We start from the raw sequence: 56,016 nt of genomic DNA on the forward strand, positions 1-56,016 counted from the left end.
GCCCGTCCACCTCCACACCCTCGGGAAAGAAATCGAGGATCAGGGTGTCTGGTGGGGTATAAAAGGTGAATCGTCCGCACATGGCGCTGTTGGTTCTCTTCTCTGATACAGGTTTCGAAAGCCTGCAGGTCGGTATTTTGTTAACCTTAGCAGATGCTGAAACTATCCAACGCTGTTGAACTTGCCGACTGGGAAATCGAAATAACCCAGATCCGGGCCCAGGGTGCTGGTGGCCAGAACGTAAATAAAGTCGCTTCCGCGGTGCACCTGCGCTTTGATATCCCACACTCCACTTTGCCTCCGTTCTATAAGGAACGGCTGATGTCGCTCAATGATCAGCGGATCAGCAAGGAAGGCGTGCTGATTATCAAGGCTCAGTCTTTTCGAACCCTGGAGTTGAACAAGGACGATGCACTGGCGCGATTGAGAGAACTGATTCAGGAAGCGGTAAAGCCGCGCAAGGCTCGTCGACCCACCAAACCGACCCGGTCCTCACAGCGCAAACGTGTAGACAAGAAAACCAAAAAAGGTAAAACCAAGGCGTTGCGCGGAAAGGTTCAGGTTTAAGCCGAAGCCTGGGCGCCTCCCTGAGACTCCAGTTGCTCCAGAAAAGCGTTGATGTCGTCGAAGGCCTCTTCCGCTTCCGGAAGCAGCGGTACGAATATCTGCCAGACATGCACCATGCCGGGCCAGGTGTGAAGGGTTACCGGAGAGCCTGCTGCCCGGGCCCGTGCCGCATAACGACGCGCGTTGTCCAGCAACATTTCGGTATCACTGACCTGGATCAGAGTCGGCGGCAGATTCTTCAGATCTCCGCGCAGTGGTGAGGCGACAGGACTGGTCGGTGAGACCCGGAATGCCGCAAGGGTAGCCCACCAGATGACCGGCAGCGGGATTTTCGACAAGCCACCGAAAACAGGCCCGAGCAGGGGGTCGGTACCAATATTGCTTCGGTTGCTCGGTGCAGTAAGGGTCAGATCGGTGGACGGTGAGAACGCGATAGCGGCATCTGCCTGGCGCAAGCCGTTGTCCCGAATCCAGGCTATCAATCCCAGGGTATGGCTGCCTCCTGCGGAGTCCCCGGCCACCATCATGAAATCGGCGGGCTCAGCACCTTCGGGACCATGCTTAAGAAGCCAGGTGTAGGCTTGCCGGCAATCCCGGACGCCGTCCATAAATCGGTTCTCCGGCATCAGCCGGTAGTCCACTGAGAACACCGCGGCTCCGGTTTTTCGTGATAACCGGTCCGTGATTGCCCGGTGGCTTCGGGGGCTCCCAGCCGCCCAGGCACCGCCATGAATATACAGAATGCGGCGGCGGGTATCGCAATCAGGGGCGAGAACCCACTCACCGAGAGGTGAGTCGCAATGACGGAATTCGGATATCAGCTCAAGACCTTCACTGAGCCCGTCCATGTGTTTCCGAAGTGCCATCAGCCGGGCCCGGCCGCGCAGGCCTTTCGAGGATTGCCCAAGTTCGCGAATGCGACCCATAACCTCTCTGTTCGCCTCGCTTGGTGTTGCATTGCTTACCGGATAATCATCCCGGTCCAGATGAGACAGGTCTTCTAGCCGGAACAGCAGCAGGGTTGCGGTAACTATGAGCAGGATGATGGCAAGAATAGTCCAGAGCATGGGTCGTCCGTCCGTTAGTGGCCCCGCCAGTCAGGGCAAACTATGCTTCAAGTCAGAAGCTCTCTGAATAATACTCGCAGATTTATCCCGGTTCAGCCCGGAACGGTCAAAGAAGGAGTTGCGTGTTGGAAATTGCCTATCGGGCACGAGACATAACGGAAGCGCACATCGTGGCTGGTTTGTTGGAAGCCAACGGTATCGAAGCCCATGTTGGTGGTCATTATCTCCAGGGTGCCATGGGCGAAATCGGAACAGCCGGTTTCAGCAATGTTCATGTCGACGATGACGATCTTTACCGGGCGCGGCAATTGGTGTCAGAGTACGAACAAACCGCAGACACCCATGGCAGCCGTGTTGCTGACGACAGTAGCAATCGTCCTGATCACTATGCCAGCTGGTTTCTGCTGGCACTGGCCATCGTTGGCTTGATTCTGCTGATACTATACTGACTGATCGAACGGGTGCCAGCAGACACAGCGCTTTCCGCACTTTCCAAATGACAGGAGTCGATTGTCATGGCAGATCGGCCTGTAATTCTGACAACCGGCGCGAGCGGCGGCGAAACAGGAGTATCGCCTGGTGCCGGCTGCATTGATGCGGTGTTTGCCAATGCGGTCATGTATGCTTTGGTCCGGCCTGCGCACGTTGATGTAAACGAGATTCTTGTCTGACCAAAGCTCAAGGTTGAGTAACCCGGTATGCCACGGCTTTTTTACGGCTTGGAAATTCCCCCCGAGATCAAAGACCGGTTACTGAAAGTCGGGTCAGCGGTCGGGGGCGCTCAATGGCAGAGTGCCGAACAAATGCATATCACGCTCCTGTTTCTTGGGGCGGTGGACGAGAGGGGTCTTGAATCTGTGGTCAGTGCTGCCCGCGCAATCCGGCCTGGTTCCTTCGAACTGGACGTCGAAGGCCTTGGTTGTTTTGGCACACCTCAGAGGCCGAAGTACCTGTGGGCCGGGATCCGGCCGGAAGCTCCGGTTGCAGCTCTTCGAGAGGCCCTTGTACAGGAGATGGGTAGTCTCGGGCCGGAACCGGAACGCCGGGCTTTCCGCCCGCACATTACCCTGGCCCGTTTCAAAAAACAGGCGGGGTCTTTGCAAGGTCTGCTGGCAGAGCAGGGCAGGTGGGATTTCGGTCAGTTCCCGGTGACCGAATTCGTATTGTATGACAGTAAACCAGGCCCGACGGGGTCTGTGTACACCGTCATTGAACGCTTTTCTCTGCAGGATCGTTTCTGTGCCAAGTGAAGGAGACGTGCAACGAAAGCACATAATCTGGCGCCGTTTGCTGCCCGTTGTCTGCCTGTTCTGGGTGTGGCCACTGGCCGCTGCAGGTTGGTCCTTCGCCATTGAGCAGAGCTCGATGGGCATGGCCTTGCCGGATATCCGGTCCGGGGGGTGGGAAGTCTCCGGGAGCCATGCCAACATCAGGCCTTCTGTGACAGCCCGCAGTGATGCTGCGATCATCGAGTTTGCGCCTTCCTCACTGATTTTGACGGATTACCTGGCGTTTACCGGCGCGGATCGGCCGTTGCGGCTCGAAAACGTCCGGACAGACCTCAGCAATGCGACGGTTACCTTTGAGTATGGCGCGGCGGGCACGTGGGCCGAGCGTATCGCAGTCGACGGCGATATCATGATTGATGTCACCCGACTAGAGCATTCATTGCTGGTACCTCAAACCTGGAACTTCGAGGGCAGGGTCGCGGGGCATCTGACTGATCTCAGGATTGAGGGAACACTGGTTTCCGCTTCCGGACTCACGGCGGACCTTGATATTCGTCTTGGCCCCGATGGCGGCGTTTCAGTATCTGTCGACACCACTATCGAGGGCGAGCAGGGGGTTCAGGCGCTTGCGGAAACTGTGTCCGGGTGGCCTGATCTGTTAACCGTCGAATCGGGTAGTGGGCGTTTATCGGTAGATGTTTCTCTCGGCCTGGACAATGAGCTTGAGGCCAGTGGTACGCTCGATCTGGAGGATGTCAGTGGTGTGTATAACCGCACTGCAGTAGCCGGACTCACGGGCCTGGTCCGGGGAGCTCTGGACGGCGCACAGATCACCACCAGCTTCAGAGACATCTCGGTGAGCGAGATCAATCCCGGAATCCCGGTCAGTTCGGTGCGTTTCTCCGGGGAATACAGTGCGCCGCAGACCGGTCTGCTGCAAGGTCGTCTGGAAGTGCAGCAGGCGAGAGCCCGATTTCTGGAGGGGGCGCTCAGGATTACCCCAGGTGTGTATGAGCTGGAGGAAGGTGGTGACCGGATTCCCGTCGAGGTCCAGGATGTTTCCCTCAGCCGTCTGATGGAGGTGTATCCGGCGGATGGACTGGCAGGGAATGGCTTACTGAGTGGGCGCATTCCTTTGAGTGTCAGCAGCGGAAATGTTCAGGTAAGTGGGGGCAGTCTCGCAGCGATTGAACCGGGTGGCCGTTTGCAACTGCCAGCAGATAGGCTTCAGGCAATGCTCGGTGGTAATCAGACCATGGATGTCGTGGTTCAGGCGTTGCAAAACTTTCACTATTCAGTGCTCAACAGCACGATAGACTATGATGAACAGGGTAAGTTAACCCTTGGCCTTCGCCTTGAAGGCGAAAACCCGGAACTGAGAGGTGGGCAGCCGGTCGTTCTTAATGTCAATCTTGAGGAAGACATTCCCGCGCTGCTTACCAGTCTGCAGTTGAGTGGCAGGGTCAATGAAGCCGTTACCAAACGTGTCCGGGAGTTGTTGCAGGAGTCCGGCGAGGAGACAGCACCATGAGAATACCCTTGTGGCCCAGATGGCCTGGAAGGTCACCCATGACAAGAATACTGATGATACTGATGCTGCCACTGGCCATGCTTGCCTGTACGCCCACAGTGCAAATGGCGGCGCCGAAGGAGCCGATTACGGTCAACCTGAACGTGAAAATCCAGCATGAGATCTACGTGAAAGTGGATAAGGAAGTCGATGACCTGTTCAGCGAGCAGGGTCTGTTCTGACTGGATCCGGAGAGTTCAAAGGGGTGAATATGAAACGATTGATGCAAATCTTTGCGCTGGTTATGGCGTTCGGAGTCAGTGCCTCTGTGTTTGCCATGGGACTGGGCGAAGCCAAACAGAAACTGGACTCGGTCAAGAAACAGGGACTGGTTGGGGAAACACCGACTGGTTATCTCGATGTGGTGCATGCCGAAGGGCAGGCCAGAGAAGTGGTGGAAGCGATCAACAGCGCACGCCGGGATCAGTATAAGCGGATTGCCGAGAAGCACAACATTCCGGTTACCCAGGTTGAGACTGTTGCGGGCAAAAAGGCAATCGAGAGGACACCGGCCGGGCAGTATGTGCAAATGGGCGGCAAGTGGGTGAAAAAGTAGCCTGTAGCGTCCGTTTTGGTGCCAGGATTAGCGTTTAATGCTTTTCTGCCTGGGCTTGCCGGTTTTGGGGCGTTTGCCTGAGGCTGGCTTCTTGCCGGGTGCTGGTTTTCCTTTTGGCCCGGGCCGGTGAGAACCGCCGGCTTTCCCCGGTTTGTGGGTAGTTCCCGATTTGCGACCGGAGAGTGGCTTGGTCTTTGTTGCAGGCTTCTTTTTTGCGGTATTGCCTGGGCTGGGTGTAGCTTCTGAGGAGGAATCCCGGATGGCGTCAAACAACCCGGCCAATTCTTTCTCGGTCAGGTCCCGCCATTGGCCTGTCGCAAGCCCTTTGAGGCTCACGTTCATGATCCGGATGCGTTCCAGTTTGGTAACGTCGTAACCAAAGTAATCGCACATCCGTCGGATCTGGCGGTTGAGGCCCTGAACCAGGGTGATCCGGAAGACGAAGCGGGACTCTCTGGACACTTTACATTTCTTTGTCACTGTGCCGAGAATCGGTACGCCATTGGCCATTCCCTCGACAAATTCCCGGGTTACAGGTTTGTCGACAGTGACCAGGTATTCCTTTTCATGATTGTTTCCGGCTCTCAGGATCTTGTTGACCAGGTCGCCGTTGCTGGTCATGAAGATCAGGCCCTGTGAGTCTTTGTCCAGGCGACCGATAGGGAAGATGCGTTCGCTATGACCGACGAAGCGCTGAATGTTGTGTTTCTCTGCGCTATCGGTGGTACTGACGATGCCGACCGGTTTGTTAAGGGCAATGAAGACCAGATCGTCTTCAGCCCGAGGCTCAATCACCTGACCGTTAACCTTGACCGTGTCGCCAGGGCGTACCTGGTCGCCTACAGTTGCCCGCTTGCCGTTGATGTAAACGTTACCCTGCTCAATGTAGCGATCAGCCTCCCTGCGGGAACACATGCCGCTTTCACTGATGTATTTGTTGAGCCTAGTGGAGTTGCCAGTGGTCATCGGTTATCCGGTTGCCAGTGAGAATGTCGGGCATCATATCAGTCTGGAACCCCGGTCGCAGCAGGGGTGGTTCTTTCAGAGCGTCTCTGCCATTCTTGGCAGCGCCTTAAACCAATCCAACAAAAACAGACGATCATGGAAAAGACTCGCATTACCATTGTTGCCGTAACCTGCATTGCCCTGTTCTTCCTGACCAACTACCTGTTCCGTTATCTGATGGGATTCACCGGGTTGGTGGCCTCATTGGTCATTGCCGCCCTGATTGCGGCTTACATGAGCTTCTCCATAGCACGAGCACTGGAACGGTTACCGATGCCGGAGGAGCGTTCACGGGCGCTCTGGATTTATGGCGGTTTTCTCGGTGCCTTGTTCGTCGCTTTTGGGGCCTGGATGTTCCTGGATGCCGGGATGGATGCGGTCACGCTCGCCACTTTGTTTGTTCACTATTTGCCTTACCCGGCGCTGGCCCATGCGCTGCTGTCCGATAAGGCGATTGGCCTGTTCCTGAAGCAGGATCGTTCTGGCAGCTAGATTGTTATAGTATAACGTTCTTATTTTCAAAGGAGTGTCTTCGGCGTCATGACGCAACCTATTCCAACCAGTCTGATCCTTGGTTTTCTGGGTGTTGGTAAAACCACTGCCATTCTTGAGCTTCTGAAAAGCAAACCGGAAAATGAAACCTGGGCGGTTCTGGTCAACGAATTTGGTGAGGTGGGCATTGATGGCGCCATGCTGCAAACGGAAGGCGCCTTTATCAAGGAAATACCCGGTGGCTGCATGTGCTGCGTTGCCGGACTGCCGATGCAGATCGGGCTCAATCAGCTGATCCACAAGGCAAAGCCGGATCGACTGCTGATCGAACCGACCGGGCTCGGTCACCCCTCCCAGATTCTGGAAACTCTGACGAGTGAGTACTATCAGGATGTGCTCGCTATGGGCCCTGTGATCTGTCTGGTGGACCCCAGAAGGCTTGAAGAACCCAAGGTACTCGGCAATGTGCAGTTCCGGGATCAAGTCGCTGCGGCGGATATTCTCGTTGCCAACAAGACCGATCTTTGCACCCCCGAGCAGCTGGCCCATTTCGATCACTGGGCGGCGCAGTTGGATCCCGCCAAGCGGACCATCTACCACACCCGGTTCGGACTGCTGGCGCCCGGTTGGCTGGACGGTCAGTCGGATGCTTTACCGGTAACCAATCCAGAGGCTCACCATCACCACCATCACAAGACTGCGCCGCCGGCACCGTCCATTGATGACGAACCCTGGCAGATGATCACCAATCAAGGGCAGGGGTACTTCAGTGTCGGTTGGCGGATCCATCCGGAACTGATACTGGATGAGAACGCATTGCTGGTTATGGCCATGGATTCGGCGTTTGCTCGTTTCAAGGCTGTGGTTTGCACTGCGGACGGCTGGCGGGCGATCAATGTCGCCGATGGCGCTCTGTCAGTGGTTCAGGGTGAGCCTCAGGCCTATAGCCGGGCGGAGGTGATAGCGTCGGATCAGATTGATGCCCGGGCGCTTGACGCTCGAGTGAGAGCGGCAGCAGGGCTTGATCCGAGATGAACACGTGATCCGTTGTCCGGTATGCGAGCAGGACAGTCTCTCGGATTTTCGGGTGGTAAAGACCCAGCGTTACCTTCGATGCAGCATCTGTGAAGCGACGGTGATGGATGAGTCATGCCGCTTGTCGCCCGAACAGGAACGGAACATCTATCAATTGCATAACAATGATCCGTTGGATCCGGGCTACCGGAACTTTCTCTCGAAACTGACGGAACCGCTTCTGGAGCGCCTGTCACCGGGTGCCCGCGGACTGGATTTTGGCTGCGGACCGGGGCCGGCGCTGGCACAAATGCTGGAGGCTGAAGGCATGGTCGTCAGTCTCTACGATCCCTACTTTTATCCTTCGACCGACGTTCTGGCTCAAACCTACGACTTCATTACCTGCACCGAAGTGGCAGAGCATCTTTATGCGCCGGCCAGTGTCTTCAGAAATCTGGATGGCATGCTCAGACCGGGAGGCTGGCTGGCGGTGATGACCTGCTTCCAGACGGACGATGACCGGTTTGATAACTGGCATTATCGCCGGGACCCGACCCACGTCGTTTTCTACCGGGAATCCACTTTCGAGCTGCTGGGGAACAAATTCGGCTGGCACTTGGAGATACCAGGAAAAGATGTGGCCCTGTTCCGGAAGTAGCGTTTTGTTTCAGGTCCCGGACGGTTCCGGCGTGGTGCATGCGCACCCATGCCGGCTGTCGGCATGACTCTTTGACTGCCCTGTTCAGAACGTTGACAGGCCTGTGGCTTCCATTAACCGGTAGCGCCAGTAGCGAAGCCTGGATTCGTCAGCCCAGTGCTCGTAGGGCAGGCTCATCACGGGATTGTCACCAGGGCCCTTCTGCCATTGCTCATCAAAGAATCGATGGGCTTTGGTGGCAACCGGTGATTGATCCGCTGTGGATACCCAGACATTGGCTTCAAGGTTCAGATTGTCGAGATTGCGCCGGGTAAAATTGGCCGAACCGAGGAGTAGTTCTGTTGCCCCGTTTTCCTTTGCCAGCATCAGCAGTTTGCTGTGACATTGCTCCCCCCGGGTATTGCACCATCGGACAGGAATGCCTGCACGAACCAGTTCCATAGCGACCTGTCGATTGGGAATCCCACTTTTTTGATGGCCGAAGGCTTCGTTGTTGGCGTCAAGCAAAACCCGAAGTGCCACGCCCCGTTTTGCTGCATCAATCAGCGCTTCGACGATATCGCGTTGTGAAAGATAGAACATGGCCAGACTCAGCTGATCGCTGTTGGCAGCGCCGTGAATCATGGCCAGAGCCTGATCTCGAATTTCCGACTCGGTCAGCACGGCCACCAGGGGCATGTCTGTCTTGCCAGGTTCCGGCGTGGCTTCGTGGGACTGGCTGATCCAGTGATCAATCAGCGTAGTGTCCACTCCGGACAGGGCAAGAACGCCGCGTTCGCTTTTCAGGAGGTCGATTACGGCAGGCCCCTTGAAACTCAGCCCCAGGTTGCTGTGCCGGCTGCTGCCGTCGTGTGGATTGGCCGAGGTAACGATGGCTCTGAGGGAGCCCGCCTCATCTGCGACCAGAAGTTTTCGATGATTGGCCTTGAAGTTCAGCAATGCCAGATAGCTGCGAATGGTGACAGGCCTGGTGCCCAGGGCGTTGGCCAGCCAGCCGCCATCCGGGTCGTTTCCGAACCACTGGCAACAAAACCGCCAGACTGCCGACCAGACCGGGTTACTGTCCCTGAGCGGGAGCAGTCCGGTTTCGACTACAGGAATACCTTCATTGCGCAGGGCTTCAAACCAGGGGGAAGTGCTGCCGCCATACATCGTGTTCAGTGGGTCAGAGATGACCGTAATGGACAGCTTCGGCTTTTCTGCCTTTCTGGCCAGCAGAGCCTCGGTCAGTTGCCGGGCCAATGGGCGCTGGACGACACCCTCCGGGCCAGTGCTGTTGAACAGAAACATGTCGACGAGAATGAACTCATTGGCCTGTCCGATAAGCCGGAACACTTCGTCAAAGATTTCCTGGTCTGTTTCTTCGCGGCCATCCTGATAGTGACGGGTGACATCTGTCAGCAGGACGGGTTCCTCTAGCGCAACCGGGTTGCCCCGATAGCTGATGCCCGATGGCAATGGCTTGTGGGTGTGATAAAGGCCGATACCCGTCAGTGCGAGCAGTAACAGTACAATCAGAAGCTTCAGTGCCATGCGTGTTTTTCCTCTGTCCCTGAGATAAACAACGGGATTACTGTGCGCGACCCTTGGGCTTGCAGGAGACGGTTCAGTATCCCCGGCCGATAGCAAAGACAATCTGCTGGGGGCTAGCGGATCTGTTCCTGAACAAACCTGGAGAACCGGGAAAGCAGCGAAGATGCGTCTGGTGAAGGCATGACTCCAGCGATCAGAGAATTCACGTCCAGTCCTTCCCGGGTAAGTTCTGGTGATTGTACTTTCAGGTAGGCGTTCATAATGGCATCCGTGAACTCCGGATGGAATTGCACGCCCCAGGCGCAGGAACCAATTCTGAATGCCTGGTGTGGTTCGAATCGGTTGCGCCCCAGCAGGGCCGCGCCTTCAGGCAGGCGCAGAACCGATTGCCGGTGCGTCAACTGGGCTGGAAATCTGGCCGGAAGCTTCTGAAACAGGGGGTCAGATTTGGCTTCGGGGAGGAGTTCAACCTCGTAAGTGCCGGTTTCCCTTCCGTCCGGATGATAGCCAACGTCTCCGCCCAGCGCATGGGCCAGCAATTGATGCCCGTAGCAGACACCGAGCACCGGCACTTCAAGGTTGACGGCCTGTGCCAGCCAGCGTGCGGTATTTTCACTCCAGTCAGCGCGATCACTGACCATGGCAGGAGACCCGGTCACCACGATGCCGTCCCAGTCCTCCGGGGTTCCGGGTAGCTCGCCGGCTTCGGCATTGGAAACCGTGATGTCCAGATCGTCTGATAGCCCGCGCAGGAACCATTTATCAAAGTCGCCAAACTGCGCCCGGATGTCCGGGTAGGTGGTGCCTGTTTTCAGGATCACCACACGTGCCTTTCGGTTCATGGGTGCGTTCTGTTGCATGGTGCTATCTTCCTGCCTGACCGAAGTGTTGAGTATTTACTGCTCCGGAAGTTCGGCATTGTGGAACACGTTCTGGACATCATCCAGTTCGTTCAGCATGTCCAGGAATTTCTCGAACATGGGGATGTCGTCACCCTCAACCGGAGTTGTGGTCTTGGGCAGGAACTGGATCTCGTCGACATCGAAATCGACGCCGTCAATTGCGTCCACCAGAGCCTGGCGAGCCTTGGCGTATTCGGTGTTCGGTGTGAACACGGTAATCAGGCCATCTTCATTTTCAATGTCGGTGACATCCACGTCCGCTTCCATCAGCGCTTCCAGGACTGTCTCCTCATCATCGCCCTTGAATGCGAAAATGGCGCTATGGTCGAACATGTGAGAAACGGCACCGGGCGTGCCGATCTTGCACTTGGTCTTGGTAAAGGCCAGGCGTACGTCGCCGAAGGTGCGGTTGGGATTGTCTGTGAGACAGTCCACGATCACCATGCAATTTCCCGGACCATAGCCTTCATAGCGGGCTGCAGAATAGTCTTCGCCGGCGCCACCCTTGGCCTTGTCGATGGCCTTCTCAATCACGTGGGTAGGTACCTGATCTTTCTTTGCCCGCTCAATGAGTCCGCGTAAGGACAGGTTGGCCTGGGGATCAGGGCCCCCAGACTTGGCACTCATGTAAATCTCGCGGCCGTATTTGCTGTAGACCTTGGTTTTCGCGGCGGCCGTTTTGGCCATGGATTCTTTGCGGTTCTGGTAGGCTCTGCCCATCTGCACTGCCTCTTGGTTTCCTGAGAAAGGCCGGATTTTACTCAACATTGGCTGTTTGGGACAGGCCTATTTGGCACACAGTCAGGAAGTTAAACGTAATCCAGAGGCTGTCGGTAGTTGTCCTGAGTCATCAGATCGATGCCGCATTCCATGTCACTGACCCAGTTCAGGAACCGGTCAATCATCACAGCGCCCTCGAAGCGTTTCCCGTGCTGGGGCACAATCATCGATACGTCCATGTCCCGAACCATGTTCGCCCACAGGCGGCAGACCTTCTGGGAGGCAATATAGCGACGGTGGAAGCCAATCATGTTCGGTACGTGCCTGTCGAAATCCTTTACCGGCAGGTGATCATCCTTGCCGCCCATCGAAGCGCCAAGATCACCAGAAAACAGAATCTTCGAGACCGGATCATAGAATTGCAGGTTGCCCACGGAGTGCATGAAGTGGGCTGGCAGGCATTGCAGGTAGGACTCGCCAAACTTTACGTTGGCACCGGTGTCAGGAATGCTGACGATACGGTCGTAGACGCTGCCACTGAGCTGGCTGGTCACATAGCTGGAAACCAGATGCGGAAGAAACCGGGCCCAGAGCTTTGAGGTCACAATACTGGCGCGGGTATGAACGATCCAGCGATCGATGGCGCCGATAATATCCGGATCCTGATGAGAGGCGAACACGTAATCCATGTCGCGGATATTCATATAGCGTGAAGCGGCCACCGATAATGGTGTATAGGTCAGGTCGCCGCCCGGATCGATAAGCGCCTCGTGTTTGCCATCGACAATCAGAAACTGGTTGGATTGGACACCCTCGCCGGTTACCAGGGAATCGAACATCAGGCATTTATGGTGTCCGTCATCAAACAGGACAATCGGTTCGGCTGCCATTTCGGTCTCCCGCAGAATACAGTATGGCCCGGTCGTGGAGACCAGGTTGTGCAAGCTGCGCGGAGAGTACAAAATTGACGAATACCAACTATTGCCTCAGGTCAATTCTATTATAATCAAAAGGTAACGAATTGTTATCGACTGAATTTAAGCGAAAATTGGCACCCGCTTGATTCCGCGTCTGATGCCTTGCTCCAGAGCTGCACTGACGACTTTTCCGGTGAATGGAATAATGTCTTCAAAGGTGATGGTGTAGTTCACCCGGGTCTGGCCTTCCGGTGTGTCTTCCAGTCGGATTCGTCCCAGATGATTGCGGATAGGGCTCATGCCGATAATGATGTACTCGATGAGTGAATCCGGCTCGAAGCTGGTGATGGTTTCCGTCAGCCCAACTGGCCCGAACCCGATTTTTCGAACCGAACCCGTTCCATTCGGATCTGCTTGATCACTATCCTTGATACGTTTGACCGGAATTCCCAGCAGTTTGCCAAAGCGCCGGTGGTCGGCGAACAGGGCAAAGACCTTTCGTCGCGGCACGTTTACAGTTTCTTCAATCTGAATGCTGTACATGGGCATGGGCTTACTCTTTTTTTGTCGTTGGCTGAACCAAGCCTACCCCCTCGTATCCTGTAACAAAAGTCGCAGCAGGCGGCAGGTTGTACTCGGCTCTGAATCGAGTAGTCAGTGCCGGGCGGTATGTCGATAATCCCGGGGCGACTGACCCATTACCTTTTTGAAAAGCCGGGAAAAATAGTAAGCGTCGTCGTAGCCGAGGCGTCGGCTTATGTCGGCAAAGCTCAGGCTGCTGGTGTCCAGCATCTGACAGGCCCGCTCCACTTTCAGGTGCAGGAAATGCTGGATCGGCGATGTGCCGGTCTGTTCCCGGTAACGGGTTGCAAAATGGGCCGGAGAGAGACCGGCAAGGTCCGCCAGTTGTTCCAGGCTGATGCGTTCATCCAGGTGCTCGCGCATATAATTGTGGATGGTTTCCAGTTCCGCCTGCCGCTCATGACCTGTTTCGTCGGCGTTAATCGGGACCGCGGCCAGCAACTGGCGAAGTCGGTTGGCCGCGTGGATCAGACCGCGGGCCCGGAAACCGGTCTGTCGGACTGACAGCAGGCCGTTGAAGTCGACCAGAAGCCGGGGCTGTCGACCCAGATGGCGAATATGAGTGGGGCCATCGAACCCCATGTGGTTTCGGAAATCCTCCGCCAGTGGGCCGGTGTAGTGCACCCAATGAATCGTCCATGGATCGTCAGGGGCTGCGGTATACCGGTGATTGGCGCCGGCGGGCAGAAGCAGAAGATCTCCGGCTTCGACGGTGTAAGGTTCACCCCGGATATTCAGGAACGCTTTACCGTCCGTGCAGTAGATCAAAAGATGGTCGCGATGGTGTTCCCGGTGCATGTGATGGCCCGTGGCACGGCGGTAGTGGCCAAAAGCCAGTGGGTAGAGATCCCGCGTTAACGGGTGGCTCGCGAGCAATCGGATGATGGGCTCAGGTACCACATAGCGAATGCTGTCTTTGGGCACCGGCCACTGTGAGGTCTGGGTCATTTTGGGTCTTGTTTATTTTAGCTTTATCGAAAGATAGTCCATCACGGGCGAAATTTAGTCAATCATCCTTTGGTCATTCCCGTGCTAGCCTGTGGTTAATCGTGGCCGTAACCCTCCGGTTCCGGTCGGCTTCCCGCACAACAACAAACAGGGACAACAACATGAAAAATGTACCGCTGTATCTTGCAGGTGAATTCGTCGATAGCAACACCAGTGAATGGATCGACGTCACCAACCCCGCGACCAATGAAGTCATTGCCAGGGCCCCCTGCACGACCGATGCAGAAATGCGCAAGGCCATCGAGAGTGCGGGTGAAATGTTCAAGACCTGGAAGGAAGTGCCAGTCTCCGAGCGCGCCCGGGTCATGCTGCGTTATCAGGCACTGCTGAAAGAACACCACGATGAAATTGCCGAGATCCTGGCTCAGGAAACCGGCAAGACCTTTGAAGACGCCAAGGGCGATGTCTGGCGTGGCATCGAAGTGGTTGAGCATGCGGCCAACGTTGCCTCCATGATGATGGGTGAGACCGTTGAAAACGTTGCCCGCTCAGTGGACACCCACTCCTGGATTCAGCCGCTGGGCGTGTGTGCCGGTATTACTCCGTTCAACTTCCCGGCAATGATTCCGCTGTGGATGTTCCCCATGGCCATTGCCTGCGGTAACACCTTTATTCTGAAGCCTTCCGAGCAGGATCCGCTGACGCCTACGCGTCTTGCCGAGCTGTTTGAAGAAGCTGGCGCCCCCAAAGGCGTTTTGCAGGTAGTGCACGGTGGCAAGGAACAGGTAGATGTGCTGCTGACCGATCCGGCCATCAAAGCCGTCTCTTTTGTTGGATCTGTACCTGTTGGTCGTTACATCTACGAAACCGGTACTCGCAACATGAAGCGTGTGCAGAGCTTCGCCGGTGCCAAGAACCACATGGTTATCCTGCCTGATGCGGACAAGCAGCAAGTCATCAATGCTCTGGTCGGCGCCTCTGTCGGCGCTGCCGGTCAGCGCTGCATGGCGATTTCCGTCGCCGTTTTCGTGGGCGAAGCCCAGCAGTGGATTCCGGAACTGAAGGACGCCATGGCGAAAGTTCGTCCGGGTGCCTGGAACGATTCCGGTGCCAGTTATGGGCCAATCATTTCGGCCAAGGCGAAAGACCGTATCGAATCCCTGATTGCGACTGGTGAAGCCCAGGGTGCCAATCTGCTGCTGGACGGCCGCGGTTGCACGGTGGACGGATTGCCGGACGGTAACTGGGTTGGCCCTACACTGTTCTCGGGTGTCACCACCGAGATGGACATCTATAACGAAGAAATCTTTGGGCCTGTGCTGTCCTGTGTAGAAACCGACACACTCGGCGATGCCATTGAGCTGGTCAATAACAGCCCGTACGGCAACGGTGTTTCCATCTTCACCAGCTCCGGTGGCGCCGCGCGTCGCTTCCAGCATGAAATCGATGTTGGTCAGGTCGGGGTGAACATTCCCATTCCGGTACCCCTGCCGTTCTTCTCGTTCACCGGTTGGAAAGGTTCTTTCTATGGGGACCAGCACGCCTATGGCAAGCAGGCGGTTCGCTTCTACACTGAAACCAAAACGGTTACCTCCCGCTGGTTCTCCAGTGAAACGACCAGCACTGAAGCCAACTTCTCTATCCAGTTGCGTTAATTGCGTTGAAGGTGGGGTGTTTGGGCCGGAATCTGTTTCCGGCCCCTTCTTGTTTGCCCCTTTCGATGCCGAGCCCCTTAATTCTGGAGCGTAACGATGGACTTTAACCTTACTGAAGACCAGCTGGCGTTTCGCGAGGCTGCGCGGGCGTTCGCGGAAAAATCCATGGCACCCCACGCCGCAAAGTGGGACGACGAACATATCTTCCCGATCGATGTGATGAAGGAAGCCGGCGAGATGGGATTCATGGGAATGTACACCCCGGAATCCCTTGGCGGCATGGGCCTCTCACGGCTGGACACTTCGGTCATTGTGGAAGAGCTCGCCGCTGCCTGTCCTTCAACAGCAGCGTTTATCACTATTCACAACATGGCCACCTGGATGGTCGCCAGCTTTGCTTCGGACGATCTCAAGCAGGAAATCGTACCTAAGCTGGCTTGCGGCGAGTGGCTTGCTTCCTATTGCCTGACCGAACCGGGAGCCGGTTCGGACGCAGCCAGTCTTCGTACCAAAGCGGTCCGGGATGGCGACAGTTATGTGATCAATGGCAGTAAAGTATTCATCTCTGGCGCCGGTGCCACCGATATTCTGGTGCTCATGGCCCGAACCGGGGCGCCCGATTCCGGTTACAGGGGCATTTCCACTTTCGTGATCCCGGCAGACGCCGACGGCGTTTCCTATGGCAAAAATGAGGAAAAGATGGGCTGGCACAGCCAGCCGACCCGGATGATCAGTCTGGAGAACGTCCGTATTCCTGTCAGCAACCGTGTGGGCGAAGAGGGAGATGGTTTCGCTATTGCCATGAAAGGCCTCGATGGCGGGCGGCTGAATATCGCCACCTGTTCCCTTGGTGGTGCCCAGGCGGCTCTCCTTCGCGCCCGCAATTACATGCACGAGCGTGAGCAGTTCGGCAAACCCCTGGCAGCGTTCCAGGCTCTGCAGTTCAAACTGGCCGATATGGCCACCAACCTGGTCGCAGCGCGGCAGATGGTTCGACTGGGGGCCTTCAAACTCGATAACGCCGATCCGGAAGCAACACTGCACTGTGCCATGGCCAAGCGCTTCGCGACTGACGCCTGCTTTGAAGTGGTCAACGAGGCGCTGCAGCTGCATGGCGGCTATGGCTATATTCGTGAATATCCCCTGGAGCGTTACCTGCGGGATCTGCGAGTGCACCAGATCCTGGAAGGCACCAACGAAATCATGCGTCTGATTGTTGCCCGTCGTCTGCTCGATGACGGCGTGGCCGAAGCAATTCAATAAGGAGATCCCCATGAGCGATCTTATCCAGCTCGAAAAACGCGGACACATCGCGGTACTGACCATCAACAATCCTCCCGCTAATACCTGGACCCGGGATTCCCTGATTGCCTTGATGGATACCGTTCATGAATTGAACGAAGACCGGAATATTTTTGCCCTGGTAATGACCGGGCAGGGCGAAAAGTTCTATTCCGCGGGTGCGGACCTGAAAACCTTTGCCGACGGCGACAAGGCGCGGGCCAATGAAATGGCCCAGTTGTTCGGAGAAGCCTTTGCGACACTCAGCCGTTTCCGGGGAGTATCGATTGCGGCGGTTAATGGTTATGCCATGGGTGGTGGCCTGGAATGCGCCATGGCCTGCGATATTCGCATAGCCGAAGAGCATGCCCAGATGGCATTGCCCGAAGCCGGCGTTGGTCTGTTGCCCTGTGCGGGTGGTACTCAGAATCTCCCCTGGCTGGTTGGCGAAGGCTGGGCCAAACGCATGATTCTGTGCGGTGAGCGCGTGAAAGCCGACACGGCATTGCGAATTGGGCTGGTTGAGGAAGTGGTCCCGACCGGAGAGAGTCTTGATAAAGCGCTTGAGCTGGCCGAAATGGCCTGCCAACAGAGCCCCTCGTCCACAGCCCGTTGCAAGACCCTGGTGATGAGCGCCCGAGATGGCCGCAGCCACGACGATGCCTGGCGCATGGAGCGGGAACTGTTTGTTGAGCTGTTCTCCACTGAAGACCAGAAAGAAGGCGTGAATGCGTTTCTCGACAAGCGCAAACCGGAATGGAAAAACCGCTAAAGCCAGCCTGAAAACAAGCTGGCTCAAGGATCTGTTATGAGTGATCAACCCATTATCTTTGAAGAGTGGAAAACCGGCGATGGCGCGCTGATTGCCGTGGCCCGGCTGAATACGCCCAAAGCTCTGAACTCGCTGTCTCTGGAAATGATCCGGTTACTGACACCGCAACTGAAGCGTTGGGCGGACGATCCTGCAATCCAGGCCGTGTGGCTGGAAGCAGAGGGTGACAAGGCATTCTGCGCTGGCGGCGATATTGTCGCCCTGTATCGGAGCATGACGGAGCCCCAGGGCGCCAGTGAGGGTGAGGCCTTCTTCACTGAGGAGTATGAGCTGGATTACCTGATCCACACCTTCCCGAAGCCGATCGTATGCTGGGGGCATGGCATCGTGATGGGTGGCGGTATGGGTATCATGGAGGGGGCCTCCCATCGGGTGGTTACCGAGGGTTCGAAGCTCGCCATGCCGGAGATTACCATCGGTCTTTATCCTGACGTTGCCGCCGGCTGGTTCCTCAACCGGACGCCTGGCCGTACCGGCATGTTTCTGGGGCTGACCGGGGCACGCCTTAACGGAGCGGATGCGGTCTTCACTGGCCTGGCTGATCGTTTCATCCGGCACGACCTCAAAGCGGATGTTGTAGATGCGCTGTGTAAACGCAGCTGGCAGGGTGAGGATGCCCACGCAGTGGTCGGTGGTGTGCTTCGCCAATACGAGCGTGAGAGCGCAGACGCCATGCCGGAATCACCGGTACGTACCCATTTCGACGAGATCAACAGGGTTACCGATGCGGATTCCCTGGAAGCGACCATCAATCAGCTGAAAGAGCTGTCCGGTGGCGACGGATGGGTAGCCAAGGCAACCCGCTCCCTGGCGGGTGCCTCACCCACCTCCCTGGCTCTGGTCTGGGGCCATCTGCAGCGCTGCAAACACGATAGCCTGAAGGAAGTCCTCGATAAGGAACTGGTGCTCTCCATCAGATGCCTGACCAAGGGGGAGTTTGCAGAAGGTATACGCGCGCTTCTGATCGACAAGGACCAGCAGCCTCGCTGGCGGTATGCGTCCCTTGCTGAAATGGAAAACGAGTGGATTGACGATTTTTTCAAGTAACAACCCAAAGGGCCGCCGGTAACGGCGGCCTGCGCAAAGCAATACAACAATAAGGGGAAAAGACATGGCAAAAATTACCTTCATCGGCCTCGGTAACATGGGCGGCCCCATGGCCAGCAACCTGGTAAAAGCGGGTCACGAAGTTACAGTATTCGACCTTTCGAAAGAGGCGGTGGCTACTCTGGTGGCTGAGGGCGCAAAAACCTCAGACACCGCCCACGAGGCAGCCAGTGGTGCTGAGTGCGTCATTACCATGTTGCCAGCAGGGCAGCACGTGGAAGCGGTTTACCTGGGGGATGATGGACTGCTGGCCAGACTGCCGGCGGGTACCCTCGTTATCGATTCATCTACCATCGCGCCGGAAACAGCACGGAGCGTGGCCGAGGTGGCAAGAGCGAAGGATATTCCGTTCCTCGATGCGCCTGTGTCCGGCGGTGTCGGTGGCGCCCAGGCCGGCACGCTGACCTTCATTTGCGGCGGCGCGGAAGAGACCTTTGCCAGGGCCAGGCCGATTCTTGATGCCATGGGCAAGAACATCTTTCACGCTGGTGATCATGGCTCGGGCCAGGTAGCCAAAATCTGCAATAACATGCTGCTGGCGATTTTGATGGCAGGCACCAGTGAAGCGCTGGCATTGGGCGTAAAGAACGGTCTGGATCCCGCGGTACTCTCGGAAATCATGAAGCAGAGTTCGGGTGGCAACTGGGCGCTGAATGTGTACAACCCCTGGCCTGGTGTGATGGAGAACGCGCCGGCGTCCCGCAATTATGAGGGTGGCTTCCTGGTCAATCTGATGACCAAAGATCTCGGACTGGCGTTCGATAATGCGGTTAAAAACCAGGCCTCCATTCCTATGGGCTCACTGGCTCGCAACCTGTTCTCGCTCCACGCAGGGCAGGGTAACGGCACGCTCGACTTCTCAAGCATCCAGCGCCTGTACAAGCCGGAATAAATCGACTTCCAGGACGGTTCCATGGGTACGATGGATTGTGCCCATGGATTTCTCCTCTCCCGCCCCCGTTACTTCCTTCAGCTTTCAAGTAATTGTTTACACTAGTGGTTTCTAAGACGACAGGTCGCGAATCGTGTGGCAACGCGTTATCGTTGTCATGAGCCTGATTCCTCATTTCAGGCTACAATTCCAGGTTACTCATCTATTCGCAGCACACGAGGTCCGTTAATGGCAGGCGTCGACATGGGAGCGAAATACCAGGTACTCAAACAGCAGTACGTCCAGGGTCTGCCGAGCCGCCTGGAGGAATTGCGTACATCCTGGAACCGGTTGCGGCATGTCAGCTGGAGCGCGAAAGTCTTGTCGTTCATGGAGCAGTCCGCTCACAAACTGGCCGGAAGTGGCAGTACCTTTCAGTTTCCTGACATCAGCGAGAGCGCCAGGATACTGGAAGAGCAGCTACAGCAGTTGCTGGATAAACCAGATCCGACGCCGGCGGAGAGGAACCGGATTGAGGTATCGCTTGGGGTGCTGGAGCGGGCTATCGAGCTGGCGATCAATGCCGGCAACCCTGAAGAGGCCGCCGGAGCCTTGGCGGAGGTGGAGAAAAAGCACTACCGCATCGCCATTGTGGACGACGATGACAGCCAGGTGGCCCGTCTGAAAGAGTGGCTGGAGGCTCGGGATTACGCTGTCGATACCTTCGACACACCAGGGGCATACAACGAAAAACCAGATGATCACCGCTACCACCTGATTTTGCTGGGCATGAGTTTCCCCGGGGGCGTGCTTGCGGGAGTCACTCTTCTGGAGCGCCTGAAGTCCCGGATGGACGCTGCCAGCCCGGTGATCATGATGTCGGCACGCAGCGACATGGTCGCCCGTATGCGGGCATTGAGGGCCGGTGCCGATTTCTATCTTACCAAGCCCCTGGATCTTGGCGTCCTGGAAAAACGAATCGAGCAACTTCTGAGTGTCGATAAGGGTGCCCGGCAGCGAATTCTCTGGGTTGAGGACGACAGCGACCAGCTTGCCTACTACCAGACCCTGCTGTTGGACGAAGGCTATGAGGTCGAGGGGTTGACCCAGCCGGTTCGGATTCTCGAGCGCATTGAGCAGTTCCGGCCGGACGCAATTGTGCTGGATCATGAAATGCCTGGTATACAGGGTTTGGAGCTGGCTCGGGTGTTGCGTCAGGATGCCCGTTACATGACCATTCCCATCCTCTTCGTGTCCGCATCGCAGTCGGTGTCGGATCATCTCGAACAGTACGCTATGGTGGGAAACGAGGTCTTCCGGAAACCGCTGGATAATCAGCGCTTTCTCAAAGCTCTTCATGATCACCTTGTCCAGGCCCAGCGTGTGTCAGCCAGGGTTAATCTGGTAAGCAAACGCAAAGAACGCCAGGGTCTTCAGAATCATGATTATTTCCTGACAGAGTTGGCCGCCTCGCTGGCCTGTTTCGATGTTTCGCCGGACAGTCGGCCCCGTTTTCTTATCCAGGTTGGCATTGATCGTGAAGAATTTCTGCGCGCACAGCACGGTGCCCGTGCTCTGGCCCGGCTGACAGCCTGCATGGAGCAGCACTTTGCGAGCCAGCTGGGTGTGAAGGATTCCGGCTGTGCCCTTGGGGGAGGCAGTTTCCTGTTTCAGGTGAATGTACCCATGTCAGAGGCGCCGGCTATCTGCCTGGAGCGCTTCCTCCAGCGTTTGAACAGTCCGCAATGGAGCCTGGGGAAGCCCGCCACGCCAGTCACTGTGAGTATGGGCGTATTGCCGCTTACCGATGCGTTGAATGAAGACAAGGCCCTGCTGGAAGTAGAGCGCGCCTGCGGCGAGGCAATGCTGGCCGAAGGTCCGAAGGTGGTATGGTGCCAGCCTCCCGAGCGGGCTGACCACAGCAAACCGGACACTCGTATTCGCGAGTTACTGGATGCCCGTTCTTTCACGCTGCATTATCAGCCGATTGTGAATATGGATTCCGGTGATACCCTGTTCGAGGCGCTGGTGCGGCTGTTGGATGAAAATGATGCCATCTACCTGCCCGACCAGTTTTTACCACTTCTGAATCAGGACGGCGCCGAGGCGTTTCATGAGCTCGATCGCTGGGTTATGGAGCACGCGTTGGGTGGGCTGTCGAAACTGGCAGGCAAAGCTGCGGCCAGCCATTCCGTGGTCATCAAGTTCGCGTCTTCATTGGCAGACGTGGAAAAGATGTTGCCATTCCTGAGCAGCGGGATGCGCAATGCAGGCATCAAGGGAGAACGTCGCGTCTATGCGGCACTCTCGAGCCGTACCGTGATCAAGGAGGTCGCCAGGACAAGGCAGCTGCTGAGTGTGCTGCAGGAGATGGACTGCGGCTTGATTCTTGAACACCTCGACAGCAGCACGACTTCCATTGATCTGCTGAAAGAACTGCAATCGGTGGACTTCGTCAAGCTGGCTCCCAAATACGGCGCAAGTGCGGAACAGACGCCGGAGCTGGAAGACTTCTTGCGGCAACTGGCAGGCATCTTCGGCTCTTCTTTGCCGATCGTGGCCACCCGGGTGGAAGATGCTACGGCTCTTTCCTGGTTCTGGGAGCGCGGCGTTCGGTATTTTCAGGGGTACTTTATCCAGGCGCCTGAAGTGGCGATGGATTTCGAAATCTAGACTTCAGTGCACCCCGACACACTGAAAGGTAGACTGGTCGCTCCAATCGCCGGTGCGAATCCTTCGGACCGGATTTTATTCAACGTACACAGGGCTCCTCATGGGCGACCAATCGACAGACAATGAACCGGTAGTGCAGGGCAAGCGGCCTCTGATTTCATCGGATCTTGCCACTCCAATTTATGGATTGTTTGGCCTTGGTATCCTGTACACCTTGTATGTCGCTCACCAGATCGTTCTGCCCATCATTCTTGCCGTCATGACGAGTCTGCTGCTGTCTCCGTTGGTGAAACGAGCCTATGTGAAATGGCGCATACCGAAGATGTTAAGCTCACTGATTCTGGTCCTGTTTGTTCTGACGGGTATTGTTGGCATCACCCTTGCCGTTGCTACGCCAGCTGTGACCTGGGCCGAAGAGGTGCCGCAGGGCATTTCGCGGTTGCTGGTGGGTGAAAGTGAGATCAGTCGCCAGATTGCCAGGGTATCGGAGTCTGCACAGCAGGTTGAGAAATCGGTAGAGGAGCTCTCCGAGACACAAAAAAAGCAGCCAACTGCCGTGGTGCTGCAAACCGAATCCTGGCGCAGTCAGTTAATGACCAAGGCCCGGAATGGTATCGCTGGACTTGCGCTGGCCCTGGCACTGACCTATTTCCTGTTGGTGAGTGGTGATCGCCTGATCAAGAATTTCGTGCGTCAGCTCCCCGTTGATCAACGCCGAACGGTGTTACGTATCACCCGCGATTCGCAACAACAGATTGCCCAGTACCTTGGCGTTCTGGGCTTGAGCAACCTTTCTGTCGGCGCAACCACTGGTCTGATGTGCTGGGCAGTTGGCCTTCCAGATCCGGCTGTCTGGGGGCTGGTCGCCGGGCTGGCCCGGTTTATTCCGTACCTGGGCGTCATCCTCTCCATATCCATGCTCACGGTTGTTTCGGCGATCAGTCTTGATGAACTCTGGATGATGGCAATCGCACCGCTGGGATTCCTTGGTCTGACGACTCTGGTGGGCTTTTTTATCGAGCCCTGGATTCACGGCTTTCGTATGGCTATCAATCCGGTGATTATCTTTGTTTCGATCTTCTTCTGGGGCTGGCTCTGGGGGCCGGTGGGTGTGCTTCTGGCAGTACCACTGATGACGGTTATCCAGGTAGTGCTCAAGCAGATTCCCCAGCTGCGTCCTGTCTACAAGGTGATAGCACGCTAGAGTCAAGGGAATGCCTGAATAATGGATACCCGTAACAGGCCCTGACACTCTCTGGAATCTCACCTATCCTCTCTGAATACCCGAAATTCAGCAAACAGGGAGGATCGTTGGCCCATGATCCCGAATACCATGAAAGCCATGGTTCTCACCGGTCACGGTGATATCGATAAACTGGAGTATCAGGATGTGTCTGTTCCGGCCCCTGGCCCGGGAGAGGTGCTTGTCCAGGTCACGGCAACGGCAAAGAACAACACCGACCGCAAGGCGCGTGAAGGGCTTTATCCCACCAAAAAAGGCGAAATGACATCCTTCCAGATGGGTGGCAAGCCTACCTTGGTGTTTCCGCGGATACAGGGTGCGGATATTGCCGGTCGCGTTGCGGCCGTCGGTGCTGGTGTGGATGAGTCCCGTATCGGCGAACGGGGCCTGCTGGATTTCAACATCTACGCCAATGACCGGCGGGATATCAATCTCACGCCCGATTATTTTGGCCATGGTGCTGATGGGGGCTACGCGGAATTCGTGGTTCTGCCGGCAGACCAGTTCCACTCCATTCCCAACCCCGATCTGGCAGATGCCGAACTGGCGTCCATGGGGATGTGTTCTTACCAGACCGCTATGCACATGCTTACATCGGCCAACATCAAGGCTGGCGAACGGGTTTTGGTTACCGGGGCCAGTGGTGGCGTTGGCACGGCCCTGATACAACTCTGCCGGATCCTGGGGGCTACCCCCTATGCACTGAGCAAACAGGATAAAGCGGAGGCCCTGATGGAGCTGGGCGCGGAGGCCGTGCTGGATCGCTCCGATATGGGAACCTTCGTGGATCGGGTGAAAAAGGCAACCGGTGGCAAGCCCATTGATGCGGTGATGGACCTGGTGGGCGGTGAAATGACCGATGCGTTCATCGACACCATGATCTTCGATATGAACGCCCGTAGTACCTACCCGCGCCTGAGTATTGCCGGCGCCAGCGGCGGTAATATCAGCGAAATCCTGTGGACCAGGATCTATCTCTACCAGGTGCAGATTTTCGGGGTATCCCATGGTACCCGGGAAGAAGCGGAACAATTGATGGCATGGATCCGGAGTGGACAGCTTAAACCGGTTCTGCACGGCGCATTCCGGCTTTCCGATTTGCATCGGGCAGAAGAGTATTTTGTGAACCGGGGGAGCAATTATCTCGGCAAGATCGTGATTGTTCCCGACTCACAATGGGAAGAACACGGCAAATCCTGGTCACTGGAGCGTACCTGATGAAACCTGAACTGACCCTGCAGTTGATGGATACTCATGCTGGCGGTGATGTCAGTCGCATCGTAACCGGAGGAATTGATCCGTTGCCGGGCGAGTCGGTCCGGGCGCAGATGGAATATTTGCGGGACGATGCGGATGGCTTGCGGAGGCTGTTGCTGGAAGAGCCATACGGGGTGCCTGAAATGTCTGTGGATTTGCTGGTTCCGCCCAAGGATCCCCGGGCTGCCGCTGGTTACATCATCATGGAAGTCATGGGTTACCCGATATACTCCGGCTCCAACACCATTTGCACCGCTACTGCTGTGCTTGAATCAGGCATCGTGCCAAAACGGGAAGGCCGGCAAAGCTTCATGCTGGAATCCCCGGCTGGTCTGGTCCAGATTGACGCGACGGTGCATGACGGTGTGGTGGAATCCATCACCTGTGAAGGCCTGCCAAGCTATATCCATACTTACAGGGCCACCATCGATGTACCCTCCCTGGGGGAGGTCACCTACAGTGTGGCCTACAGCGGCGGTTTTTATGCGTTGGTTGATGCAACCAGCATGGGCTTTGATCTGACTCTGGACGAAGAGCGCAAGCTGGCAGAAACCGCCCACGCCATCGTCGAGGCCATTCAGGCCGACCGGGGCTTTTCCCATTACACCCTGGGCGACGTGGGCCCGCTCCCGTTTCTTCACTTTATGGGGCCTGTGGAGCACGTAGCCGAGGGCTATTACCGTTCCCGCTCTGCCACCTATGTGCATCCCGGTGTGATTTGCCGAAGCACCACGGGCACTGGCACGTCGGCCCGCCTGGCATTGATGAACTATGAGGGCCGCATTCAACCGGGGGACAAGCTGGAGACAGTGTCGCTGAGAGAAACCGGTTTTATCGGTGAATTTACCTCGGTTGAGAAAGAGGGTGAGTACCAGGTGATCAAGAACAGCATCACCGGGAAGGGCTATGTCATTGCCCGCTCTGACATTGTTGTAAACTGTGATGATCCGATGGTTGAGTGTGGCTCCCTGCATCACATCCTGTCGAGCCGCCATCCCGGGAAAAACACGCCTCAATCCTGAGGTCCTTTCGCAATCTCCTGACAGGGCGCGGTATATCTGCTGCGCCCGCTTCTCCTCCTCATAAAATTCCTTAAACATCTGTGTTTTTGGCTTGATGTTTACCTTTACGTAAAGTGAAGCCTGTGGTAAACCTTGACCCGTGCTTTCAATGATAAAAACAATAGGAGTTGAGAATGAGCCTTCCGGAATACACCGACGTTTACAACAACTTCGATCCTGCTGCTCTGGAAGCGGACATCCTGGATGGACGTCTGGATAGCGGGCTCAACGTATGCCACGAAATCTGTGACAAGTGGGCCGATGACCCCAGTCGAGTGGCTCTTTATTACGAAAAGGAAGACGGTGGCGACGGCAAGCTGACGTTCGCAGAGCTGAAAGAAGCATCGGCGCGATTCGCCAATTATCTGAAATCCCAGGGCATCGGAAAGGGCGATCGGGTAGCTGCACTGCTGCCGCGTACTCCGGAACTGCTGATCGTTATTGCCGGTGCCCTGCGGGCAGGCGCCGTGTACCAGCCTCTGTTTACGGCATTTGGTTCCGGCGCGATTGAATACCGCTTCGAGCGTGCCAGTACCAAGCTGGTGGTGACCAATCCTGAAAACTATCCCAAGCTCAAGGATGTCAAAGTCTGCCCGCCGGTTGTGGGTGTTAACGCCAGTGACATTGGTGCCGACATTCCTGACTTCGAAGAAACCCTGGCGGCTCAGTCCAGCGAATTTGAGCCAGTGATGATCAAGGGCGACGATCCCTTTCTGCAAATGTTCACTTCCGGAACGGTGGGCAAGTCCAAGGGCGTTGCAGTCCCGTCCCGGGCGCTGCTGGCATTCTACGTCTACATGAAGTACGCCATTGATCTGCGCGAGGGTGACACCTTCTGGAACGTTGCTGATCCCGGCTGGGCTTACGGTCTCTATTATGCCGTGGTAGGCCCTCTGCTGATGGGGCATGCCACCCATTTCAATCCGGGCGGATTCACGCCGGAATCCACCTACGACATGATCCGGAAATACAAGATCACCAACCTGGCGGCGGCACCCACAGCTTATCGTTTGCTCAAGGCAAACGATCATGTATTGCCGGAGGGTGAGAACCTCGGCCTGCGGGTAGCCAGCAGCGCCGGCGAGCCGCTCAATCCGGAAGTCGTGAACTGGATCCGTAACCGCCATTTCTGTCCGGTCAAGGATCACTATGGTCAGACCGAAACCGGAATGACCTGCTGTAACTTCCACGGTCTTGAGCATCCTGTTCGGGAAGGTTCCATGGGTTATGCCTCCCCCGGCCACAAAGTGGTCGCTTTGAACGAACAGAACGAAGAAGTGGGTGAGGGGGAAGTTGGTCAGCTGGCGGTCGATGTGAACGCCTCACCTCTGTTCCACTTTAACGGCTACACCTGGGGTGAAAAGGATCCGTTTGTAAACGGTTACTATCTTACCGGGGACATGGTCATCAACCATGGCGGTGGCTGTTTCGCCTTCAGCGGCCGGGATGACGACATCATCACCACTGCCGGTTACCGCGTGGGTCCGGCGGACGTTGAAAGCACGCTGCTTGAGCATGCCGCTGTTGCTGAATCCGGGGTTGTCGGAAAGCCTGATGAGAAGCGTGGCTCGATCATCAAGGCGTATGTGGTGATCAAGGGCGATTATCCCCTGGGTGATGAGCAGGCCCTGAAAGACGAGCTTCAGGAGTTGGTGCGTCGTCGTCTGTCGACCCACGCCTTCCCGCGGGAAATCGAGTTTGTTGATGAGCTGCCCAAGACGCCCAGTGGCAAGATCCAGCGATTCGTCCTGCGTAATCAGGCCAAGGACGAAACCGCCGCATGATCATTACCTTTGAGGAGCTGCAGACTTTCCTCGACGAGCAGTTTCCGCAGGGGGCCGCTTTCGGCTCTCTGCAGAAGCTCGGGGATGGCTGGGCTGAAATGAAACTGGAGGTGGACGAGGAACACCTCAGGCCCGGAGGCACTGTTTCCGGGCCCGCCATGATGGGGTTGGCGGACGTCACTGTTTACGCAGCGCTGTTGAGCAAGATCGGTCTGGTGCCGTTGGCCGTGACCACCAGTCTCAACATCAATTTCCTTCGCAAACCGGTAGCTCATCGGCCTATCTGGGCCCGTGCGACCATGCTGAAGGTAGGCCGCACCATGGGTGTGGGCGAGGTGTTTGTATACTCCGAAGGTGCGGAGGAGCCTGTTGCCCACTCCACCATGACCTACTCCATTCCCCCCAACCGGTAGCTCCATGCAGATTCGTGACATGATGGTGCCGGTAGGCGACGGCGTTGAGCTGGAAGTCAGGCGGATTCAGCATGAGGCATCGACGGGGCCGGTTCTGGTATTTCTGCATGAGTCTCTTGGCAATATTGCTCTGTGGCGTCAGTTCCCGGAAAAGCTGGCGCAAGCCACGGGCTGCGATGCGCTGATCTACAACCGGCTGGGCTATGGTCATTCTTCCGACGAATTGCTTCCGCGACCTTACGATTACCTGGAGGTAGCCGGTCATCAGTGGTTGCCCCGTTTGCTGGACGCGCTTGGGATCGAAGATGTTGTTCTGATCGGGCACAGTGACGGAGGCTCAATTGCGCTGGTGGCTGCGGGCGCCATGGGTGGCCGGGTGAAGGCGCTGGCAACCATGGCCGCACATATCTACGCCGATCACCTGACCCTGGCGGGCATAGACGAGATGGTTGTGCGCTATCGGGAGACGGATATTCGGGAGCGACTGGCCAGGTATCACGGTGATCGAACCGATGAGCTGTTCAAAGCCTGGCAGAGGGTCTGGCGGGATGACGGATTTCATGCGGCCATGGATTTCACTCGTTGGCTGGCTACTATTGGATGTCCGGCTATGATCATTCAGGGCGAGGGCGACGAATATGGCGTGCCGGAGCAGGTAACCGATATCGTTGCCGGGATCGGAAGTAACGCTCGGGGCGTCTTTCTTGAGGGCGCCGGGCATTCTCCTCATCTGGAAAGGCAGGATGAGGTAGTAGATCTTCTATACGACTTTTTGTGTAGCGAGAGTATTTATAAAAACAGCAATTAAGTATTGACGTTTACGTATACGTCAATCTAATCTGATAAGCAGATAAAACGCACAACAATAACAAAGGTAGATTGGCTCATGAGTGAACAGTACGTTCTGGAGACCCGTAACCTTGTCAAAGAATTTAAGGGTTTCGTAGCGGTCGACGACGTGAACCTGAAGGTTCAGAAAGGCCATATTCATGCCCTGATCGGTCCCAATGGTGCCGGCAAGACCACGGTCTTCAATCTGCTCACCAAATTTCTGATCCCGACCCGGGGTCAGATTCTGTTCAAAGGTCAGGACATCACCACCCTGAAGTCCGCAGCCATCGCCCGTCAGGGCATTGTTCGTTCGTTTCAGATCTCGGCCGTTTTTCCGCATATGACCGCGCTGGAAAATATCCGGGTCGCGTTGCAGACGTTTGAAGGCACCTCATTCAGTTTCTGGAAATCCGGTAACTCGCTGCACAAGCTTAACCAGCGTTGTATGGAGCTGCTGGATGCCGTTGGGCTGGCCGAGTTTGCCAACACCACTACCGTTGAGCTGGCTTACGGGCGCAAGCGGGCTCTGGAGCTGGCAACCACGCTCGCCATGGAGCCTGAACTTCTGCTGCTGGATGAACCCACTCAGGGTATGGGTTCGGAAGATGTTGATCGGGTGGTAGAGCTCGTTCGCAAAGCTGCGGAGGGGCGGACCGTGCTGATGGTTGAGCACAATCTCAGTGTGGTCAGTAAATTGTGCGATCGCATCACCGTGCTGGCCCAGGGCGCCGTGCTGACCGAAGGCGATTATGCCGCCGTCTCTGCGGATCCGAAGGTACGTGAGGTATACATGGGCAGTGATGGTAGTGGTGAACGAGGAACTACCGCTGACAGTGAGCAGTCGGAGGCGGCGCAATGACCAGCACATCAGATCGTGAATATGAACAGCTTCGCTTGTCGGGGCTGCATGCGTTCTACGGTGAGTCTCATATCCTCCATGGTATTGATATGGTGGTGAACCGTGGAGAGCTCGTGACCCTGCTGGGTCGCAATGGGGCAGGCCGGAGCACAACACTTAAAGCGATCATGAATATGGTTGGCCGGCGCACTGGCTCCATCATGATCAACGGTGAGGAGACCATGTCTTGTGCGCCTCACCACATTGCCAGGTTGGGAGTCGGGTATTGCCCCGAGCATCGGGGCATTTTTTCCTCGCTCAGTGTGCAGGAAAACCTGACCCTGCCGCCGATAGTGCGCAGCGGTGGTATGAGCCTGGAAGAAATCTACAACATGTTTCCGAATCTTTATGAACGACGTTTCAGTCAGGGCACCAAGTTGTCTGGTGGCGAGCAGCAAATGTTGGCTATGGCCCGTATTCTGAGAACCGGCGCCAATATGCTGTTGCTGGACGAAATTACCGAGGGTCTGGCCCCGGTAATAGTCGAGAAGCTTGGTGAGGTTCTTATTGCTCTGAAAAACAAAGGCCTGACCATTGTCCTGGTCGAACAGAATTTCCACTTCGCAGCACCGTTAGCCGACCGTCACTACGTTGTTGAACACGGTCAGATTGTGGAAGAAATCAGCGCCAACGAATTGAGTACCAAACAGTCGGTGCTGGATGGCTATTTGGGGGTCTGATCCCGGATAGAGCGAAAGTAAAAAAAGCAACAAAAACCCGAACCAACGCAAGACAGTAGCGGAGATACAACAATGACAATGATGAAAAAGCTTCTGACCTCAGCCGTTGCATCAGCCTTGATGGCAGGTGGAGCCCAGGCGGCCATTTCCAACGACACCGTCAAGATCGGTTACCTGGCGGACATGTCCGGTACCTATCGTGACCTCGCTGGCCCGAACGGACTGAAAGCCCTGGAAATGGCGGTTGCTGATTTCGGTGGGCAGGTAAACGGTGCCAAAATTGAAGTAGTCAGTGCCGATGACCGCAACAGCCCGGATACTTCCTCCAGCACTGTGCGTCGCTGGGTTGAGAACGACGATGTTGATCTGGTGTCGGGTATGGTGGCGTCTTCTGTTTCCATTGCCGTGAGCAAGATTCTGGAAGAGCATGATCGCCTGGGTATTATTTCCGGTTCGGCCGCTTCCAGTATTACCAATGAACACTGTACTCCGAACCACATCCACTACGTGTACGACACCTACCCACTGGCAAACGGTACCGCCAGCGCGGTTGTCAAAGAGGGCGGTAAAACCTGGTACATGCTGACTGCGGATTACGCTTTCGGTCACTCTCTGGAAAGTGATGTACGCCGGGTTGTTGAAGCCAGCGGCGGCGAGGTGATCGGCGCTGTGCGCCATCCGTTCCCGACCCAGGATTTTTCATCGTTTGTTCTTCAGGCCCAGGCTTCTGGTGCCGACGTAGTTGGTCTTGCGAATGCCGGTGCTGATACCACCAATGCCATCACCACTGCCAGTGAGTTCGGGGTCACCCAATCTGGTCAGACTCTGGCAGCGCTGCTGCTGTTCCTGACAGACGTTCACGCGCTGGGCGCAGAAACCGCGCAGGGCATCCAGTTAACCACTGGCTGGTACTGGGATATGAACGATGAGACCCGTGAATGGTCTGATCGCTTCATGGAAGAGACCGGTGTGCGTCCGACCATGGTTCACGCGGGTATCTACTCAAGTGCCATGCAATACCTGAAAGCTGTTGAAGCGACAGGCTCTGATGATGCTCAGACTGTACGCAAGCAGATGATGGATACCCCGATCAATGACATGTTTGCCAAAAACGGCAAGATCCGTGTTGATGGTCGTATGGTGCACGACATGTTCCTGGCGGAAGTGAAAACACCGGCCGAATCGACTGGTGAGTGGGATCTGTACAAGATTCTGCGCACCATTCCGGCGCAAGAGTCCTATCGCCCGCTCTCTGAGAGCAAGTGCAAGCTCGTTAATAAATAAAACAACCGGTTTGGGTTCGTCCTGCAACAGGGCAGGGCGAACCCATAGAAGCCGAAAAGAACAGAACCAAAAACAACCACCTGTGCTGCTTCTGGAGTTAGCCCAATGTCCATGATTTTCGGCGTCCCTTTGGCTGTGCTTTCCGGCCAGCTCCTGATCGGAATCATCAATGGCGCCTTTTACGCCCTACTGAGCCTTGGGCTCGCGGTTATCTTCGGTCTGCTGAAGATCATCAATTTTGCGCATGGTGCCATGTATATGCTTGGTGCCATGACCACGGTCCTGATGTTCGACTATCTTGGCGTTAACTACTGGGTCGCGCTTTTGCTCGCGCCGCTCCTGGTTGGCGCTTTCGGTGTTGTTATTGAATATTTCCTGCTGCGCCGCATTGCGGGGCAGGACCATATCTACAGCCTCTTGCTGACCTTCGGTGTTGCGCTGATTATCTCGGGCGTGTTGGTGAACTGGTTCGGTGTTTCCGGCCTGAGATACACCATGCCAGACGTTTTCAAAGGCGGCGTAAATCTCGGCTTCATGTTTATGCCGTATTACCGGGCATGGGTCATCGTGGCGGCGTTGGTCGTCTGCTTTGGCACCTGGTTCATGATTGAGAAAACCAAGTTGGGTGCCTATTTGCGGGCAGGTACCGAGGACTCTCAGCTGATGCAGGGGTTCGGTATCAATGTACCTTTACTGATAAGTCTGACTTACGGGTTCGGTGTGGCACTGGCGGCGTTCGCCGGTGTTCTGGCTGCGCCTATCTACTCGGTGACGCCGGTCATGGGGTCGGCCACTTTGATTACGGTGTTTGCCGTTGTGGTTATCGGCGGCATGGGGTCCATCGGAGGTGCCATCATTACCGGCATCCTCATGGGTGTGATCGAGGGGCTCACCAAAACCTTTTATCCGCCGGCGTCTTCGGCAGTCATTTTCCTCGTCATGGTTCTGGTTCTGATGTTCCGGCCCAGTGGCTTGTTCGGTAAGGAGGCATAAACATGAGTCAGTCCGTTAATTCTGCCGACATTCACAAGGCTATCGTTCAGGAACAGGCCGTTCAGGACCGCAAGAAACTGATCCTGAATGGTGTGCTGCTGCTCATTCTGCTTGCTGCGCCCCTCATGATCTATCCTGTCTTCCTGATGAAGATTCTGTGTTTCGCGCTGTTTGCGGTGGCCTTCAATCTTTTGTTCGGGTTCACCGGCCTGCTGTCATTCGGTCATGCGGCATTCCTTGCCACTGGTGGCTATACCACGGGTTATCTGCTCAGCAACTATTCCGGGCTTACCACGGAAATGGGCATCATCGCCGGCACCTTGGCGGCTACGTTGCTGGGCACTGGCTTTGCCTTGTTGTCGATTCGCCGGCAGGGCATCTATTTTGCGATGGTAACCCTGGCGCTGGCGCAACTGGTTTTCTTCTTCTTCGTCCAGTCTGGGTTCACGGGCGGAGAAGATGGCATGCACGGAATTCCGCGTGGTGAGCTGTTGGGGTTCATTAACCTCGAAAATAATATGAATATGTATTATTTCGTGCTGACGGTCTTTATCGTCTGCTATCTTCTGGTGCAGCGCGTTGTCAGCAGTCCTTTTGGGCAGGTTCTCAAGGCGATCAAGCAGAATGAACCTCGTGCGGTTTCACTTGGCTACAACGTGGATCGCTACAAGGTGCTTGCCTTTGTGATCTCGGCAGCCCTGGCGGGTCTTGCCGGTTCAATGAAGTCGGTGGTGTTTCAGCTGGCGTCCCTGAACGACGCGCACTGGCATATGTCCGGTGAGGTTATCCTGATGACTCTCGTCGGCGGTATGGGAACCCTTCTTGGGCCAGTGGTTGGTGCAACCTTTGTGGTTAATATTGAGTATCAGCTCTCTCAGGGCGCGCTGCGAGACTGGGTAGATCCAATTCTCGGCGGCATCTTCGTGCTGACGGTTCTCGCGTTCCGCAGCGGGATTGTGGGAGAGGTGCAGAAGTTCGTGAAGAAAAATATGGGGTAGCTCCTCTATATAGTCACGGGTATCAAAAGGCCACCTGTTCAGGTGGCCTTTTGTTTGAATATGAAAGTCTCGAGAATCAGAGTTTCCTGCTTATCGTTCACGACCATTAAGAAGGCCGCGATGCTGGCATTCCATCAGCTGAGGCTTCCGGCATTTTTGTCACGCCAGAGAGTCGCGCTTTCGTCGATTTCCTGATTTTAGAGGCTCTGGATCACGTTTGGCGCGCGCAAGTGATGTTTAAATATGTAATTGATCATGGGAGGCGGCCGGACTCCCGTTTGTCGTGTCATCAATGCGTCATTGAGTAAGGCGAATTAAAACATAAGGTTGAAGGGCTTTTTGTTTCGCTTTTGGTGTAACGCCGCATCACAATATGTTTCCCTCCGTAAGCGCCAATTTCCTGGCAGGCTAGCCCCAAAAATACAGAACCAGGCCGCATATAACCAGAAACCGCCGCTGTATGATTCACCCATATTCGTCAAATAATTGGTGTGAAAAGATGTCATATTGCGGCAAAAAACTAACGAAGCAAGGACTGCTGATGTTACCTGCGGTGGTTCTGCTTTCTGGCTGCGGTAGCGACACTGCCAGTGACGGCAATACTATCCCGACCGAGACCTCCGTTGTATCCGAGCCGACAGTCCAGATTGCCGGAGCTGCGATGAAAGGTGTCATTCAGCAAGGTCTGGTTGTTGCCAACCGCCTGGTTTCTGATAGCAACGGTGTTTACAGGTTGCAGCAAGAGGCAGCAGAGCCGGTTCTGACTGCTGACGATGGCAGTTATCAGTGGAAGCTCGAAGGTAAGGCCGAAGGCTGGATCCTGGTTGAGCTAAAGGCTGATGGCGGCACCCGCATGATCTGCGATGTGATGCCTCAATGCGACCAGGCCGGCATAGCGCCCGTCCCGTTCGGCCAGGCCATGTCTCTGGATAGCAGTTTCAGCCTTCGTGGTGCAGGCGATCTGCAAATGGAAACGGTAAACCTTACTCCGCTGACCCACCTGGCAGTAACGCTGGCCGAGCGCAGTGCAAGTGGCCTTTCTCCAGCCGAGCTTTCCAGTGCCTACGCTACGGTGGAGAACTGGTTTGGCCTGGCGGCCGGTGCTTTGCGCTTAACTCCGCCGGATCTGACCAATCTGGATGAATTGAGCAGCGTATCCGCTGATGCGATTCAGGTTGCGATTGCCAATGCTGCATTCCTGGCACTGGTGAACGACAACGCCCAGTGGGACTCTATATCTGATGTCTTGGCTGATGTTACATCGCAGGTCAGTGCCACCGGTCAAATCAGCGTCATGGGTGACGGAACCAATGTCGGCCTGGCCGATCTGGTCAGTGCCGCAGCGCTGCAGTCTTCCGGGCTTCAGTACTCAGTGGATTCGAGCGTAATCAGCCAGAAGCTGGTCGTTGTCGAGTATCGCAATGTACAGCGCTTCAAAACGATTGCGGATGTCATTGAGGATAACATCACGGGCGTTGCCAATGCCGGTGAGGCCAGTGACGAAACGTCTGTTGGCGGCGTAACCGTTGGACTTGCCCCGGGTGTCATCACTGACAGTCCGGCGGATTCAGATGCCCAACCGACGACAGATACCTCGACAGGTACGATCGGAAATCAGGTTGCGGATCTTACAGAGTCTGAAGCTTCGGAAGGTACGGTTGCAGGCGTTGCCGGGTCAGGAGTCATTGGGTCAGTATCCGGAGGATCAGGAACTATCGGGTCAGTTGCCAGTGGAACAGGAACTGTTGACCCGGGAACAATTGGATCAGGAACTGTTGACTCAGGCGATAGTGGCGCAGGGATTGTTGACTCCGGAACTATCGGGTCAGGGATCATTGAATCAGGAACTATCGAGACTGTCGACGGAACGACAGGCGATGACTCAAACAGCGGTGTTGTCGCGGATGCTGGAACCGATTCCGAAATCAGTGAGCCGCCCACCATGGAAACTTCTCCGGTGGAAGCCGCTCCCGAGGAAATCTTTCCGGCGAATTCTGCACTGCTGAGTTGGACTGCACCACTGACCCGCGAGAACGGCGAGAGTCTCGCTATGGGTGAAATCGCCGGCTTCGAAGTAGTCTACGGCACCAGTGCTGAAGACCTGGATCAGAGTCTGGCGATTGGCGATGCCTCCATTGATGAGTTACTGGTGGACGAACTCACCGAGGGCACCTGGTATTTTGCAATCCGCACTCTGGATACTGATGGCAACCGCAGCCGCCAGTCCGAGGTGGTATACAAGCAAATCTGATCTGAGGCGAGGAGGCAGCGTTGCGCTTAGGTGCTTCGCTGCCTGCCTGCTAACATGTACCAGACAGTTGCCTGATTCTGAGTACACAATGGAATTTTCTGACGATCGTCATACCCTCCTTGAAGTCATCCCCGATGTTCGTGATGGCCTTACCCGTACCGAGCGGATCATCCTCTACGTATTGCAGGAAACCCAGCGTGAGCGAGACGGCCGCAACGTGCCGACAGCCATGTTGTACGGCAGGGTGCTTGAATACGTGGACATGAGTGAAGCCGAGTTACACCTGTATCTGGACCGGTTGGGTGTCAAGGGAGATGGCAGGTGAGGTTGGTCGCGTAGTCAGCGACCGGTTTGAGGTGCCGGCTACCTCCGCCGGTTGGCGCAGAAGCCGGCAATAAGTCTGCGATTATTTTACTGTGATGGTCGACATCACCAGCTTGCCATCTTTCTTGATGGGGCCGTCTTCCTTGGCACCCAGGGTGTATTCAAAAATTCCGGTTTTCATACCGCCGTCTTCGCTGTGAACCATCAGCATCAGCATGTCACCGGATTTCACTTCCTCGGTCAGGATGGCCGCGACATCCATGTTCATGCCTTTGCGCAACGGCGCATAAGCGACAACAGGACCAGGCTTCATGGTTTTTCCTGTGCGATGAACCACCAGCCAGCCATTCTGTTCGGCAACCACCTTGCTGGCGGATACCACGCCGTTAGAGACCGACTGATCATTAGTCCAGACGCCGGCTTTGTGTTCTTCGGCCAGTGCTGAGCCGGTTGCGAAAGCGCCGGACATCAGTGCAGCCAGAAGTGCGGACGTTTTTGCGTGCTTGTGCATTGCGTTCTCCTAGGTTTCAGGGTTTCCCGTCCCCGGGGTGTTATTGGACGGGTTATCTGCAGCTACGGGAGCAAATGCGCAAAGTTTCAGGCACGCGCGATTTTTTTTGCCTGCCTACTGATTATTTCTATCGGTTGGGTAGAGGTAACCGTGAATCGCCGGCCCGGTCGGCTGGCCAGTTGGTGAGCCGCCCTCGGGTTCAACGCTGATGCCGAACGTGGCTTCCTTGAGAAGAGCAGGGTCGTAACTTCTCAACGCCCCTTCATCGAGTGCGAAATCGTTGCCCAGAACACCTACCGAACGTGGGTTTGGTCCCAGCTCGTCTGCCTTGATCCACAACTGATAGGATTTCCCTGGTCGTGGCTCGGCGGTCACCGGACGGATATTGAGTCGTTGCTCCTTCAGATCCACCGTGAGCAGGAAGGCCGGCTGTTGGTCGTTATGCTGGAACACCGCCACAAAGGACTGCGTTTGCGGCTCGGGCTGTGGTTGGAGCGCGAGGATTGCCACCAGTACCAGGGCGGCCGCCGAAGCAATCGCCGTACTCCAGCGCCAGCGGTTCAGCTGATTACGCAGAGCAACGACGCTGGAAGTTTCAATAACCTCGCGGGGCGTCGATTCCACTCGATCCAGGGCTTTCTCGATTTTCGCGAACAGCGCGGTCGAGGGTTGCACGGGCTCAATTTCATCAGCCAGCCTGCCCAGTCGCTCTTCCCACTGCTGGATCAGCGCTTCCACCTCCGGATCCTCCCGCCGCCGGGATTCAACATAGTCGCGCTCAGAGGCCGGCAGTGTGCCCAGAACGAACTCTGCAACCAGCATGTCCAGTTCGTCACGTTCTGTCATGGCTCAAGACACCTTTTGATCTGTTTCAGGGCACGGTGTAGCCAGGTTTTTACCGTGTTTACCTGCTGGTCAAAGTGGTTTGCCAATTCCTCACGGGACCAGCCATTGAGGTAGGCAAGCCGGACCATGTCCCGCCGGTCTTTTTCCAACTGGTCAATGCAGTGATTCAGGTGGTTTACTGACTGCTGATCCTCCAGCTGTTCCTGTGCAGTCGCCTGCTTGCCCGCCATCTCATCGAGCTCTTCACCCGTTGTTGTGCGGCCGGTGGGGTGCTTGCGCAGTTCATCAATGGCTGTGTTTCGGGCGATGGAGACAAGCCAGGTAATCGGTGACGACCTGCCGGGCTGAAACTGATCGGCTTTTTGCCAGATCTTTATATAGCTTTCCTGAATCACATCGTCTGCCCATCCTCTGTCCCTGAGGATACGCAGTGCGGTGCCGAGAAGTTTCGCAGCGGTGTCCTGATAGAGCAGGGCGAAGGCTTCGCGGTCTCTCTGCGCTACCCGGAGAATCAGTCCGGAAAGCCGATCGCCGGCTACTTCCGGGCTGGGCGGGCTATGGTTAGCGTTGTTATTGTGTGGCTGATGAGGGTCAGGCTTCATGGGGTCCCGGATGATGCGGTTGATTACCTTTCTATGTTCACGCTGTAGGCTGAACATCAGAATATCCGTGTCCCCGCCGCATTCTTACTTCGGGTCCGGCTCTGGGAATTACGATAACACAGTGCGCCGTTTACGCCACCGAACCGGCGGCAAACCGGTCCAGCGGCGGAATGCGCGGTAGAACGTGCTGAGTTCGGCAAAACCCAGATTCTCGGCTATTTCGGGCAGCGGGGTGTCGGTTTCGGCAACTGCGTGGAGGGCTTTCTCCCGGCGTACGTCATCCACCAGTCCGTCGAAGGTTTGCCCCTGGTCTGCAAGCCGCCGGGCAAGGGTACGTTCGCTGATGCCCAGGGTGGTGGCAACGTCGGCCCTGCGGGGCAGGGCGGGTCCCAATCGGGCTGTCAGCCATCTCCGTATTTCCGGAACCGACGTGCTGCTAATGGAAAGCGCGGCGAGGCGGGCCGTCGTGTAGCGCTCGTGCACCTGTGCTAGCTGGGGGTCGGCCTGGGGCAATGGCTGGTCCAGAACGGTATTTTCTACCAGTACCCCGCTGAACGCCTGCTCAAACTCCACCGGACAATTGAAGACATTCTGATACCCCGCCAACGGGCCGAGGCGCGGCTGGCTGAATTGCACCCGGGCCGGCTGCAGCTGGGTTCCTGTGACCCAGCTGGCAAAGCCCATCACCGTGGCCAGTACCGCTTCAATCTGGTGAGGGCTGAAGGCGAGCTTTCCTTGCCGGGGATGGTAGACCAGCCAGGTAGCGGTGTGGCCTGCCAGAACCTGGAAACGCCCACCATCGGAGATCAACCGCTGGAAACGCTGCACCATCACAACGGCCTCACGCAGGGTCGCTGCAGACTGCAGCGCAAAGCCGACACCGCTGATGCTCATCGGAGTGAACCCGGCACCCACCTTCAGGCCAAAACCGGGGTCGCCGGTACATCGCTCCGCCGCATGCCAGAGCCGCGTTATATCATCAATCGGCCAGCGCTCCCGGGCACCGGAAGTCTCGGGAATGCCGGCCGTTGACAGCAAGGTAGTTTCATCCACCGAAAGCCGTTGTGCCGCGGCTATAACGGTATTCACCCAGCCAATGGAAACGGTGGCCTCTAATGTCAATTTTGCTAGCCTCTGAAGTCAATTTTTAAGCCATAGTACCGGTATATCTTTAAAGCTGACAACTCATTGCAATCGGGTCGGATGCGATATGGCCAAGGTGATTTCCTCAGACATTCTGGTGATCGGCGGCGGGCTGGCCGGAATGGTCGCCGCACTGGAGAGTTTGCGAGCGGGCAAGTCCGTTACCCTGGCAGACCGGGACACGGAAGAAAGGATGGGTGGCCTGGCCCTGTGGGCTTTTGGTGGCATGATGCTGGTAGGCACTCCGCTGCAAAAACGCATGAAGATCGCCGACACACCCGAGATTGCCCTGGCTGACTGGCTGAGTTTCGGCGAGCTGTCACCCGACGACGAGCTGCCCCTGCAATGGGCCCGCTATTACGTAGAGCATTCCCGCACCGAGGTTTACGACTGGCTCAGTAAAGAAGGCATCAAGTTCCTGCCGGCGGTGAACTGGGTTGAGCGTGGCCGACTCGGCGATGGCAACCGCCTGCCCCGCTACCATGTGGTCTGGGGCACCGCGCGGGAACTGGTTCGTTGCCTGATGACAGCGCTGCATCGGGAGAACACCGGCGGCAAGCTCACCCTGCTGCACCAGCACCGGATTACCGGGCTCGACCACGAAGCGGGGAAAGTGAGTGGTGCCCTGGCCGTTAACGAGGCCACCGGTGAAGATGTTCGTCTGGTAGCTGGAGCCGTGGTTCTGGCCACCGGTGGGATCAACGGCAGCCATAAGGAATGCCGGGCCAACTGGCCGAGTGACCGTCCACAGCCTGCCGGCATGTTGAACGGTGCTCACCCCTATGCCGATGGCCGCATGCATCACTGGGTGGCCGACAGCCTTGGTGGCCAGATCACCCACGCCGGTGAGATGTGGAATTACGCGGCCGGCTTCCCGCATCCGTACCCCCATTTTCCCGGCCACGGGCTTTCCGGCATTCCCTGTAAATCCGCACTCTGGCTCAACCACCGGGGTGAACGGATCGGCCCGGAACCCCTGGTGACCGGCTTTGATACCCACTGGCTTTGCCAGCGAGTGGCGGAGCAGGAAAAGCCCTGGACATGGCACCTGCTGAACTGGCGCATTGCCGCCAAGGAATTTGCCATTTCCGGCGCAGAACACAATGCCCGGATCAGGGACAAGCAGTTTCCTCTGTTTGTGAAAGAGCTGTTGCTGGGCAACCACGCCCTGGTGCGGCAGATGCAGCATGAAAGTCGCGACTTCCTGGTGGCAGACACCCTGGGCGACCTGGCGGGCAAGATGAATGCGCTCACCTGCTCCCATGACATCGACCCGTCAAGACTCCAGGCCACTGCGGATGCTTTCGATGCCAATTTTGCCGCTGGCACCAGTCTCCATAACGACCCTCAGATCCGGATGATCCAGCATGCCCGGGAATGGAAGCCGGATCGTTTGCGCACCTGCAAACCCGCTCCGCTCCAGAAGCCCGGCGCCGGGCCCTACATTGCTATCCGCATGCAGCTGATTACCCGCAAGAGCCTGGGTGGCCTGCAAACCGATCTGCAAAGCCGCGTCCTTAATACTCAGGGCGAGCCGGTACAGGGTCTCTACTGTGTGGGTGAGGCTGCGGGCTTTGGTGGCGGTGGCGCCAACGGAAAACGGTCCCTGGAAGGCACCTTCCTGCCCGCGTGCATCATGACGGCCCGGGCCGCGGTGCGTTCCATTGTGGCGGGAGGCTGATCACCATGAGCAATATACGTTACCGACAATCGGAATATTCAGAAGCTGGAGAACAACAATGACAAACGGCGCACAAGCCCTGATGAAAACCCTGGTAGATGCCGGTGTTGAGGTCTGCTTCAGTAACCCGGGTACCAGTGAAATGCACTTTGTGGCTGCCCTGGATGACGAGCCTGGAATGCGGGCTGTTCTGGCCCTGTTCGAAGGAGTTGCGACCGGTGCCGCTGACGGCTACGCCCGAATGGCAGACAAGCCTGCCGCCACCCTGTTGCACCTGGGCTGTGGCCTGGGCAATGGGCTGGCCAACCTGCACAACGCTCGCAAGGGCAAAGTACCGGTGGTTAACATTGTCGGTGACCATGCCACCTACCATGTGAAATACGATGCTCAGCTGCAATCCGATATCGAGACCGTCGCCCGTAACGTGTCTCCGGGGTTTGTGCGCACTGCCGGAAGCACGGAAACCCTGTGTCAGGACGCCGCGGAGGCCATCGCCGCAGCACGGACCGCGCCCGGGCAGGTTGCCACACTGATCCTGCCGGCGGATGTGTCCTGGGGAGAGGGTGGTGTGCCCAGCGCACCTCTGGCACCGCCAACACCGGAACCGGCAGACGATGCCACCGTAGAAGCCATTGCCACAGCTATCCGCTCTGGCAAGAAAACCGCACTACTGATGGGCGGCCATTCCCTGCGCGAACCCGGTATGCTGGCGGCGGCCAAGCTGGCGGCGCACAGTGGCGTGACCTTGCTGGCAGAAACCTTTCCCACCCGTATGGAACGGGGCGCAGGCCTGCCTTATATCGAACGCCTGGCCTACCTGGCCGAGCTGGCCACGGTGCAACTGACCGATGTGGAACACCTGATTCTGGTGGATGCCAAGGCGCCCGTCTCCTTTTTCGCCTATCCCGGAAAGCAGAGCTACCTGGTGCCGGATACCTGCGAGGTACACACCCTGGCCGCCCCGGATCAGGACATTCTTGCCAGTCTGAACAAACTCAATGACGCGGTTGGAGCCAGCCAGGCAGAGCCGAAGCTGCAGCCCGCAAAACGACCTGGCCGACCGAGAGGCAAGCTGACTGCGGAGAAAGTCTGCAAAGCCCTTGGCCATCTGATGCCGGAGGACGCCATTATCGTGGACGAGGGAATCACCTCCAGCCTGATGCTCTCGGCGATGACCGCCGGTGCACCTCGCCATGACATGATCACCCTCACTGGCGGCGCCATTGGCCAGGGCTTGCCGAATGCGGTGGGCGCTGCGGTGGCCTGTCCGGAGCGGCCAGTATTTGCTCTGATTGGTGACGGTACCGCCATGTACACCATTCAGTCACTGTGGACCATGGCGAGGGAACGGCTGAACGTCACCTCGATTATCTTCAACAATGCGTCCTATTCGGTACTGAATATTGAGCTTGAGCGGGTGGGCGCGGAAGAGGCCGGTGAAAAAGCCAAATCCCAGCTGGACCTGCGAGGCCCGGTGATCAACTTTGCTGAAATGGCCAATGGCATGGGTGTCCATGGTGTGCGGGTGCACACGGCGGAAGAGATGGCGAGAGCCCTGGAGTATGCCGGTCGGATGCCCGGGCCGCACCTGATTGAAGCCGTGATACCGGAATCCCTGAGCGGGGTGAAACGCCGGATATTGCCGTGGATGCTGCGCTCGTTACCTGGCCTGCCACTGTCGGTTTCCAAGGCGCTGAAGCGCAAACTGGCGCCCTGAAAGGGTTGACGAACGTCTGCATAAATAGAGTGAAGGCCTAGGGCCTGTCTCCTGCGGCGGAGACAGGCCCTAGGCCTTCCGGGGCTCAATTATCCTGCTTAACCGAATGTCTCAGAGCTTGGAGAGCTCCGCATCGAATGTTCTGGCGCCCGCATCGGTAAACTCATAGGCTCCACGAATATACTTCAGCGTTGCCATTTCTATATCTGTAACGCTTTGTCCGTCCTTGGCGGACTTAAGCAGGTCTTTTGCTTCTTCGACTGAGATTTTGCCCTCGCCCTGACCAGTGGTGTGTTTTACGGCCAGATCAATGAGCTCTTTCTCATATTTGTTGCCATCAATTGTCACATAAGCCATGAGAACATCCTTTCGTGAGTAACTGGATCGTCCTTTCCGGAACCTTAATGCTTATGCCGGAGAGCGTGCCGTGGGTCGACACTTTCTTTAATTTAGCTTCTTGTTCAAAAAATGCATAGATTTTCGTGATGAGGTCCGGGGAGTTTGAGCACTCCCCGGATTCAGTGACCGGGCAGACGTTACAACCAGGTCAAACCTGCGCTGATGATGATGCCGGTAATGATCAGCAGCATCAGGCAGTAACCCATAATGTCCTTGGCTTTCAGTCCGGCAATGGCCAGTACCGGCAGGGCCCAGAAAGGTTGTAGCAGGTTGGTCCAGGCGTCACCCCAGGCAACGGCCATGGCTACCCTGGGTATGTTCGCGCCGAGTTCCTGGGCCGCTGGCAACATAACCGGTGCCTGAACTGCCCACTGGCCACCGCCCGACGGTACGAAGATATTCACCACCCCGGCGCTTACAAAACTCCAGAACGGCAGGCTTTCTGCACTGGCAATGGAAACGAAACCGGCAGAAATGCTGGCGGCCAGTCCGGATGCCGTCATCACACTCATGATGCCCGCGTAAAACGGAAACTGGATAACGATACCGGCACCGCCTTTCACGCCCTCGTTCAGGCTGGTAAGAAGACGTTTCGGAGTCTGGTGCAGAATGATCGCCACGAACAGGAACATGAAATTCACAATGTTCAGGTTCAGCCCGCTGCCATTGATAAAGTACTGGAAGACAAACGCGATACCACTGAAACCGATCAGCCAGGCAAGAATCCTGCTGTTTTCCAGGTAATCGGCCGGACGATTGATAACCACGGCAGTATCGGGTTCATCGTCCAGAACCTTGGGGTCTGCGTACACGCTGTCTCTTTCGTCGGGCAGCATGAGCCGGTTAACCAGAGGCACGATAATGAACAGCGCAGCCACAATGGCCAGGTTGAAGAACGCGAAGATTGTTTCGCTGGTGCCGATAATGCCGATCACGTCTGCCGTGAAGTGACCTTCAGTCGCGATGGTCAGGGGTATGGACCCGGCAAGGCCGCCATGCCAGACAATGAAGCCGGAGTAGGCACTGGCAATCAGCAACGGATAGTGAACGCGAATCTGGCGTGCCAGGGCCTTGGCGAACAGTGCGCCGACGACCAGACCGAAACCCCAGTTGATCCAACTGGCGACAAGAGCAATAAAGGTAACCAGCACAATCGCCTGGCCAGGCGTTCTGGCAAGCCCCGCAATCCGATTCAGGATTCCTCGTACCAGTGGTGTACTTGCCATCATGAACCCGGTAACCAATACCAGCAGCATCTGCATGGAAAAGGTCAGCAGGTTCCAGAAACCGTTACCCCACATTTCCACGACCGCCATGGGGCTATGGCCTTCGAAAACCATTGCGGCAATGAACGCGACCAGCGTCAGGATAATTACGAACAGGTAGGGGTCTGGCAAATACTTGTCTACCAGACTGACCATGGGTTTGGATGCCCTGTCTAACATGTTGTCCTCCTTTGTTATTTTTAAGCCAATTCAAGAGTAGCAAGCTAAACCGAAAACGCACAGAAGGAAAAATGATTCTTTAGCCGTATTGTTTTCCTTGTAACTGGTATCAGGAAATGGCGTCGGACAGGGCCTCCGCAATGAACGAGTAGCCATTTGGACCGGGGTGGTAACCATCACGGGCCAGCAATGCGGGGTCGGTGACCGTTGGATAGTTCAGATATCTGAAATCGCTGGAACTGTTCCTGGCAAGCTGTAGATAAATGCGATCGAGTTGCCGGGATCGCCAGCCCATGATGTGCCGGAGCGGCGCCGGCAACGCAGTGAACAGATGCATGGGGGGCACACTGATAAGAAGCAGAGGCCCGGGGTATCGCGGCGCAAGCATTCGGCGCAATTCAATCAATTGCTGGCGGAACCGAAAGCGGGGAGTGAACCCTGTGGTATCGTTCACCCCCATGCTCAACAGCACTACATCCGCTTCCGGTAGGTCGGCATTTTCCAGTTGCCGAACCAGTGCCCCGAGCCGGATACCATTGACCCCGTAAGTATGCCAGGCAATGGCCTGGCCGGTGCGCTCGTGAATCTGCCTGGCCAACTGGCTGGCCAGGCCCTGGTTATGAGTTTCAACACCGACTCCGGCCGCCGTGGATTCCCCGATGACCAGGATTCGCTTTTCGGGGGCGCCTTCCCCGTACTGGCCAGAAGGTGAGCCCCCGGCTTCCGGCAGCCTTGGCGTTGTGCGCCGCGCCTTTTTGCCCTGAAAAAACAGTATCGGGAAGAGCAGGGCAGTGGTCAGCCAGAAAGGAAGGTGCATGAATAAGCTCCGGTGTTTGTTGTTGGCCGGTTAGTGAGCCATTGTCCTGGAGAATACATTGATCACAACGACGCCGGAAATTATCAGCGTTATTCCGATCACACTCGCTATATCCAGCGTCTGCCCGTAGATCAGCCATCCGATAAACGCTACCAGTACAATGCCAAGCCCCGCCCATATGGCATAGGCAAGGCCCACAGGAATCTCTTTGAGCGTGATGGAGAGGAAGTAAAAGGCAACCGCATAGCCTGCAATCACCAGAAGGCTGGGCCAGAGCCTGGTAAAACCTTCACTGGCCTTTAGCCCGCTGGTCGCGACGACTTCTGCAACAATGGCTATGCCGAGAAATAACCAACTTTTCACAGACAATCTCCTGTTCAGCACGAAAACCGGCACCCGAAGATACCAGCCCTCAGCCCACTGGGGGAACGGTTAGGCATCAGAGGCTGTCTCCTTTACTACCGAAGCCAGTGAGTGGTCGTGCCGTGTCATGAAGCGTACCGGCATGGAGTATCGTTACGGGTTCGAGCCTCCGGGTTTGCCCGAGGATAGCCTGTTGCGGCAGCATGTACTCTATCGTTTACGGTGTCGACTCTATTGTATGGTGGCTGTTCTCGGTACTGGCCGATGGGAGAAGACGTTGCGGATAGATCAATCCCTTGAAATGCAGTTACTCTGCCTGAATCATAAGGCAGAGCTGTTTGACCTTATAGAGGCCAATCGCGAACACCTTCGCAAGTGGTTGCCGTGGGTTGATGGGACCAGGTCTCCAGCAGACACCGAATCCTTCATCAGATCGGCCATATCGCAATACGAATCCGGCAACAATCCGCACTACGCAATTTTCTATGGCTCGACTCTGTGTGGTGCGTGCGGATTCCATCCATTTGACATAAAAAATGGGGTCGGTAGTCTCGGCTATTGGCTGGGACACCGCTATTCGGGTAAAGGAATCATGGCATTATGCGTGAAGGCACTGGTTGAACATGGGTTTCGAGAGTGCGGCTTAAGCCGAATCGAAATTGCTTGTGCAACAGGTAACACCAGGAGCAGGCGCATCCCGGAGCGTTTGGGTTTCGAGTATGACGGTGTGCTCCGGGACAATGAGTTTTTAAACGGTCGGTACGTCGATCAGGCAATATATTCCATGCAGGCATCGGCGTTTCTGGCTGCAAGTCCCTGGCACAGTGACGCCTGATCCCATAGACATACTGACGATATCTTCGCCCTCAGGGAACTGATGGCGAGCCAGAATCGGCCACGGCCACTACCGGAGACAAAAGGCGATATGAACATGGCTCCCGCACCCTATCCCATTGGTACATCTGGCACTCCCTGGGGCGATGCAGAACGCTCCGAGTGGTTGTCACGGCAGACTCGTCGGCGCAGCTACGCGTCGGAGGTTCTGGGTGTGATTGAACGCCTGCGCTCCCGCTTTGATGTGGAAGAGTATGGTTGCCTGGATTACGGTCCCGACCGGTATCCGCTTATGGCGATACGCAGCCGCAACTGGAACGACGATCTGCCTGTGGTCCTGGTTACCGGGGGTGTTCATGGTTATGAAACCAGTGGTGTGCATGGCGCACTCCGCTTTGTTGACAAACACGCAGAGGCGTATGCGGGTCGCGTGAATTTGCTGGTTGCGCCCTGTGTCAGTCCCTGGGCATACGAGCGCATCCACCGCTGGAACCGGAACGCGATCGATCCGAACCGTTCCTTCCATGATGACAGCCCCGCGGAGGAGTCTACGGCGCTTATGCGATTGGTGGCGCCTTATCGTGATCGGGCGTTGATTCATATCGACCTTCACGAAACCACTGATACTGACGAAAGCGAGTTCCGTCCTGCGCTGGCTGCTCGTGATGGCAAACCATTCGAGCCCGCAGGGATTCCCGATGGTTTCTATGTCGTTGACGATAGCGCGAACCCGCAGCCGGAATTCCAGCAGGCAGTCATCGGGGCGGTCGAGCAGGTTACGCATATCGCGCCAGCCGACGATAAAGGTGAGATTTTTGGCTCACCGGTGGTCGCTCGCGGTGTCATTGAGTATCCGCTCACGCAGTGGGGGCTGTGCGCCGGTGTTACCCGGGCTCCCTACAGGACGACAACCGAAGTTTATCCCGACAGCCCGCGTGTCACCCCGGAACAATGCAATCGCGCCCAGGCTGCGGCGGTGTGTGCCGCGATCACTTACGGACTGGCGGCACGGTGACTGTCACTTTGAGTTGGACGTCAGTTTTCCTGTGCTGACAACCGTTTGTGTGGGCGTCCCTGGTTTGGAGAGGTAAGGCTGCGACAATGCCTCCAGCTTCTCCTTTCTCAGCTGACGGACGGCATTCCAGATCTGTTCTGACAGCTGTGGGTTCGCCGCCTTGAACTGCCGGGAAAGCATAAGGTAGTAGGGCTTGGTTTCCAGAGGCGGGTGAATCCGGACAATGCCTGTCAGTTGGTCTGCGTTCTTGTCCAACAGGAAATCCGCCGTGATCGATTGAAGCGCAACGGCATCTACCCGCTTTGCGACCAGCAGTTGCAGGCTTTGCCTGGAGCTGCGGACCTTCATCACCGACACACCCAGATCCTCCAGGTCCCTCACAATAGAGTAACCCAGTGGGGCGCCAATCCTGAGGTCGGACGCCTCGAAAGCCTCGCCATTCCAGCCCAGGTCAGCGTCTGACAGGGAATAGAGATGGTAGCTGATGGTGGTCAGGCGTCGTGAGGGGTCGATTTGTCCATCTTTTCGGGGGTATTCGCCAATTCGAGTGCGCTCAGTATTGTAGGATGCATTGAATATCCCATCCACCTGGCCGGTCTCGAGCATGGCAAGGCAGCGTTTCCAGGGAAAGCGGCTGAATCTGATGCGTAGATCCGGTATCCGCTCTTCCAGCAGTTTTACCAGTTCTACCGCTGCACCGGGTCTTTCCAGAACCTGTTGTGTGTCGCCCATGTAGTAGGGAAACTGGGTTTTATCTTCGTAGGCGACGTGCAGAACCGTCTCGGCAACCGCAGCTTGGGCTGCAGTCAGTAGCAGGTACAGGGGGATCCAGGCGAGGTATGACTGCTCGCATGCTTTCATGGCCAGGGTCCAACAGAATGCAATAAACAAATCAGCTTAGTTGGCTGCTGGGCAAATTCAAAGTCTGTGGCCTCATAGCGCTGCCGGAAAACGGTTCTTTTAATTTTGCGTGCGCATGTCATCTTTCCATCGAAAGCCCGGTTCACCTGCTTGCCAAACGCCGTCTCTGTTGAAAGGGTGGGGGCTGGCCATGTTGATATACTGGGGCAAGCCAAACTGAGGTGAAAGGTTCCGCGGGGCTTTGATGATTACCCGGTCCATAAAATCCAGCCCCTGCTGTGTTGCCGGCTCGTGAGCATTGGGCGACGCCCGGTGGGCAACAGCCCAGTTGTCGATGAATAACAGATCGCCGGTATCGAATTCATAGTGAATGCCATAGCCACTCTTGATGGAATGATCCAGCAGGTCATTGTAGTCGTTGAACAGGTTCTTCATGGCGACTTCATCCAGCAACCGGAAGCAGTCGATGTGTGCGGGAAGGGTTTTCAGCTGGTCGATTGTCAGCCCTTCGTCCGGCAGGCGCTCGATCACGGCGCCGGTCATGCCCAGATGCAGCCAGACGCTTTTACGGCCGGAAATCGGATGGGTATGGACCACAGGATGAGTTACGCTGGAAGCGGAGTTTACCGACACCAGGCGCTGCCAGAGATCCTGCTTGTCCGGTGGGAGTGCATCAAACGCGGCACCCTGATGCGCGAAGTGGGTGCCGGCGCCGTTGTGTGGCGCACGGGCGATATAGTAGGCGCTATGGGAGAAGCTGGCAGCCTCCAGGTTGCCATCGTTGTGCCACTGTGTGCCGGTGCGGGAAATGCTCTTGTGGCCAGCGCTGGAGGAGCGGAAGATACGTCTGTTACGGCCAGGTGTTGCGGGATGAACGCCGTGGGTTAAATGGATCTCGTGCCCGCCCCACCAGGTGCATGTATCAATCAGTTCCTCTGAGGAAAGGCCCGCCTGGTGTTTGAAAACGATGAACCCGCGATTCGCCATTTCGGCTTCCAGAGCTTTTATCGCGGGATCTGATAAGCGGTTGCGGACATCGGCACCGTAGATTTCAGCCCCAATAGGTTCCAGCGGTTTTACGGAGAGGCCTTCCTGTTCGAGCAGGGCCAGATTTTCAGGGTTAAGGGGTGCCACGGTGAGGGTTGGTTCCTGAGTCTGTGCCATAGCCGTCAACTACCATGCTGCTCGCTTTTTGAACAGCCTAACCCAGCGAGTTTTTGGAATTCAAATCGAATGTCCCGACAGACCTGCTTTGAGTTCTGCGGCAGGCTGCTTGACAGCGTCAAGACCACCTCGTGCCATTCGGAATCATTCAAGAGCGCTGCTGCGCCTGGTGTCGTGAGTACTGATTACGGAGGGTGACTATGGAGTTCGTGGCTTTTCTGTTGGCAATCATATTCGTAAGCATTGGAAGTTTCTGGGTGACAGGTACTCTGTATGGTTTTTTTCATCGGCCAGCAATTTACTTTCCAATGTCCCTGGCAACCAAAATGGCAGCTTCCGCGGTTTTTGGTGTCTGGCTTTTCGGGATTGGTGGCATCGTTATCGCAACACTGGTCTTCAATAACGCGATGATGAAAAGGCAGGATTACAGCCGCTGGCCCACCATTTTGGCGGGCAGCGTAATTTCGGTAGTTTGCTCGGTTATCATCTACTTTGCGGTGTTCGCCCTGGCATGGGGCGTTCTAGATTGATCCGCCGTGATTGTCAGTCGGCACGAAAAGCTGCGCAGCCTTGCGGGTAAAGCTCTGGCGGCCGCCCTTGAATGCCATCAGTGGCTGCGCCAGATTTGCAATCACTGCCGCCGGTGAATCGGCATCCAAGACAATAAAGTCGGCGGCACAGCCCGGCGTAAGACCATAATCCTGCAGGCGAATCAGCTTCGCAGATTCCTCCGAAATCCATCCAAGGCAACGCGCGAGCTCCACCGACGTGCCCAGATGGCAGACGTTAGCCAGCAGATTGGCCTGACGGATCAGCGAGACATCACCGAACGGCGTGAAGGGGTTGCCTACGTTATTGGTAGACAGCGAACACGTCACACCGCAGGCGTGGAGCCTTGCCAGCGGAGCCACGCCACGGGGCACGTTGTGGGTGGCATCCCGGCCAGTGAGGAAGAGATCGGTGGAGGGTAATGCGGTCACCTGAACGCCGGCTTCGGCCAGAGCCAAAGCGGTTTCCCGGAATTGGTCTGGTGCCAATGCCGACAGCTTGGTGGCATGGCCGATCGTAACCCGGTGCTGCCAGCCATGGGCCAGGGTGCACCGAATCACCTCCGGTATCGTCATGCCCTGTGGGTTGAGATCGAAGTCCAGATGCAGATCCAGGTCGCAGTTGTAACGCTCCGCCAGCTCGAACAACCGGCGGATTTGACCGGCAGGATCATCATCCATGTAGGGGCAGCCGCCGAGGACGGTGGCTCCATTCTCCAGTGCTTCACATAAAAGCTCTTCGGTGCCCGGATTATTGAGCAGGCCCTCCTGGGGGAAAACACAGAGTTCCAGGGTGACTCCCCAGGCATAATCATGCTGTAGTCGGCGGATCGCCCGGAAGCCGGTCAGTCCGATGCCGGGATCCAGTTCCACATGAGTGCGCATATGGGTGGTACCCTGAGTAATGGCCTGTTCCAGAATGCGAGCGCCGCGCTGATAGACATCCGTCTCGGTGAACTCCGACTTGGCGGCACTGGTACTGGATACTGCTTCCTCGAGGGTGCCTTCCTGTAGCTTGCAGCGGTCCATGATGCAGGCCTTGTCCAGGTGAATATGTGTTTCGATGAGTCCTGGCAGGACCAGATGGCCCCCAAGATCAATCTCGGTGGTCGGTGACGCATCGGTGGCGAAGGCTTCGATAAACCTGCCGTGTTCCACCCGTAATTCAGTGACCTGCTCTGGTTGATCCGGCAACCTCAGGTTCTTGAACAGTATTGAGCTCATGCAACATTTTCCCCAAGGTAGGCTGCTTCCAGTTCCGGATCGTTGCGGAGGGTTTCGGCATCGCCGGAATGAACCACTCGCCCGGTTTCCAATACGTAAGCCCGGTCCGCGACCTGCAGGGCCAGGTTGGCCATCTGATCCACCAGCAGCAGGGTGACGCCTTCATCCCGCAGGGTAGCCAGAGCGTCATAAAGCTCGGCGACCATGGCAGGGGCCAGTCCCAGAGAAGGCTCGTCCAACAACAGGATCGAAGGTTTCGCCATCAGACCGCGACCAACGGCCACCATTTGCTGCTCACCACCGGACAGCAGGCCTGCAGGGCTGTTAATTCGGTCCTTCAGCCTCGGGAAGCGAGCCAGAATGTCATCTACGTCCTGGTCAAGGTCAGCGCGATCGGCCCGAGAATATGCCCCCATTAGCAGGTTGTCCCGCACGCTCAGTTCCGGAAAGACCTGACGACCCTCGGGCACCAGTGCCAGCCCTTTGCCGGCAATCTGGTTGGCGTCCAGGGTTTCGATATTTTCGTTGTTAAGCACTACTGAGCCCTTGGAGGCAGAGTGCAATCCTGCAATAGCCTGAAGAATGCTGGACTTGCCGGCGCCATTGGCCCCAAGGATGGCAATAAGTTCCCCTGGGTTGACCACAAGGCTTGCTCCCTCGACCACCGGGGCTGCGCCGTAATCGATCAACAGGTCCTTAACGAACAGGGTGGCGTCCCGACTTCCGTCCCATGCCTTGGGGCGCGGCGGTGCCTGGTAATCGGTACTTCCGAGGTAGGCCTTTACCACCTCCGGATTGGCACGAACCTCTTCAGGCTCTCCCCACGCGATGGGGCGTCCGGAATCCAGCACCAGGATGCGGTCGGAAACAGACATCACCATGGTCATGTCATGCTCCACCAGGATTACGGCAATACCAAAGCCTGAAATGGTCCGAAGCAGTTCGGTCACCTGATCCGTATCGGCCCGACTCAGGCCGGCGGCGGGCTCGTCCAGCAACAATACCCTTGGTTTAAGCGCCAGGGCCCGGGCGATTTCTACCAGGCGGCGATCAACATGTGGTAGAGCCTCAGCGAGGGTGTGCACCGAACCGCGGTAGCCAACCAGTGCCAGCAAATCCATGGCGATGTCTACCTGCCGGGGGTCTGGCTTGCGCCAGCAATCTCCCAGGCGGCCTCGTTGCATTCCGGCCAGCAGATTCTCGAGTACAGTCAGGCCTGCAAACAACTGCGTGGTCTGGTAGGTCCGGGCAATGCCGGCCCGGGCGATCTTCCAGGCAGGCAAGCCGGCCAGGTCACTGTCGAGGTCAATGCGGCCGCTGTCCGGCGCGTAGAAGCCGCTGACCATGTTCAGGACGGTGGTTTTACCCGCGCCGTTGGGCCCGATGATGCTGGTAACACTGCCTGGTTTGGCCGTGAAACTGACTCGCTCAGCCGCTTGTACGCCGCCGAACCGGATGCCGATATCCTTAACGCGCAAGCCGTCAGGGACACCCGCGTCGCATGTCAGGAAACTCGCCAATCGATTAGTGTCGGGCTGTTGCCGGGGTATCACGCGCTCTGATTTTGAGAACCTGGCCTGAAGCACGCCGAGTGCTCCGGTTGGTGCGATCCAAAGAACCGCCAGCAGGACGCCGGCGAAAAGGAGCAGTCGCATCTCCGCCATGCTTGACAGCAGTTCCGGCACGAGCACGATGAGAATGGCACCCAGCAAGGGCCCGAATACAGTTCCGGCACCGCCGACGATAACCGCCAATACAAAGAGAATGGACTGGGTAAAGGGAAAGGAGTCGGGGTTAATAAACATCATCAGTGGCGACAATAGTGACCCTGACAGTCCAGCGAAAAGTGCAGACAAGGCAAAGGCCAGGGTCTTGGTCTGTATCGGATTAAAGCCCAGAGAGCGAGCCGCGATTTCGGTGGCCTTGACGGAACGGATAGCACGCCCGCAACTGCTGCCAGACAGACGGTGGAAAAACAACAGTGAGGCAACCATCAGCGCGACGGCCATCAACGCCAGTCCGGTACTGGCGGGCAGGCTACCAGTGTCCGGCATCGGCACACCGATCAAGCCGTTAGCGCCGCCGGTAAGGGATCGCCACTCGATAAGGCCGTGGTGCACGATAAAGCCGAAGGCAATGGTCACCATAGCGAGGTATGGGCCGCTGACACGAACCGCGGGTATCGCGAGCAGGGCGCCGACAGCGGCGGTGACGACAGCCGCGCTGGCCATGGCCAGTACCAGCGGGACCCCGGCCATGGTCATCAGTGCCGAGATATAGGCGCCAATGGCGTAGAAAGCGACATGGCCAAACGAAATCTGGCCGCTGAGACCGATCAGGATATTGAGGCCGCTGCACACGACCGTTGTCAGGGCGATCAGCGTCATGACCAGCAGACCATAGCCACCCAGGGTAAAGGACAGCACTGAGCCCGTCAGAGCCAGCAAGCCGAGCAGGCTCGGTACCAGCCATCGATGCGAAACCAGAGAATTGGGGGACATCATACTTTCACCAGCTTTTTGGAACCGAACAGACCGTTGGGGCGCAGCGCGAGGGCAGCGATCACCAGACTGAAGGTCAGGATCTGGGAGAGGGTGGAGCCCAGGTAGACAATGATCAGCGCTTCTACCAGGCCGAACAGAAGGCCGGCTAACACCACGCCATTGAGGCTGCTTATGCCGCCAAGGATGGCTACAGCGAAGGCCTTAAGGCCAAACAGCATGCCCATTTCCGAATGCACGCTCACAAGAGGTGCAATCAGAAGCCCGGCGATGCCGGCAAATACGGTTGAAACAGCAAAAGACAGAGCGACTACCCGGGTTACGTGGATACCCATCATCCTGGCCGCTGTCGGGTTCTGGACCGTCGCATCCAGCACCTTGCCCAGGCGGGTGAATCGCCGTACCAGAACCAATGCCAGTACGATTGCCGCTACAACTACGGGAAGAATCAGCTGCATCAGCCCGATACCGGTACCAAAGAGTTCCAGGCGATGATCGACGCCTTCCAGCAGGAAACGGCGGGGTTCTTTGCCGAAAGTGAACATCACCAGGTTGTCTACTAACAGGCCCCCGGCCACCGTAGCCAGTAGCCAGGCTTCCGAGCCCCGGCTATGGAAGGGGCGCACCAGGAAGCGCTCGATGGCCAGGCCATAGAGTGCACAAAGTGACAGGGTCAGAAACGCGGCCACCACCCAGGGTATCCCCAGGGTAATGCAAAAGGTATAGCCCAGTACGGAGCCCACCATCATCGCGCTGCCCTGGGCAAAATTGACCGTCTGGGAAACGATGAATGTGATGTGAAACCCCAGTGCCAGAAGGGCATACATGCTGCCCATGCCAAGGCCACTGATAATACTGGCAGTGATCATGAAGTGGTGTCCTCCTGCCGGCCGGATCCGAGATCCGGCCGGCTGTTAGCAAATGCCTGGTGCGAACTTTGACGAGCCGCGGCTTACCGATCGACGGGAACGATGCGGCCATCAACAAAGTGAGTGAACAGATAATCGTCCGGACCGAGAGCGTCGGGCTGCTCTGGTGAGAATGGCTTGCTGTAGTTCTTGATCAGGCCTTCGTAGTCGTCAATGGCGAAGTAACCCTTGCGGATAGCTTGGCCTTCGGTGCTGCCAGCATTTTCGATGGCGAGTGCGGTCAGGTGCATGGCGTCATAAGCGTTGGCAATGCCGACTGCCGGTGTGACATCGGCAAGATCCTTGATTTCCGGATAACGCTGCTTAAGGGTCGCCATGACATCTGCACCCTTGCCTTGCTGGTTTTCAACGAAAGTAAAGGTCTGGATGAAGTGCACTTTGGCCGCATTTTCACCGGCCAGCTCACTGAAGCGACCACCTGCAGGGCCCCAATGGGAAACAATTGGTACATCCCAGCCCATGCGGTCCAGGGATTTCACCACCTGTGCGGATGGTGAGACGTTAGCGACCATCAACAGAGAGTCTGCACCGGCATTCTTGAGACGGCTCAGCTGTGGCACCATGTCAATATCGTTGCTCTCAACACGCTCGATCCCAGCCCACTCCATATCACGGGATTCCAGCGCATGGCGGAAGCCCTTTTCGTTGGATTCGCCCCAGGGGTTGTTAATCAGGACCATGCCTGGCTTTTTCATGCCGAACTCATCGATGCCGTATTGCACCAGGGCTTCGTCTACCAGTTCGTCCACGGCGGACACCCGGAAGACGTAGTTCTCATCGGCGCCGTTCTGGGTGATCGGGGTGCCGGCAGCCCATACGCCCATGAAAGGGAATTTCATCTGATTGGCCAAGGGCACGATGGCCAGTGATACCGGCGTGTCCAGGCCACCGAAGAGCACAGCTACCTCTTCACGCTGAACCAGTTCGCGGGCGGCCAGAAGCCCTTTATTCGGGTTGCTTTCGTCATCCCTGCGCAGCAGTTCCACCTGCCGGCCAAGGATGCCGCCTTTGGCGTTGATCTCGTCGATTGCAATGGTCAATCCGCGGGTAATTGCCTCACCGGATTTGGCGGATTGGCCTGACAGAGATGCTACCAGGCCGATCTTCAGGGGGGCGTCTGCGTGAGCCAGACTGGTCAGGGATAGCAGACCCGTTGCCGCCAGGGGCAGAAACCAGTGTTTGATTCGTGTTGTTAAGCGCATTGCATTTCTCCAGCTTTG

General features: G+C 56.6%; 57 protein-coding genes (1 of these 57 cut by a window edge). 34 read left to right on the plus strand and 23 right to left on the minus strand.

Features of this window, described 5'->3' with window-relative positions; all coding sequences use genetic code 11:
• On the minus strand, positions 1 to 82 hold the 5' end (the start) of the coding sequence (locus KO499_RS10395) for an SOS response-associated peptidase (protein ID WP_215983670.1). It extends 587 nt beyond the left edge of the window; 82 of the gene's 669 nt are visible here — the first part of the coding sequence; it begins with the start codon at positions 80 to 82; its stop codon lies beyond the left edge, outside the window.
• 71 nt (positions 83 to 153) lie between these two features.
• On the opposite strand from KO499_RS10395, the gene arfB reads away from it, so the two are divergent.
• Positions 154 to 567, plus strand: a complete 414-nt coding sequence (gene arfB / locus KO499_RS10400) for an alternative ribosome rescue aminoacyl-tRNA hydrolase ArfB (protein ID WP_215983671.1) — start codon at positions 154 to 156, stop codon at positions 565 to 567.
• Here arfB and KO499_RS10405 read toward each other — a convergent pair.
• Positions 564 to 1,634: an alpha/beta hydrolase gene (locus KO499_RS10405; protein ID WP_215983672.1), complete on the minus strand. Its 1,071-nt coding sequence runs from the start codon at positions 1,632 to 1,634 to the stop codon at positions 564 to 566. The two genes, arfB and KO499_RS10405, sit on opposite strands and share 4 nt — an antisense overlap.
• A gap of 122 nt (positions 1,635 to 1,756) precedes the next feature.
• Between KO499_RS10405 and KO499_RS10410 the strand changes: the two genes are divergently transcribed.
• The 6 genes from KO499_RS10410 (at position 1,757) to KO499_RS10435 (ending at position 4,989) form a co-directional block, all read left to right on the plus strand.
• Entirely contained in the window at positions 1,757 to 2,083 is a 327-nt protein-coding gene (locus tag KO499_RS10410; protein WP_323133337.1) for a DUF2007 domain-containing protein, read from the plus strand.
• Positions 2,084 to 2,149: 66 nt separating this feature from the next.
• Positions 2,150 to 2,305 (plus strand): hypothetical protein, encoded by a 156-nt coding sequence (locus KO499_RS10415; protein WP_215983915.1) that lies wholly within the window; start codon positions 2,150 to 2,152, stop codon positions 2,303 to 2,305.
• Positions 2,306 to 2,332: 27 nt separating this feature from the next.
• Entirely contained in the window at positions 2,333 to 2,884 is a 552-nt protein-coding gene (gene thpR, locus KO499_RS10420; RefSeq protein WP_215983674.1) for an RNA 2',3'-cyclic phosphodiesterase, read from the plus strand.
• Positions 2,874 to 4,394, plus strand: coding sequence for a YdbH domain-containing protein (locus KO499_RS10425; protein ID WP_323133338.1), 1,521 nt, complete (start codon positions 2,874 to 2,876; stop codon positions 4,392 to 4,394). Before thpR ends, KO499_RS10425 begins: the two co-directional genes overlap by 11 nt.
• A 38-nt stretch (positions 4,395 to 4,432) precedes the next feature.
• Positions 4,433 to 4,615 (plus strand): YnbE family lipoprotein, encoded by a 183-nt coding sequence (locus KO499_RS10430; protein ID WP_215983676.1) that lies wholly within the window; start codon positions 4,433 to 4,435, stop codon positions 4,613 to 4,615.
• 29 nt (positions 4,616 to 4,644) lie between these two features.
• Positions 4,645 to 4,989, plus strand: coding sequence for a YdbL family protein (locus KO499_RS10435; protein ID WP_215983677.1), 345 nt, complete (start codon positions 4,645 to 4,647; stop codon positions 4,987 to 4,989).
• A 27-nt stretch (positions 4,990 to 5,016) separates the two neighbouring features.
• Here the strand turns inward: KO499_RS10435 and rluF are convergent, their stop codons facing one another.
• A complete protein-coding gene (gene rluF, locus KO499_RS10440; protein ID WP_215983678.1) occupies positions 5,017 to 5,955 on the minus strand; it encodes a 23S rRNA pseudouridine(2604) synthase RluF in 939 nt (312 codons plus the stop codon).
• A gap of 135 nt (positions 5,956 to 6,090) precedes the next feature.
• On the opposite strand from rluF, the gene KO499_RS10445 reads away from it, so the two are divergent.
• The 3 genes from KO499_RS10445 to KO499_RS10455 all read left to right on the plus strand — a co-directional run bounded on the left by KO499_RS10445 (position 6,091) and on the right by KO499_RS10455 (position 8,158).
• Positions 6,091 to 6,486, plus strand: coding sequence for a hypothetical protein (locus tag KO499_RS10445; RefSeq protein WP_215983679.1), 396 nt, complete (start codon positions 6,091 to 6,093; stop codon positions 6,484 to 6,486).
• Between the two features lie 48 nt (positions 6,487 to 6,534).
• The gene (locus KO499_RS10450; protein ID WP_215983680.1) at positions 6,535 to 7,521 is read left to right on the plus strand and encodes a CobW family GTP-binding protein; all 987 of its coding nucleotides are present in this window, start codon (positions 6,535 to 6,537) and stop codon (positions 7,519 to 7,521) included.
• A 103-nt stretch (positions 7,522 to 7,624) separates the two neighbouring features.
• Positions 7,625 to 8,158 (plus strand): class I SAM-dependent methyltransferase, encoded by a 534-nt coding sequence (locus tag KO499_RS10455; protein ID WP_228339907.1) that lies wholly within the window; start codon positions 7,625 to 7,627, stop codon positions 8,156 to 8,158.
• A gap of 84 nt (positions 8,159 to 8,242) precedes the next feature.
• Here KO499_RS10455 and KO499_RS10460 read toward each other — a convergent pair whose 3' ends face one another.
• The 6 genes from KO499_RS10460 to KO499_RS10485 all read right to left on the minus strand — a co-directional run bounded on the left by KO499_RS10460 (position 8,243) and on the right by KO499_RS10485 (position 13,760).
• Entirely contained in the window at positions 8,243 to 9,691 is a 1,449-nt protein-coding gene (locus tag KO499_RS10460; RefSeq protein WP_215983682.1) for a phospholipase D family protein, read from the minus strand.
• Between the two features lie 113 nt (positions 9,692 to 9,804).
• Positions 9,805 to 10,551, minus strand: a complete 747-nt coding sequence (locus KO499_RS10465) for a glutamine amidotransferase (RefSeq protein ID WP_215983683.1) — start codon at positions 10,549 to 10,551, stop codon at positions 9,805 to 9,807.
• 36 nt (positions 10,552 to 10,587) lie between these two features.
• Positions 10,588 to 11,313: a YebC/PmpR family DNA-binding transcriptional regulator gene (locus KO499_RS10470; protein ID WP_215983684.1), complete on the minus strand. Its 726-nt coding sequence runs from the start codon at positions 11,311 to 11,313 to the stop codon at positions 10,588 to 10,590.
• Positions 11,314 to 11,402: 89 nt separating this feature from the next.
• Complete coding sequence (locus KO499_RS10475) at positions 11,403 to 12,203, minus strand: MBL fold metallo-hydrolase (RefSeq protein ID WP_215983685.1); 801 nt, start codon at positions 12,201 to 12,203, stop codon at positions 11,403 to 11,405.
• A 147-nt stretch (positions 12,204 to 12,350) separates the two neighbouring features.
• Entirely contained in the window at positions 12,351 to 12,779 is a 429-nt protein-coding gene (locus KO499_RS10480; RefSeq protein ID WP_215983686.1) for an SRPBCC family protein, read from the minus strand.
• A 105-nt stretch (positions 12,780 to 12,884) separates the two neighbouring features.
• Positions 12,885 to 13,760: an AraC family transcriptional regulator gene (locus KO499_RS10485; protein ID WP_215983687.1), complete on the minus strand. Its 876-nt coding sequence runs from the start codon at positions 13,758 to 13,760 to the stop codon at positions 12,885 to 12,887.
• Positions 13,761 to 13,921: 161 nt separating this feature from the next.
• Between KO499_RS10485 and KO499_RS10490 the strand changes: the two genes are divergently transcribed.
• The 19 genes from KO499_RS10490 (at position 13,922) to KO499_RS10580 (ending at position 36,197) form a co-directional block, all read left to right on the plus strand.
• Positions 13,922 to 15,415 carry a CoA-acylating methylmalonate-semialdehyde dehydrogenase gene (locus KO499_RS10490; RefSeq protein ID WP_215983688.1) on the plus strand — a complete coding sequence of 498 codons (1,494 nt, stop codon included), beginning with the start codon at positions 13,922 to 13,924 and terminating at the stop codon, positions 15,413 to 15,415.
• 96 nt (positions 15,416 to 15,511) lie between these two features.
• Entirely contained in the window at positions 15,512 to 16,678 is a 1,167-nt protein-coding gene (locus KO499_RS10495; protein ID WP_215983689.1) for an acyl-CoA dehydrogenase family protein, read from the plus strand.
• A gap of 10 nt (positions 16,679 to 16,688) precedes the next feature.
• Positions 16,689 to 17,468, plus strand: coding sequence for an enoyl-CoA hydratase (locus tag KO499_RS10500; RefSeq protein ID WP_215983690.1), 780 nt, complete (start codon positions 16,689 to 16,691; stop codon positions 17,466 to 17,468).
• Positions 17,469 to 17,504: 36 nt separating this feature from the next.
• A complete protein-coding gene (locus KO499_RS10505; protein WP_215983691.1) occupies positions 17,505 to 18,575 on the plus strand; it encodes an enoyl-CoA hydratase/isomerase family protein in 1,071 nt (356 codons plus the stop codon).
• 64 nt (positions 18,576 to 18,639) lie between these two features.
• Complete coding sequence (gene mmsB, locus KO499_RS10510; protein ID WP_215983692.1) at positions 18,640 to 19,527, plus strand: 3-hydroxyisobutyrate dehydrogenase; 888 nt, start codon at positions 18,640 to 18,642, stop codon at positions 19,525 to 19,527.
• A gap of 228 nt (positions 19,528 to 19,755) precedes the next feature.
• On the plus strand, positions 19,756 to 22,179 hold the full coding sequence (locus KO499_RS10515; protein WP_215983693.1) for a response regulator: 2,424 nt from the start codon (positions 19,756 to 19,758) through the stop codon (positions 22,177 to 22,179).
• A 100-nt stretch (positions 22,180 to 22,279) separates the two neighbouring features.
• Positions 22,280 to 23,383, plus strand: a complete 1,104-nt coding sequence (locus KO499_RS10520) for an AI-2E family transporter (protein ID WP_215983694.1) — start codon at positions 22,280 to 22,282, stop codon at positions 23,381 to 23,383.
• A 114-nt stretch (positions 23,384 to 23,497) separates the two neighbouring features.
• Complete coding sequence (locus KO499_RS10525; protein ID WP_215983695.1) at positions 23,498 to 24,640, plus strand: zinc-binding dehydrogenase; 1,143 nt, start codon at positions 23,498 to 23,500, stop codon at positions 24,638 to 24,640.
• A complete protein-coding gene (locus KO499_RS10530) occupies positions 24,640 to 25,701 on the plus strand; it encodes a proline racemase family protein (RefSeq protein WP_215983696.1) in 1,062 nt (353 codons plus the stop codon). The genes KO499_RS10525 and KO499_RS10530 overlap by 1 nt, the downstream gene beginning before the upstream one ends.
• Before the next feature lie 173 nt (positions 25,702 to 25,874).
• Positions 25,875 to 27,524, plus strand: coding sequence for an AMP-binding protein (locus KO499_RS10535; protein WP_215983697.1), 1,650 nt, complete (start codon positions 25,875 to 25,877; stop codon positions 27,522 to 27,524).
• Positions 27,521 to 27,937, plus strand: a complete 417-nt coding sequence (locus KO499_RS10540; RefSeq protein WP_215983698.1) for a PaaI family thioesterase — start codon at positions 27,521 to 27,523, stop codon at positions 27,935 to 27,937. The genes KO499_RS10535 and KO499_RS10540 overlap by 4 nt, the downstream gene beginning before the upstream one ends.
• A 4-nt stretch (positions 27,938 to 27,941) precedes the next feature.
• On the plus strand, positions 27,942 to 28,745 hold the full coding sequence (locus KO499_RS10545; protein WP_215983699.1) for an alpha/beta fold hydrolase: 804 nt from the start codon (positions 27,942 to 27,944) through the stop codon (positions 28,743 to 28,745).
• Between the two features lie 78 nt (positions 28,746 to 28,823).
• Positions 28,824 to 29,627 carry an ABC transporter ATP-binding protein gene (locus KO499_RS10550; RefSeq protein ID WP_215983700.1) on the plus strand — a complete coding sequence of 268 codons (804 nt, stop codon included), beginning with the start codon at positions 28,824 to 28,826 and terminating at the stop codon, positions 29,625 to 29,627.
• Positions 29,624 to 30,346 carry an ABC transporter ATP-binding protein gene (locus tag KO499_RS10555; protein WP_215983701.1) on the plus strand — a complete coding sequence of 241 codons (723 nt, stop codon included), beginning with the start codon at positions 29,624 to 29,626 and terminating at the stop codon, positions 30,344 to 30,346. Before KO499_RS10550 ends, KO499_RS10555 begins: the two co-directional genes overlap by 4 nt.
• Before the next feature lie 72 nt (positions 30,347 to 30,418).
• Positions 30,419 to 31,630 carry an ABC transporter substrate-binding protein gene (locus KO499_RS10560; RefSeq protein ID WP_215983702.1) on the plus strand — a complete coding sequence of 404 codons (1,212 nt, stop codon included), beginning with the start codon at positions 30,419 to 30,421 and terminating at the stop codon, positions 31,628 to 31,630.
• A gap of 105 nt (positions 31,631 to 31,735) precedes the next feature.
• Complete coding sequence (locus KO499_RS10565) at positions 31,736 to 32,623, plus strand: branched-chain amino acid ABC transporter permease (RefSeq protein WP_215983703.1); 888 nt, start codon at positions 31,736 to 31,738, stop codon at positions 32,621 to 32,623.
• A 2-nt stretch (positions 32,624 to 32,625) separates the two neighbouring features.
• A complete protein-coding gene (locus tag KO499_RS10570) occupies positions 32,626 to 33,621 on the plus strand; it encodes a branched-chain amino acid ABC transporter permease (RefSeq protein ID WP_215983704.1) in 996 nt (331 codons plus the stop codon).
• Positions 33,622 to 34,162: 541 nt separating this feature from the next.
• A complete protein-coding gene (locus KO499_RS19725; protein ID WP_228339870.1) occupies positions 34,163 to 35,872 on the plus strand; it encodes a DUF4998 domain-containing protein in 1,710 nt (569 codons plus the stop codon).
• A gap of 88 nt (positions 35,873 to 35,960) precedes the next feature.
• Positions 35,961 to 36,197 carry a hypothetical protein gene (locus tag KO499_RS10580; protein WP_215983705.1) on the plus strand — a complete coding sequence of 79 codons (237 nt, stop codon included), beginning with the start codon at positions 35,961 to 35,963 and terminating at the stop codon, positions 36,195 to 36,197.
• Positions 36,198 to 36,278: 81 nt separating this feature from the next.
• Here the strand turns inward: KO499_RS10580 and KO499_RS10585 are convergent, their stop codons facing one another.
• From KO499_RS10585 to KO499_RS10600, 4 genes are all read right to left on the minus strand, one after another.
• On the minus strand, positions 36,279 to 36,707 hold the full coding sequence (locus tag KO499_RS10585) for a hypothetical protein (protein WP_215983706.1): 429 nt from the start codon (positions 36,705 to 36,707) through the stop codon (positions 36,279 to 36,281).
• Between the two features lie 114 nt (positions 36,708 to 36,821).
• Positions 36,822 to 37,553, minus strand: coding sequence for an anti-sigma factor domain-containing protein (locus KO499_RS10590; protein ID WP_215983707.1), 732 nt, complete (start codon positions 37,551 to 37,553; stop codon positions 36,822 to 36,824).
• Positions 37,550 to 38,212 carry a sigma-70 family RNA polymerase sigma factor gene (locus tag KO499_RS10595; RefSeq protein ID WP_228339871.1) on the minus strand — a complete coding sequence of 221 codons (663 nt, stop codon included), beginning with the start codon at positions 38,210 to 38,212 and terminating at the stop codon, positions 37,550 to 37,552. Before KO499_RS10595 ends, KO499_RS10590 begins: the two co-directional genes overlap by 4 nt.
• 51 nt (positions 38,213 to 38,263) lie before the next feature.
• Positions 38,264 to 39,277 (minus strand): AraC family transcriptional regulator, encoded by a 1,014-nt coding sequence (locus tag KO499_RS10600; RefSeq protein ID WP_215983708.1) that lies wholly within the window; start codon positions 39,275 to 39,277, stop codon positions 38,264 to 38,266.
• 88 nt (positions 39,278 to 39,365) lie between these two features.
• Here KO499_RS10600 and KO499_RS10605 point away from each other — a divergent pair, with 88 nt between their 5' ends.
• Positions 39,366 to 40,979: an FAD-dependent oxidoreductase gene (locus KO499_RS10605; protein WP_215983709.1), complete on the plus strand. Its 1,614-nt coding sequence runs from the start codon at positions 39,366 to 39,368 to the stop codon at positions 40,977 to 40,979.
• Between the two features lie 58 nt (positions 40,980 to 41,037).
• Positions 41,038 to 42,696 carry an acetolactate synthase large subunit gene (locus KO499_RS10610; protein WP_215983710.1) on the plus strand — a complete coding sequence of 553 codons (1,659 nt, stop codon included), beginning with the start codon at positions 41,038 to 41,040 and terminating at the stop codon, positions 42,694 to 42,696.
• 111 nt (positions 42,697 to 42,807) lie between these two features.
• On the opposite strand, the gene KO499_RS10615 is transcribed toward KO499_RS10610, so the two are convergent.
• The 4 genes from KO499_RS10615 to KO499_RS10630 all read right to left on the minus strand — a co-directional run bounded on the left by KO499_RS10615 (position 42,808) and on the right by KO499_RS10630 (position 45,720).
• The gene (locus tag KO499_RS10615; RefSeq protein ID WP_215983711.1) at positions 42,808 to 43,053 is read right to left on the minus strand and encodes a hypothetical protein; all 246 of its coding nucleotides are present in this window, start codon (positions 43,051 to 43,053) and stop codon (positions 42,808 to 42,810) included.
• A gap of 179 nt (positions 43,054 to 43,232) precedes the next feature.
• The gene (locus KO499_RS10620; protein WP_215983712.1) at positions 43,233 to 44,540 is read right to left on the minus strand and encodes a short-chain fatty acid transporter; all 1,308 of its coding nucleotides are present in this window, start codon (positions 44,538 to 44,540) and stop codon (positions 43,233 to 43,235) included.
• A gap of 109 nt (positions 44,541 to 44,649) precedes the next feature.
• Positions 44,650 to 45,357, minus strand: coding sequence for an SGNH/GDSL hydrolase family protein (locus tag KO499_RS10625; protein WP_215983713.1), 708 nt, complete (start codon positions 45,355 to 45,357; stop codon positions 44,650 to 44,652).
• Positions 45,358 to 45,387: 30 nt separating this feature from the next.
• A complete protein-coding gene (locus KO499_RS10630; protein WP_215983714.1) occupies positions 45,388 to 45,720 on the minus strand; it encodes a DMT family transporter in 333 nt (110 codons plus the stop codon).
• 127 nt (positions 45,721 to 45,847) lie between these two features.
• Here KO499_RS10630 and KO499_RS10635 point away from each other — a divergent pair, with 127 nt between their 5' ends.
• The gene (locus KO499_RS10635; RefSeq protein WP_215983715.1) at positions 45,848 to 46,555 is read left to right on the plus strand and encodes a GNAT family N-acetyltransferase; all 708 of its coding nucleotides are present in this window, start codon (positions 45,848 to 45,850) and stop codon (positions 46,553 to 46,555) included.
• 90 nt (positions 46,556 to 46,645) lie between these two features.
• Positions 46,646 to 47,569, plus strand: a complete 924-nt coding sequence (locus tag KO499_RS10640) for a M14 family metallocarboxypeptidase (protein WP_215983716.1) — start codon at positions 46,646 to 46,648, stop codon at positions 47,567 to 47,569.
• A gap of 3 nt (positions 47,570 to 47,572) precedes the next feature.
• Here KO499_RS10640 and KO499_RS10645 read toward each other — a convergent pair whose 3' ends face one another.
• Together KO499_RS10645 and KO499_RS10650 are read right to left on the minus strand one after the other, a co-directional pair.
• The gene (locus KO499_RS10645) at positions 47,573 to 48,430 is read right to left on the minus strand and encodes a substrate-binding periplasmic protein (RefSeq protein WP_215983717.1); all 858 of its coding nucleotides are present in this window, start codon (positions 48,428 to 48,430) and stop codon (positions 47,573 to 47,575) included.
• 99 nt (positions 48,431 to 48,529) lie between these two features.
• Positions 48,530 to 49,594 (minus strand): TauD/TfdA dioxygenase family protein, encoded by a 1,065-nt coding sequence (locus tag KO499_RS10650; protein WP_215983718.1) that lies wholly within the window; start codon positions 49,592 to 49,594, stop codon positions 48,530 to 48,532.
• A gap of 200 nt (positions 49,595 to 49,794) precedes the next feature.
• Here KO499_RS10650 and KO499_RS10655 point away from each other — a divergent pair, with 200 nt between their 5' ends.
• Positions 49,795 to 50,124 carry a hypothetical protein gene (locus KO499_RS10655; RefSeq protein ID WP_215983719.1) on the plus strand — a complete coding sequence of 110 codons (330 nt, stop codon included), beginning with the start codon at positions 49,795 to 49,797 and terminating at the stop codon, positions 50,122 to 50,124.
• Here the strand turns inward: KO499_RS10655 and KO499_RS10660 are convergent.
• From KO499_RS10660 to KO499_RS10675, 4 genes are all read right to left on the minus strand, one after another.
• Positions 50,116 to 51,366, minus strand: coding sequence for an amidohydrolase family protein (locus tag KO499_RS10660; RefSeq protein WP_215983720.1), 1,251 nt, complete (start codon positions 51,364 to 51,366; stop codon positions 50,116 to 50,118). The two genes, KO499_RS10655 and KO499_RS10660, sit on opposite strands and share 9 nt — an antisense overlap.
• Positions 51,363 to 53,870 (minus strand): ATP-binding cassette domain-containing protein, encoded by a 2,508-nt coding sequence (locus tag KO499_RS10665; RefSeq protein ID WP_215983721.1) that lies wholly within the window; start codon positions 53,868 to 53,870, stop codon positions 51,363 to 51,365. Before KO499_RS10665 ends, KO499_RS10660 begins: the two co-directional genes overlap by 4 nt.
• Positions 53,867 to 54,736: a branched-chain amino acid ABC transporter permease gene (locus KO499_RS10670; RefSeq protein ID WP_215983722.1), complete on the minus strand. Its 870-nt coding sequence runs from the start codon at positions 54,734 to 54,736 to the stop codon at positions 53,867 to 53,869. Before KO499_RS10670 ends, KO499_RS10665 begins: the two co-directional genes overlap by 4 nt.
• 83 nt (positions 54,737 to 54,819) lie before the next feature.
• Positions 54,820 to 55,998, minus strand: a complete 1,179-nt coding sequence (locus KO499_RS10675) for an ABC transporter substrate-binding protein (RefSeq protein ID WP_215983723.1) — start codon at positions 55,996 to 55,998, stop codon at positions 54,820 to 54,822.
• Positions 55,999 to 56,016 lie beyond the last annotated feature (18 nt).

This window comes from Marinobacter sp. F3R08 (genome assembly GCF_018860425.1).
Taxonomy (GTDB): domain Bacteria; phylum Pseudomonadota; class Gammaproteobacteria; order Pseudomonadales; family Oleiphilaceae; genus Marinobacter.

Coding starts and splice junctions, on each gene's coding strand:
- KO499_RS10415 (WP_215983915.1), top strand. CDS start 2,150: ATGGCAGATCGGCCTGTAATTCTGACAACCGGCGCGAGCGGCGGCGAA.
- thpR (WP_215983674.1), top strand. CDS start 2,333: ATGCCACGGCTTTTTTACGGCTTGGAAATTCCCCCCGAGATCAAAGAC.
- KO499_RS10525 (WP_215983695.1), top strand. CDS start 23,498: ATGATCCCGAATACCATGAAAGCCATGGTTCTCACCGGTCACGGTGAT.
- arfB (WP_215983671.1), top strand. CDS start 154: ATGCTGAAACTATCCAACGCTGTTGAACTTGCCGACTGGGAAATCGAA.
- KO499_RS10515 (WP_215983693.1), top strand. CDS start 19,756: ATGGCAGGCGTCGACATGGGAGCGAAATACCAGGTACTCAAACAGCAG.
- KO499_RS19725 (WP_228339870.1), top strand. CDS start 34,163: ATGTTACCTGCGGTGGTTCTGCTTTCTGGCTGCGGTAGCGACACTGCC.
- KO499_RS10605 (WP_215983709.1), top strand. CDS start 39,366: ATGGCCAAGGTGATTTCCTCAGACATTCTGGTGATCGGCGGCGGGCTG.
- KO499_RS10475 (WP_215983685.1), bottom strand. CDS start 12,203: ATGGCAGCCGAACCGATTGTCCTGTTTGATGACGGACACCATAAATGC.
- KO499_RS10570 (WP_215983704.1), top strand. CDS start 32,626: ATGAGTCAGTCCGTTAATTCTGCCGACATTCACAAGGCTATCGTTCAG.
- KO499_RS10675 (WP_215983723.1), bottom strand. CDS start 55,998: ATGCGCTTAACAACACGAATCAAACACTGGTTTCTGCCCCTGGCGGCA.
- KO499_RS10640 (WP_215983716.1), top strand. CDS start 46,646: ATGAACATGGCTCCCGCACCCTATCCCATTGGTACATCTGGCACTCCC.
- KO499_RS10445 (WP_215983679.1), top strand. CDS start 6,091: ATGGAAAAGACTCGCATTACCATTGTTGCCGTAACCTGCATTGCCCTG.
- mmsB (WP_215983692.1), top strand. CDS start 18,640: ATGGCAAAAATTACCTTCATCGGCCTCGGTAACATGGGCGGCCCCATG.
- KO499_RS10520 (WP_215983694.1), top strand. CDS start 22,280: ATGGGCGACCAATCGACAGACAATGAACCGGTAGTGCAGGGCAAGCGG.
- KO499_RS10635 (WP_215983715.1), top strand. CDS start 45,848: ATGAAGCGTACCGGCATGGAGTATCGTTACGGGTTCGAGCCTCCGGGT.
- KO499_RS10490 (WP_215983688.1), top strand. CDS start 13,922: ATGAAAAATGTACCGCTGTATCTTGCAGGTGAATTCGTCGATAGCAAC.
- KO499_RS10625 (WP_215983713.1), bottom strand. CDS start 45,357: ATGCACCTTCCTTTCTGGCTGACCACTGCCCTGCTCTTCCCGATACTG.
- KO499_RS10540 (WP_215983698.1), top strand. CDS start 27,521: ATGATCATTACCTTTGAGGAGCTGCAGACTTTCCTCGACGAGCAGTTT.
- KO499_RS10555 (WP_215983701.1), top strand. CDS start 29,624: ATGACCAGCACATCAGATCGTGAATATGAACAGCTTCGCTTGTCGGGG.
- KO499_RS10590 (WP_215983707.1), bottom strand. CDS start 37,553: ATGACAGAACGTGACGAACTGGACATGCTGGTTGCAGAGTTCGTTCTG.
- KO499_RS10580 (WP_215983705.1), top strand. CDS start 35,961: ATGGAATTTTCTGACGATCGTCATACCCTCCTTGAAGTCATCCCCGAT.
- KO499_RS10670 (WP_215983722.1), bottom strand. CDS start 54,736: ATGATCACTGCCAGTATTATCAGTGGCCTTGGCATGGGCAGCATGTAT.
- KO499_RS10665 (WP_215983721.1), bottom strand. CDS start 53,870: ATGATGTCCCCCAATTCTCTGGTTTCGCATCGATGGCTGGTACCGAGC.
- KO499_RS10485 (WP_215983687.1), bottom strand. CDS start 13,760: ATGACCCAGACCTCACAGTGGCCGGTGCCCAAAGACAGCATTCGCTAT.
- KO499_RS10535 (WP_215983697.1), top strand. CDS start 25,875: ATGAGCCTTCCGGAATACACCGACGTTTACAACAACTTCGATCCTGCT.
- KO499_RS10655 (WP_215983719.1), top strand. CDS start 49,795: ATGGAGTTCGTGGCTTTTCTGTTGGCAATCATATTCGTAAGCATTGGA.
- KO499_RS10435 (WP_215983677.1), top strand. CDS start 4,645: ATGAAACGATTGATGCAAATCTTTGCGCTGGTTATGGCGTTCGGAGTC.
- KO499_RS10550 (WP_215983700.1), top strand. CDS start 28,824: ATGAGTGAACAGTACGTTCTGGAGACCCGTAACCTTGTCAAAGAATTT.
- KO499_RS10565 (WP_215983703.1), top strand. CDS start 31,736: ATGTCCATGATTTTCGGCGTCCCTTTGGCTGTGCTTTCCGGCCAGCTC.
- KO499_RS10615 (WP_215983711.1), bottom strand. CDS start 43,053: ATGGCTTATGTGACAATTGATGGCAACAAATATGAGAAAGAGCTCATT.
- KO499_RS10465 (WP_215983683.1), bottom strand. CDS start 10,551: ATGCAACAGAACGCACCCATGAACCGAAAGGCACGTGTGGTGATCCTG.
- KO499_RS10610 (WP_215983710.1), top strand. CDS start 41,038: ATGACAAACGGCGCACAAGCCCTGATGAAAACCCTGGTAGATGCCGGT.
- KO499_RS10585 (WP_215983706.1), bottom strand. CDS start 36,707: ATGCACAAGCACGCAAAAACGTCCGCACTTCTGGCTGCACTGATGTCC.
- KO499_RS10650 (WP_215983718.1), bottom strand. CDS start 49,594: ATGGCACAGACTCAGGAACCAACCCTCACCGTGGCACCCCTTAACCCT.
- KO499_RS10470 (WP_215983684.1), bottom strand. CDS start 11,313: ATGGGCAGAGCCTACCAGAACCGCAAAGAATCCATGGCCAAAACGGCC.
- KO499_RS10405 (WP_215983672.1), bottom strand. CDS start 1,634: ATGCTCTGGACTATTCTTGCCATCATCCTGCTCATAGTTACCGCAACC.
- KO499_RS10460 (WP_215983682.1), bottom strand. CDS start 9,691: ATGGCACTGAAGCTTCTGATTGTACTGTTACTGCTCGCACTGACGGGT.
- KO499_RS10450 (WP_215983680.1), top strand. CDS start 6,535: ATGACGCAACCTATTCCAACCAGTCTGATCCTTGGTTTTCTGGGTGTT.
- KO499_RS10430 (WP_215983676.1), top strand. CDS start 4,433: ATGACAAGAATACTGATGATACTGATGCTGCCACTGGCCATGCTTGCC.
- KO499_RS10530 (WP_215983696.1), top strand. CDS start 24,640: ATGAAACCTGAACTGACCCTGCAGTTGATGGATACTCATGCTGGCGGT.
- KO499_RS10480 (WP_215983686.1), bottom strand. CDS start 12,779: ATGCCCATGTACAGCATTCAGATTGAAGAAACTGTAAACGTGCCGCGA.
- KO499_RS10645 (WP_215983717.1), bottom strand. CDS start 48,430: ATGAAAGCATGCGAGCAGTCATACCTCGCCTGGATCCCCCTGTACCTG.
- KO499_RS10595 (WP_228339871.1), bottom strand. CDS start 38,212: ATGTTCAGCCTACAGCGTGAACATAGAAAGGTAATCAACCGCATCATC.
- KO499_RS10495 (WP_215983689.1), top strand. CDS start 15,512: ATGGACTTTAACCTTACTGAAGACCAGCTGGCGTTTCGCGAGGCTGCG.
- rluF (WP_215983678.1), bottom strand. CDS start 5,955: ATGACCACTGGCAACTCCACTAGGCTCAACAAATACATCAGTGAAAGC.
- KO499_RS10620 (WP_215983712.1), bottom strand. CDS start 44,540: ATGTTAGACAGGGCATCCAAACCCATGGTCAGTCTGGTAGACAAGTAT.
- KO499_RS10505 (WP_215983691.1), top strand. CDS start 17,505: ATGAGTGATCAACCCATTATCTTTGAAGAGTGGAAAACCGGCGATGGC.
- KO499_RS10455 (WP_228339907.1), top strand. CDS start 7,625: ATGGATGAGTCATGCCGCTTGTCGCCCGAACAGGAACGGAACATCTAT.
- KO499_RS10560 (WP_215983702.1), top strand. CDS start 30,419: ATGACAATGATGAAAAAGCTTCTGACCTCAGCCGTTGCATCAGCCTTG.
- KO499_RS10545 (WP_215983699.1), top strand. CDS start 27,942: ATGCAGATTCGTGACATGATGGTGCCGGTAGGCGACGGCGTTGAGCTG.
- KO499_RS10660 (WP_215983720.1), bottom strand. CDS start 51,366: ATGAGCTCAATACTGTTCAAGAACCTGAGGTTGCCGGATCAACCAGAG.
- KO499_RS10500 (WP_215983690.1), top strand. CDS start 16,689: ATGAGCGATCTTATCCAGCTCGAAAAACGCGGACACATCGCGGTACTG.